61 protein-coding genes and 1 tRNA gene (1 of these 62 running past the window's edge) are annotated in these 57,671 nt (G+C 33.9%); 29 read left to right on the top strand and 33 right to left on the bottom strand.

Annotated elements, in window-relative coordinates; genetic code table 11:
* Window positions 1-116 precede the first annotated feature (116 nt).
* Together AB1410_09065 and xerA are read right to left on the bottom strand one after the other, a co-directional pair.
* Window positions 117-1,757 (bottom strand): VWA domain-containing protein, encoded by a 1,641-nt coding sequence (locus tag AB1410_09065; protein ID MEW6456843.1) that lies wholly within the window; start codon window positions 1,755-1,757, stop codon window positions 117-119.
* A 237-nt stretch (window positions 1,758-1,994) separates the two neighbouring features.
* On the bottom strand, window positions 1,995-3,110 hold the full coding sequence (xerA, locus tag AB1410_09070) for a site-specific tyrosine recombinase/integron integrase (GenBank protein MEW6456844.1): 1,116 nt from the start codon (window positions 3,108-3,110) through the stop codon (window positions 1,995-1,997).
* 545 nt (window positions 3,111-3,655) lie between these two features.
* Here xerA and AB1410_09075 point away from each other — a divergent pair.
* From AB1410_09075 to AB1410_09105, 7 genes are all read left to right on the top strand, one after another.
* Window positions 3,656-4,708 (top strand): hydroxymethylglutaryl-CoA synthase, encoded by a 1,053-nt coding sequence (locus tag AB1410_09075; protein ID MEW6456845.1) that lies wholly within the window; start codon window positions 3,656-3,658, stop codon window positions 4,706-4,708.
* Between the two features lie 10 nt (window positions 4,709-4,718).
* Window positions 4,719-5,867 (top strand): thiolase domain-containing protein, encoded by a 1,149-nt coding sequence (locus AB1410_09080; GenBank protein MEW6456846.1) that lies wholly within the window; start codon window positions 4,719-4,721, stop codon window positions 5,865-5,867.
* A gap of 11 nt (window positions 5,868-5,878) precedes the next feature.
* Complete coding sequence (locus AB1410_09085) at window positions 5,879-6,268, top strand: Zn-ribbon domain-containing OB-fold protein (protein MEW6456847.1); 390 nt, start codon at window positions 5,879-5,881, stop codon at window positions 6,266-6,268.
* Complete coding sequence (locus tag AB1410_09090; protein ID MEW6456848.1) at window positions 6,269-7,876, top strand: carboxyl transferase domain-containing protein; 1,608 nt, start codon at window positions 6,269-6,271, stop codon at window positions 7,874-7,876.
* 88 nt (window positions 7,877-7,964) lie between these two features.
* Window positions 7,965-8,768: an enoyl-CoA hydratase/isomerase family protein gene (locus AB1410_09095; protein MEW6456849.1), complete on the top strand. Its 804-nt coding sequence runs from the start codon at window positions 7,965-7,967 to the stop codon at window positions 8,766-8,768.
* Between the two features lie 32 nt (window positions 8,769-8,800).
* Window positions 8,801-10,315 carry an acetyl-CoA carboxylase biotin carboxylase subunit gene (gene accC / locus AB1410_09100; protein ID MEW6456850.1) on the top strand — a complete coding sequence of 505 codons (1,515 nt, stop codon included), beginning with the start codon at window positions 8,801-8,803 and terminating at the stop codon, window positions 10,313-10,315.
* A complete protein-coding gene (locus AB1410_09105) occupies window positions 10,316-10,816 on the top strand; it encodes a biotin/lipoyl-containing protein (GenBank protein ID MEW6456851.1) in 501 nt (166 codons plus the stop codon).
* A 15-nt stretch (window positions 10,817-10,831) separates the two neighbouring features.
* Here the strand turns inward: AB1410_09105 and AB1410_09110 are convergent, their stop codons facing one another.
* From AB1410_09110 to murJ, 5 genes are all read right to left on the bottom strand, one after another.
* On the bottom strand, window positions 10,832-11,602 hold the full coding sequence (locus AB1410_09110) for a GGDEF domain-containing protein (GenBank protein ID MEW6456852.1): 771 nt from the start codon (window positions 11,600-11,602) through the stop codon (window positions 10,832-10,834).
* Between the two features lie 59 nt (window positions 11,603-11,661).
* Entirely contained in the window at window positions 11,662-12,729 is a 1,068-nt protein-coding gene (mnmA, locus tag AB1410_09115; GenBank protein MEW6456853.1) for a tRNA 2-thiouridine(34) synthase MnmA, read from the bottom strand.
* Between the two features lie 422 nt (window positions 12,730-13,151).
* The gene (locus tag AB1410_09120) at window positions 13,152-13,814 is read right to left on the bottom strand and encodes a nitroreductase (protein ID MEW6456854.1); all 663 of its coding nucleotides are present in this window, start codon (window positions 13,812-13,814) and stop codon (window positions 13,152-13,154) included.
* Window positions 13,815-14,261: a D-aminoacyl-tRNA deacylase gene (dtd, locus tag AB1410_09125; GenBank protein ID MEW6456855.1), complete on the bottom strand. Its 447-nt coding sequence runs from the start codon at window positions 14,259-14,261 to the stop codon at window positions 13,815-13,817.
* The gene (murJ, locus tag AB1410_09130; GenBank protein ID MEW6456856.1) at window positions 14,258-15,838 is read right to left on the bottom strand and encodes a murein biosynthesis integral membrane protein MurJ; all 1,581 of its coding nucleotides are present in this window, start codon (window positions 15,836-15,838) and stop codon (window positions 14,258-14,260) included. Before murJ ends, dtd begins: the two co-directional genes overlap by 4 nt.
* 39 nt (window positions 15,839-15,877) lie before the next feature.
* Here murJ and rpsT point away from each other — a divergent pair, with 39 nt between their 5' ends.
* Complete coding sequence (gene rpsT / locus AB1410_09135; GenBank protein ID MEW6456857.1) at window positions 15,878-16,150, top strand: 30S ribosomal protein S20; 273 nt, start codon at window positions 15,878-15,880, stop codon at window positions 16,148-16,150.
* Window positions 16,151-16,246: 96 nt separating this feature from the next.
* Here the strand turns inward: rpsT and holA are convergent, their stop codons facing one another.
* Genes holA through leuS form a run of 3 tightly spaced genes read right to left on the bottom strand, consistent with a single transcriptional unit; the run spans window position 16,247 to window position 20,274 of the window.
* Window positions 16,247-17,257 (bottom strand): DNA polymerase III subunit delta, encoded by a 1,011-nt coding sequence (gene holA, locus AB1410_09140; GenBank protein ID MEW6456858.1) that lies wholly within the window; start codon window positions 17,255-17,257, stop codon window positions 16,247-16,249.
* An 18-nt stretch (window positions 17,258-17,275) separates the two neighbouring features.
* Window positions 17,276-17,794 carry an LPS assembly lipoprotein LptE gene (gene lptE / locus AB1410_09145; protein ID MEW6456859.1) on the bottom strand — a complete coding sequence of 173 codons (519 nt, stop codon included), beginning with the start codon at window positions 17,792-17,794 and terminating at the stop codon, window positions 17,276-17,278.
* 5 nt (window positions 17,795-17,799) lie between these two features.
* On the bottom strand, window positions 17,800-20,274 hold the full coding sequence (gene leuS, locus AB1410_09150) for a leucine--tRNA ligase (protein ID MEW6456860.1): 2,475 nt from the start codon (window positions 20,272-20,274) through the stop codon (window positions 17,800-17,802).
* A 106-nt stretch (window positions 20,275-20,380) separates the two neighbouring features.
* Here leuS and AB1410_09155 point away from each other — a divergent pair, with 106 nt between their 5' ends.
* Together AB1410_09155 and efp are read left to right on the top strand one after the other, a co-directional pair.
* The gene (locus AB1410_09155; protein ID MEW6456861.1) at window positions 20,381-21,640 is read left to right on the top strand and encodes a hypothetical protein; all 1,260 of its coding nucleotides are present in this window, start codon (window positions 20,381-20,383) and stop codon (window positions 21,638-21,640) included.
* Window positions 21,641-21,648: 8 nt separating this feature from the next.
* Window positions 21,649-22,215, top strand: a complete 567-nt coding sequence (gene efp, locus AB1410_09160) for an elongation factor P (protein ID MEW6456862.1) — start codon at window positions 21,649-21,651, stop codon at window positions 22,213-22,215.
* A gap of 11 nt (window positions 22,216-22,226) precedes the next feature.
* Here efp and AB1410_09165 read toward each other — a convergent pair whose 3' ends face one another.
* Both AB1410_09165 and AB1410_09170 read right to left on the bottom strand, forming a co-directional pair.
* Window positions 22,227-24,407 carry a WD40 repeat domain-containing protein gene (locus tag AB1410_09165; protein ID MEW6456863.1) on the bottom strand — a complete coding sequence of 727 codons (2,181 nt, stop codon included), beginning with the start codon at window positions 24,405-24,407 and terminating at the stop codon, window positions 22,227-22,229.
* A 10-nt stretch (window positions 24,408-24,417) separates the two neighbouring features.
* A complete protein-coding gene (locus AB1410_09170; GenBank protein MEW6456864.1) occupies window positions 24,418-26,190 on the bottom strand; it encodes a SpoIVB peptidase S55 domain-containing protein in 1,773 nt (590 codons plus the stop codon).
* Window positions 26,191-26,391: 201 nt separating this feature from the next.
* Between AB1410_09170 and AB1410_09175 the strand changes: the two genes are divergently transcribed.
* From AB1410_09175 to AB1410_09200, 6 genes are all read left to right on the top strand, one after another.
* Window positions 26,392-27,012, top strand: a complete 621-nt coding sequence (locus tag AB1410_09175; GenBank protein MEW6456865.1) for a GyrI-like domain-containing protein — start codon at window positions 26,392-26,394, stop codon at window positions 27,010-27,012.
* Window positions 27,013-27,230: 218 nt separating this feature from the next.
* Complete coding sequence (locus AB1410_09180) at window positions 27,231-27,473, top strand: hypothetical protein (GenBank protein ID MEW6456866.1); 243 nt, start codon at window positions 27,231-27,233, stop codon at window positions 27,471-27,473.
* A 5-nt stretch (window positions 27,474-27,478) separates the two neighbouring features.
* Window positions 27,479-27,946: a hypothetical protein gene (locus AB1410_09185; protein MEW6456867.1), complete on the top strand. Its 468-nt coding sequence runs from the start codon at window positions 27,479-27,481 to the stop codon at window positions 27,944-27,946.
* A gap of 110 nt (window positions 27,947-28,056) precedes the next feature.
* Window positions 28,057-28,239, top strand: coding sequence for a hypothetical protein (locus AB1410_09190; GenBank protein MEW6456868.1), 183 nt, complete (start codon window positions 28,057-28,059; stop codon window positions 28,237-28,239).
* A 58-nt stretch (window positions 28,240-28,297) separates the two neighbouring features.
* Entirely contained in the window at window positions 28,298-28,534 is a 237-nt protein-coding gene (locus tag AB1410_09195; GenBank protein ID MEW6456869.1) for a hypothetical protein, read from the top strand.
* Window positions 28,535-28,673: 139 nt separating this feature from the next.
* Window positions 28,674-29,213 (top strand): Mov34/MPN/PAD-1 family protein, encoded by a 540-nt coding sequence (locus AB1410_09200; protein MEW6456870.1) that lies wholly within the window; start codon window positions 28,674-28,676, stop codon window positions 29,211-29,213.
* A gap of 4 nt (window positions 29,214-29,217) precedes the next feature.
* Here the strand turns inward: AB1410_09200 and ndk are convergent, their stop codons facing one another.
* The 9 genes from ndk to dnaJ all read right to left on the bottom strand — a co-directional run bounded on the left by ndk (window position 29,218) and on the right by dnaJ (window position 36,185).
* The gene (ndk, locus tag AB1410_09205) at window positions 29,218-29,631 is read right to left on the bottom strand and encodes a nucleoside-diphosphate kinase (GenBank protein MEW6456871.1); all 414 of its coding nucleotides are present in this window, start codon (window positions 29,629-29,631) and stop codon (window positions 29,218-29,220) included.
* Window positions 29,632-29,783: 152 nt separating this feature from the next.
* Window positions 29,784-30,656: a site-specific tyrosine recombinase XerD gene (xerD, locus tag AB1410_09210; protein ID MEW6456872.1), complete on the bottom strand. Its 873-nt coding sequence runs from the start codon at window positions 30,654-30,656 to the stop codon at window positions 29,784-29,786.
* The gene (locus tag AB1410_09215; protein MEW6456873.1) at window positions 30,653-31,285 is read right to left on the bottom strand and encodes an MBL fold metallo-hydrolase; all 633 of its coding nucleotides are present in this window, start codon (window positions 31,283-31,285) and stop codon (window positions 30,653-30,655) included. The genes xerD and AB1410_09215 overlap by 4 nt, the downstream gene beginning before the upstream one ends.
* Window positions 31,282-31,698 carry a rhodanese-like domain-containing protein gene (locus tag AB1410_09220; GenBank protein MEW6456874.1) on the bottom strand — a complete coding sequence of 139 codons (417 nt, stop codon included), beginning with the start codon at window positions 31,696-31,698 and terminating at the stop codon, window positions 31,282-31,284. The genes AB1410_09215 and AB1410_09220 overlap by 4 nt, the downstream gene beginning before the upstream one ends.
* 130 nt (window positions 31,699-31,828) lie before the next feature.
* On the bottom strand, window positions 31,829-32,947 hold the full coding sequence (hemW, locus tag AB1410_09225; GenBank protein MEW6456875.1) for a radical SAM family heme chaperone HemW: 1,119 nt from the start codon (window positions 32,945-32,947) through the stop codon (window positions 31,829-31,831).
* A 76-nt stretch (window positions 32,948-33,023) separates the two neighbouring features.
* Window positions 33,024-33,803 carry an ATP-binding protein gene (locus AB1410_09230; protein ID MEW6456876.1) on the bottom strand — a complete coding sequence of 260 codons (780 nt, stop codon included), beginning with the start codon at window positions 33,801-33,803 and terminating at the stop codon, window positions 33,024-33,026.
* The gene (locus tag AB1410_09235; GenBank protein MEW6456877.1) at window positions 33,800-34,657 is read right to left on the bottom strand and encodes an RNA polymerase sigma factor RpoD/SigA; all 858 of its coding nucleotides are present in this window, start codon (window positions 34,655-34,657) and stop codon (window positions 33,800-33,802) included. Before AB1410_09235 ends, AB1410_09230 begins: the two co-directional genes overlap by 4 nt.
* Window positions 34,635-35,039, bottom strand: a complete 405-nt coding sequence (locus tag AB1410_09240; protein MEW6456878.1) for a helix-turn-helix transcriptional regulator — start codon at window positions 35,037-35,039, stop codon at window positions 34,635-34,637. The genes AB1410_09235 and AB1410_09240 overlap by 23 nt, the downstream gene beginning before the upstream one ends.
* A gap of 69 nt (window positions 35,040-35,108) precedes the next feature.
* Window positions 35,109-36,185 carry a molecular chaperone DnaJ gene (gene dnaJ / locus AB1410_09245; GenBank protein ID MEW6456879.1) on the bottom strand — a complete coding sequence of 359 codons (1,077 nt, stop codon included), beginning with the start codon at window positions 36,183-36,185 and terminating at the stop codon, window positions 35,109-35,111.
* 263 nt (window positions 36,186-36,448) lie between these two features.
* Here dnaJ and AB1410_09250 point away from each other — a divergent pair, with 263 nt between their 5' ends.
* Together AB1410_09250 and AB1410_09255 are read left to right on the top strand one after the other, a co-directional pair.
* Window positions 36,449-37,168, top strand: a complete 720-nt coding sequence (locus tag AB1410_09250) for a DUF72 domain-containing protein (GenBank protein ID MEW6456880.1) — start codon at window positions 36,449-36,451, stop codon at window positions 37,166-37,168.
* Window positions 37,158-37,856 carry a SagB/ThcOx family dehydrogenase gene (locus tag AB1410_09255; GenBank protein ID MEW6456881.1) on the top strand — a complete coding sequence of 233 codons (699 nt, stop codon included), beginning with the start codon at window positions 37,158-37,160 and terminating at the stop codon, window positions 37,854-37,856. The genes AB1410_09250 and AB1410_09255 overlap by 11 nt, the downstream gene beginning before the upstream one ends.
* A gap of 70 nt (window positions 37,857-37,926) precedes the next feature.
* Here AB1410_09255 and AB1410_09260 read toward each other — a convergent pair whose 3' ends face one another.
* The 8 genes from AB1410_09260 to ftsY form a co-directional block, all read right to left on the bottom strand.
* The gene (locus AB1410_09260) at window positions 37,927-38,715 is read right to left on the bottom strand and encodes a lipoate--protein ligase family protein (GenBank protein ID MEW6456882.1); all 789 of its coding nucleotides are present in this window, start codon (window positions 38,713-38,715) and stop codon (window positions 37,927-37,929) included.
* A 49-nt stretch (window positions 38,716-38,764) separates the two neighbouring features.
* Window positions 38,765-39,190: a polymer-forming cytoskeletal protein gene (locus AB1410_09265; GenBank protein ID MEW6456883.1), complete on the bottom strand. Its 426-nt coding sequence runs from the start codon at window positions 39,188-39,190 to the stop codon at window positions 38,765-38,767.
* 219 nt (window positions 39,191-39,409) lie between these two features.
* Window positions 39,410-39,481: transfer RNA gene (locus tag AB1410_09270), tRNA-Gly, on the bottom strand.
* Window positions 39,482-39,526: 45 nt separating this feature from the next.
* Window positions 39,527-40,276 (bottom strand): HEAT repeat domain-containing protein, encoded by a 750-nt coding sequence (locus AB1410_09275; protein ID MEW6456884.1) that lies wholly within the window; start codon window positions 40,274-40,276, stop codon window positions 39,527-39,529.
* 7 nt (window positions 40,277-40,283) lie between these two features.
* Window positions 40,284-41,492: a bifunctional 3,4-dihydroxy-2-butanone-4-phosphate synthase/GTP cyclohydrolase II gene (locus tag AB1410_09280; GenBank protein MEW6456885.1), complete on the bottom strand. Its 1,209-nt coding sequence runs from the start codon at window positions 41,490-41,492 to the stop codon at window positions 40,284-40,286.
* A 14-nt stretch (window positions 41,493-41,506) separates the two neighbouring features.
* Window positions 41,507-42,136 carry a riboflavin synthase gene (locus tag AB1410_09285; GenBank protein ID MEW6456886.1) on the bottom strand — a complete coding sequence of 210 codons (630 nt, stop codon included), beginning with the start codon at window positions 42,134-42,136 and terminating at the stop codon, window positions 41,507-41,509.
* 15 nt (window positions 42,137-42,151) lie between these two features.
* The gene (ribD, locus tag AB1410_09290) at window positions 42,152-43,246 is read right to left on the bottom strand and encodes a bifunctional diaminohydroxyphosphoribosylaminopyrimidine deaminase/5-amino-6-(5-phosphoribosylamino)uracil reductase RibD (GenBank protein MEW6456887.1); all 1,095 of its coding nucleotides are present in this window, start codon (window positions 43,244-43,246) and stop codon (window positions 42,152-42,154) included.
* Entirely contained in the window at window positions 43,239-44,150 is a 912-nt protein-coding gene (gene ftsY / locus AB1410_09295) for a signal recognition particle-docking protein FtsY (protein ID MEW6456888.1), read from the bottom strand. The genes ribD and ftsY overlap by 8 nt, the downstream gene beginning before the upstream one ends.
* Before the next feature lie 223 nt (window positions 44,151-44,373).
* Between ftsY and AB1410_09300 the strand changes: the two genes are divergently transcribed.
* The 5 genes from AB1410_09300 (at window position 44,374) to lsrF (ending at window position 49,399) form a co-directional block, all read left to right on the top strand.
* The gene (locus tag AB1410_09300; protein MEW6456889.1) at window positions 44,374-45,771 is read left to right on the top strand and encodes a PQQ-binding-like beta-propeller repeat protein; all 1,398 of its coding nucleotides are present in this window, start codon (window positions 44,374-44,376) and stop codon (window positions 45,769-45,771) included.
* 17 nt (window positions 45,772-45,788) lie between these two features.
* Window positions 45,789-46,718: an SDR family oxidoreductase gene (locus AB1410_09305; protein ID MEW6456890.1), complete on the top strand. Its 930-nt coding sequence runs from the start codon at window positions 45,789-45,791 to the stop codon at window positions 46,716-46,718.
* 69 nt (window positions 46,719-46,787) lie between these two features.
* Entirely contained in the window at window positions 46,788-47,333 is a 546-nt protein-coding gene (locus tag AB1410_09310; GenBank protein ID MEW6456891.1) for an HD domain-containing protein, read from the top strand.
* A gap of 18 nt (window positions 47,334-47,351) precedes the next feature.
* Window positions 47,352-48,374 carry a zinc-dependent dehydrogenase gene (locus AB1410_09315; protein MEW6456892.1) on the top strand — a complete coding sequence of 341 codons (1,023 nt, stop codon included), beginning with the start codon at window positions 47,352-47,354 and terminating at the stop codon, window positions 48,372-48,374.
* A gap of 230 nt (window positions 48,375-48,604) precedes the next feature.
* A complete protein-coding gene (gene lsrF, locus AB1410_09320) occupies window positions 48,605-49,399 on the top strand; it encodes a 3-hydroxy-5-phosphonooxypentane-2,4-dione thiolase (GenBank protein ID MEW6456893.1) in 795 nt (264 codons plus the stop codon).
* Between the two features lie 72 nt (window positions 49,400-49,471).
* Here the strand turns inward: lsrF and AB1410_09325 are convergent, their stop codons facing one another.
* On the bottom strand, window positions 49,472-49,711 hold the full coding sequence (locus tag AB1410_09325; GenBank protein MEW6456894.1) for a hypothetical protein: 240 nt from the start codon (window positions 49,709-49,711) through the stop codon (window positions 49,472-49,474).
* 116 nt (window positions 49,712-49,827) lie between these two features.
* Here AB1410_09325 and amrB point away from each other — a divergent pair, with 116 nt between their 5' ends.
* The gene (gene amrB, locus AB1410_09330) at window positions 49,828-50,637 is read left to right on the top strand and encodes an AmmeMemoRadiSam system protein B (GenBank protein MEW6456895.1); all 810 of its coding nucleotides are present in this window, start codon (window positions 49,828-49,830) and stop codon (window positions 50,635-50,637) included.
* Between the two features lie 2 nt (window positions 50,638-50,639).
* Here the strand turns inward: amrB and AB1410_09335 are convergent, their stop codons facing one another.
* Window positions 50,640-51,671 carry a GntG family PLP-dependent aldolase gene (locus tag AB1410_09335; protein MEW6456896.1) on the bottom strand — a complete coding sequence of 344 codons (1,032 nt, stop codon included), beginning with the start codon at window positions 51,669-51,671 and terminating at the stop codon, window positions 50,640-50,642.
* Between the two features lie 66 nt (window positions 51,672-51,737).
* On the opposite strand from AB1410_09335, the gene cysS reads away from it, so the two are divergent.
* From cysS to galT, 4 genes are read left to right on the top strand one after another with little or no spacing between them, the layout of a single operon-like run.
* Entirely contained in the window at window positions 51,738-53,186 is a 1,449-nt protein-coding gene (cysS, locus tag AB1410_09340; GenBank protein ID MEW6456897.1) for a cysteine--tRNA ligase, read from the top strand.
* Window positions 53,183-54,511 (top strand): acetyl ornithine aminotransferase family protein, encoded by a 1,329-nt coding sequence (locus AB1410_09345; protein MEW6456898.1) that lies wholly within the window; start codon window positions 53,183-53,185, stop codon window positions 54,509-54,511. Before cysS ends, AB1410_09345 begins: the two co-directional genes overlap by 4 nt.
* On the top strand, window positions 54,495-54,863 hold the full coding sequence (locus AB1410_09350) for a YraN family protein (GenBank protein MEW6456899.1): 369 nt from the start codon (window positions 54,495-54,497) through the stop codon (window positions 54,861-54,863). The genes AB1410_09345 and AB1410_09350 overlap by 17 nt, the downstream gene beginning before the upstream one ends.
* 12 nt (window positions 54,864-54,875) lie before the next feature.
* Complete coding sequence (gene galT, locus AB1410_09355) at window positions 54,876-55,874, top strand: galactose-1-phosphate uridylyltransferase (GenBank protein MEW6456900.1); 999 nt, start codon at window positions 54,876-54,878, stop codon at window positions 55,872-55,874.
* A gap of 99 nt (window positions 55,875-55,973) precedes the next feature.
* Here galT and folK read toward each other — a convergent pair whose 3' ends face one another.
* Both folK and AB1410_09365 read right to left on the bottom strand, forming a co-directional pair.
* Window positions 55,974-56,471 (bottom strand): 2-amino-4-hydroxy-6-hydroxymethyldihydropteridine diphosphokinase, encoded by a 498-nt coding sequence (gene folK / locus AB1410_09360; GenBank protein ID MEW6456901.1) that lies wholly within the window; start codon window positions 56,469-56,471, stop codon window positions 55,974-55,976.
* An 8-nt stretch (window positions 56,472-56,479) separates the two neighbouring features.
* On the bottom strand, window positions 56,480-57,304 hold the full coding sequence (locus tag AB1410_09365; GenBank protein MEW6456902.1) for a hypothetical protein: 825 nt from the start codon (window positions 57,302-57,304) through the stop codon (window positions 56,480-56,482).
* 323 nt (window positions 57,305-57,627) lie between these two features.
* Here AB1410_09365 and AB1410_09370 point away from each other — a divergent pair, with 323 nt between their 5' ends.
* Window positions 57,628-57,671, top strand: partial view of a hypothetical protein gene (locus AB1410_09370; protein ID MEW6456903.1) — the beginning only. The gene runs 625 nt beyond the window's last position; 44 of the gene's 669 nt are visible here — the first part of the coding sequence; it begins with the start codon at window positions 57,628-57,630; its stop codon lies off the right edge, out of view.

Here is a 57,671-nt window from a genome sequence, read left to right on the forward strand (position 1 = left end):
ATAAAGATATTAATTTCAGTGTATACATTTAAATTGATTGGTTTCCGTCTTTAACATATTGATATTGCTGGAAAAAAATTGTGTAGCCACACATTTGCAAGGTTTTCTTAATAAAGTCACGCTAGGTTATTTTTGATATACACGTTGCCCTTGCCATCAGAGATTAAAATAACAGTAGGGATTGCATCGTTCTCTTTTTTAGCAATCTCAAATGACTTATAAAGTGCAGGTGTGAGCGGTGTTCTACCCCCTGTGGGAAGATTTTCCAAGGAGTGTTCTACCTTAATAAAATCTGATGTGGGTGGTACCAAAACCTGAGCATCATTGCCCCGAAATGTCAAAAGGGCAACCCTGTTTTTCTTTTCATAAGATTGCTTGAGCAAGAGCCACGCAAGTGTCTTAGCGAACCTTATCTTTCTTTCTATTCTCATGGAAGACGATGAGTCAAGTAGAATAATGTAGAGCGCCTCACCCTTGCTTACCCTTACTTTCTCCATGAGATGCTCCGGTAAGACTTCTAACTTCCCAGTTTCTCTAATAGTCTTTCTCAAAGTGGCATCGATTGCTATGCTTTTTGGATTTTCGCTTTCCCTTGCTCTGACGCATAATCCTTTTTTCCCCTCTATTTTTGGAAAATCCCTTCCCTGCCCAGAACTAGTTGCGTCAAATTTTAATATGTCTCTCTTTTTCTCAGCGTCTTTTTCAAAATCAGATACTTCCTCTTTTGTCCTTCCCTGTAAAATGGTCTCTATCGTTTCTCTTGTTGGCGTTGCTCCTTTTTCAAATGGTTTCTGTCGCATCCTATGAGAAAGCGCTAATAGAGCAGCTTCTTTGATATCATCTTCTGTTACATAATTTCTTCCGCTTAATCCCACAAGTGCTTTTGCGGTCTTTTCCATTACAATATCTGCACGATGTGTTTTAATTCCGAGAGATGTCGTTATTTCAACAATCTTCTCGACCATGTTCTGGGAAATATTGATTTGTGGGATTAGCTGGGCATTAACTATGTGCTTCCTTAATGTTTCCTTCTCATCATTGAATTTTTCCTCAAATTTCCATGGATCAGAATCAAACATCCTGCGGTATTCCATCACCTTGAGCCTATCCTCTTTTGAAGATAATGCATTTACTTCCACACATAGCCCGAAGCGATCCAATATCTGTGGTCTCAGTTCGCCCTCCTCTGGATTCATTGTACCAATGAGGATAAAACGTGCTGGGTGATAAAGAGATATACCTTCCCTTTCTACAATATTGACTCCCATGGCGGCAGCGTCCAAAAGAATATTAACAAGATGATCATCAAGTAAATTTACTTCATCAATGTAGAGTATATTTCTGTTGGCTCTCGCTAAAATGCCCGGCTCTAATGCCTTTATGCCTTCTTTGAGTGCTCGTTTGATGTCAATTGCTCCAACCACCATATCTTCTGTTGCAGATAAAGGCATATCAACAATTTCCATCTTCCTTTCAACCCATGGTAGATTTCCATCCCTTTCGTATCGCTCCTGACAAGATTTGCACATCAGTTTTAAATCCTCAGGATGACAGTTGAAAGGACAATCTTTAACAACCCTTATTTGTGGTAACAGATCCGCTAATGCACGCACAGCAGTAGATTTTCCAGTACCTTTGTCTCCTTTAATTAAAACACCACCGATACTCGGGTCTATAGCATTAATTAGCAATGCTTTTTTCATCAGGTCTTGGCCAACTATTGCAGTAAATGGGAACATTACGAATTTGTGGTGCATATTTAATCTCCTTTAATCTCCGTATTACTTTTTTATTTTTCGTGTTACCCTTAAAGAACATCAACCTAAAAAACTTTCTCATAAACCGCCGAGCCCAATGTCATATAACTTGTTCATAGACGAACTGGTTCGTTTATACTCCCAAAATAGGAGGATAGACGAATTATTTCGTTTATACCAACTCTAGCGGAATAACCAGAAAATCCTTTATTCCTGACGATTTTTGTCACTTATCACCTACTTTTTCAGATTTAAGTTGTCTAATGGGCTCCTTATTCTTCTTATGCTTTTTGTACTGACATGAGTGTAAATTTCTGTCGTCTTGCTGTTTTTGTGTCCAAGTATTTCCTGAATATATCTTAAATCAGTCCCGCTCTCTAGTAAATGGGTGGCAAAGCTATGTCTTAAGGTATGCACTGAAATATCTTTCTTTATTCCAGCCTTTTCACAAGCATGCTCTAATATCTTCTGAACCGCTCTTATTGAAATATGCCTATCCACCTTCGCACCCTCAAATAACCACTTTTGAGGTCTGTATTCTTTCCAGTATTCTCTTAAAGTCTGTAACGCCGTTTCCGAAAGCATTGCATATCTGTCTTTTCGTCCCTTTGAACCTTTAATATGTATTAGCATTCTTTCACTATCAATGTCTTCCATTTTTAATTTTACCACTTCTCCTACTCTTAATCCAGCAGAATAGACGAGCATCAGGATTACTTTGTGCTTGATGTTATCTACTGATAATAGGATTTCTGCAACCTCTTCTTTGTTTAAAACTATTGGCAGTTTTTTATCTTTACGTGGTCTCTTAATTTCGTATGGAAATTTTTTCTTGAGCATTGTGCCATAATAAAATTTCAGAGCATTAATTGCTTGGTTCAGTGTAGAGGTTGCTGCTTCTTTTTCTTCTACAAGATAAACAAGATAGTCTTTTATTTCTTTATCAGTGATGTCAGAGAGTTTCTTGCCAGTAAAGGCAAGAAAATCTCTATTGTAATAGATGTAAGCTTTTACTGTCTTATAACTGTATTTCCTTGATACAAGTTCTCTTCTTAATTCTTCAAAGTTGTATAATGAGTTTGGAATAGTGGCTAGCTTGCTTACTGGAGAGAGTTTAACTTGTAATTCAGGGTCTAAATAAATTTTTTCACACTCGAAAACTTTTAAAATCTTTTCTAAAGTTCCATCTGAATTTGGAAAGCTCCAATGCTTTTCCTCTGGATGCCATCTATATCCTTGAATGGTTTTGACTTTCTCTATCAAAAAGGGATTATAAGGAAGGACTAAAGCGATTCTTTTTTGAAGCGGAAAAATTCTGAGAACTGATTCCTTCTTTTCTTCGCCTTTCCTCATGTTTTTTTTAATCCTTTAATTTAAACTAATACCTTTTTCTCTCACTGTCAAGTACAGGTCGAATGTTAGCCGAATGTTGTGCCATCAGTCTTATTTATCCCGCTTGAGCCTGAGCAAAACCAGAAACAGCGCAGAACCGATTACAAGCATGTTCCCAAAAAGCGCCACAGGATCTTGAGGAATCCGAAACTGCAAGTTAAGGATTGCGTCTCCTAAGGATCTGGCTCGAACCGCAACAAGGCTGATCCCAAAAAAGATCCCCCCGAAACCAGCCCACATCAACCAACTTTGCTTCATCTTCATGCTTGATTTCCTCCATACAGAAAATAGCTATTTTTCAGGTATTACTTTTTTATAATAAGTCCTTAGTAATTTCTAATTTTTCCATTGTTTTCAAATTATACAAAATTTTTCATGGAAAGCAAATGAAAGATTGGAGGTCTAAATGGAAGAAAATTCAACTATCTTGACTTAAAAAGGCTGTTAAGATATTGTTAATTCTAAAATAATTTTAATACTTCAAAATAACATAAAGGAGATCCAAAATGATTGGAATCATAGGATATGGGTCATATTTGCCAAGATTAAGAATTAAAACAGAAACAATTGCAAAACAATGGGGAGCTGACCCTGAATCAATTCAAAGAGGCCTCCTTCTTTATGAAAAAACAGTACCAAATCATGATGAAGATACAATTACAATCTCAGTAGAAGCTTCAAAAAATGCCTTAAAAAGGGCTGAAATCGACCCTAAAGAAATAGGAGCAGTTTACATTGGTTCTGAATCCCATCCCTATGTTGTAAAACCTTCAGGGACAGTTGTTGCTGAAGCTTTAGGAATTACTCCTGATGTTCACATTGCTGATTATGAATTTGCATGCAAAGCTGGAACTGAGGCCATGTTTGTCTGTTATAGTCTTGTTAAAGCAGGAGTCATAAAGTATGGACTGGCAATCGGATCAGATACTTCCCAGGGAGCTCCAGGAGATGCTCTTGAATATTCTGCCTCTGCAGGGGGGTCTGCATTCATCTTTGGAGCTAATGACAATAAAGTAATAGCTGAGGTTGTAGAAACATTCTCTTACTCAACCGATACGCCTGATTTCTGGAGAAGAGAGTATGAATTCTATCCCCGTCATGGAGGAAGGTTCACAGGCGAGCCTGCTTATTTTAAGCATATCATAAACGCTGGAAAAGAGATAATGAAGAAAGCTGGATTGTCTGCAAAAGATATTAATTATGCAGTCTTTCACATGCCAAATGGAAAATTTCCCCAGCAAGCAGGAAAAGCCCTTGGATTCACAATGGAGCAGATTCAACCGGGATGGATAGTACCTTACATGGGAAACACTTATTCCGGATCCTCTCCAACAGGTCTTTCAGCAATTCTTGATATAGCTAAACCAGGGGAACTAATTTTAATCGTTTCTTTCGGCTCAGGCGCAGGCTCAGATGCATTTATATTCAGAGTAAGAGAAAGAATTAATGAAGTAAGAAATAATTGTGTGACTGTAAAAGAAATGCTCGATCAAAATAAAATTTATGTGGATTACGGCACTTACGCTAAACTCAGAAACAAAATAATCATGAATGGATAGGAGAATCAACATGAGAGAAGTCGCAATAATAGGTGCTGGATTAACTAAATTTGGAGAATTGTGGGATAAATCCATAAGAGATATTTTTGTTGAAGCAGCTCTTTCAGCAATAAAAGATGCTGGAGTAGATCATGTGGATTCAATTATAGTAGGAAACATGTCAGGCGGGCTGTTTGTTGAACAGGAACACATTGGAGCATTAATGGCTGATTATTTAGGACAAAATCCTGTTCCAGCTTATAGGGTTGAATCTGCTTGTGCTTCAGGAGGGGTTGCTTTGATGCAAGGCTTAAGAGAAATAGCATCCGGACTCTCAGACATCGTTCTTGTTGGTGGAGTCGAGAAAATGACAGATGCTGAAGATATCACATTTGCATTAGCTACAGCTGCAGATCAGGAATACGAAGTTTACCATGGAATCACCTTTCCAGGATTCTATGCTATGATTGCAAACGCCCATATGAAAAGATATGGAACCACAAGAAAACAGATGGCAATGGTTGCAGTAAAAAATCATAAAAATGGGTCATTGAACCCATATGCCCAATTTCAATCGGAAATAACTTTAGACACAGTTTTAAATTCAACTCTTGTAGCAGACCCGTTAAGGCTTATGGATTGTTCTCCTGTTACTGATGGAGCTGCTGCATTGGTACTCTGCTCTGGCGATATAGCAAGAAAACATAAAAATTCCTCCGTAAAGATAATTGGTTCTTCAATGACAACAGATACTTTAGCTCTCCATTTAAGAGAAGATGTCACATCTTTAAAATCAGTCAACTTATCAGCAAAGAAAGCATACAAAATGGCTGAAATTACTCCAGAAGAAGTTTCCGTTGCAGAGGTTCATGATTGCTTTACGATAGCTGAAATTGTGATAATGGAAGAACTTGGCTTTGTGGAGAAAGGGAAAGGAGGAAAGTTCATTGAAGATGGATACACAGCTCTCGAAGGAAAAATTCCTGTAAATACTTCTGGAGGATTAAAAGCAAAAGGCCATCCTGTTGGAGCAACTGGAGTTGCTCAGGCAGTTGAAATTTTCTTTCAGCTTACAGGAAGAGCGGGAAAAAGGCAGATAAAGAATGCAAAAATAGGACTAACGCAGAACATGGGCGGTTCAGGTGCAAGTTCAGTTGTTCACATATTTAAACCTTATTAAGGAGGATAAAGATGAGCATACCAAAATACTGGAGAGAAATCCCTCAGAGGTATCGGCTGGAAGCTTTAAAATGTAAAAAATGTGGAAAAATCTTTTTTCCTCCCAGGCTCATATGCTCCAACTGCAAGACTCAGGAGTTTGAAAATATAAGATTAAAAGAGGAAGGAAAAATTGTGACCTATACAATAATAAGAGTTCCTCCAAAACAGTTCAATGGTCAAGCTCCTTATCCAGTGGCAATTGTTGAGCTTGATGATGGAGTAAGGATTATGGGTCAGATAACCGATGCCAATCCAGAAGAAATTGAGATCGGAAAAAAAGTCAGGGTAGTTTTCAGAAAAATTCAGGAACAGGGTCATGCTGGAATCATAAATTATGGTTATAAGTTTATTTTAAAATAAATGTATAAAATAGAAACTAAAATAAACACAAAAAGTCCAGAGTTTAAAGAAAATTTTGAACACATGAAATCTTTTGTTGAAGAATACAAAAGGAGACTTGAAGAGGTAAAGAAAGGCGGTCCGCCTGAAGCAATAGAAAAACATAAATCCCGGGGAAAATTAACGGCAAGAGAAAGATTGGATTTACTTTTTGATCCAAACACGCCTTTTCTTGAATTTTCCACTTTAGCCGCCTACGGAATGTACGACAATGAAGCTCCATCTGCAGGGATCATAACAGGGGTTGGAGTTGTCCATGGAAGAGAAGTCTTAGTAGTAGCAAATGATGCCACTGTCAAAGGAGGAACATACTATCCTGAAACGATAAAAAAACATGTAAGGGCTCAAGAAATTGCAATGGAGAATAGACTTCCCTGTATTTACCTGGTTGATTCAGGCGGAATCAACCTTCCCTATCAATCTGGAACTTTTGCTGATAAAGAATATTTCGGGAGGATATTCTACAATCAGGCCCGAATGTCTGCCATGGGAATCCCTCAAATCTCCATAGTCCTTGGTTTCTGTACTGCAGGTGGCGCCTATGTTCCTGCCATGAGTGATGAAACAGTTATCGTGAAAGAGCAAGGTACTATATACATTGGTGGACCACCTCTTGTTAAAGCTGCAACCGGAGAAGAAGTAACAGAAGAAGAACTTGGAGGAGCAGATGTCCACTGTCGAATTTCAGGTGTATCGGATCATTATGCTCTAAACGATGAGCACGCAATTGAAATAACAAGAAACATAGTTAAGAACCTTGGTGCTAATAAAAAAACAGAGCTTGAAATAGATGAACCAGAAGAGCCTGCATATGACCCGGAAGAAATCTACGGAATCATCCCAAAAGATCTCAAGAAGCCGTTTGATATGCACGAAATAATAGCAAGAATTGTTGATGGAAGCAAGTTTCATGAATTCAAAGAGCTATACGGCCCAACCCTTGTATGCGGATTTGCAAGAATAATGGGACATCCTGTAGGAATAGTTGCTAACAATGGAGTTTTATTCTCTGAAAGCTCCCAAAAAGGAGCTCATTTTGTATCGATGTGTTCAGTCAGGAAAATACCTTTAATATTCCTCCAGAACATAACTGGCTTTATCGTGGGAAAACAATACGAACATGGAGGAATCGCCAAAGATGGAGCAAAGATGGTCCATGCAGTGGCTAATGCTAATGTTCCAAAATTTACTTTAATAATAGGAGGCTCTTATGGAGCTGGAAATTATGCAATGGCAGGAAGAGCATATGCTCCAAGGCTTTTATGGATGTGGCCCAATGCAAAGATATGTGTGATGGGAGGAGAACAGGCTGCTAACACTCTACTCAGTGTAAGGATGGCTGCCCTTGCAAAGAAAGGAATTGGGATGAGTAAGGAAGAACAGGAAAAGTTTAAAGAGCCTATCTTAAAAAAGTATGAAAATGAAAGCAGTGCCTATTTTTCAACCGCCAGAATCTGGGATGATGGAATACTTGACCCACTCGATACTCGAAATGCCCTTGCTTTAGGAATCTCAATGAGTTTGAATGCACCGATTCCAGACCATAAATTCGGCGTGTTCAGGATGTAAATAATGGGGATGAAACCATGCCCGCTCAGCATTCCTGACGTTTTTTTCAGCTACCTTCCCTGCTCAGTTTTTTTATAGAAGAAATAAGGTGGAAAAGAAAAATCTGGAAACAGTAAAGTTCATTCAAGAAAATAGCCTTGCTAAAGTAATTTTAAATAGGCCCGAAGTTCATAATGCTTTCAATGAAGTAATGATCCAGGAGCTTCTTGATGTCTTTGATTACATAAAAAAAATGGAGGAGATAAGGGTGGTAATTCTTACTGGACAAGGTAAATCTTTTTGCTCTGGAGCAGATTTGAACTGGATGAAGAAAATGAAGGAATTTAGCTACAAAGAGAATTTTAACGATGCACTGAAACTTGCAGAACTTCTTTATAACATCTATTCTCATCCAAAGCCTACGATAGTAAAAGTAAATGGAGCTGCAATTGGAGGAGGCACCGGACTTGTTTCTGTCTGTGATATTGCAGTTGCTTCAGAAAAATCTATATTTGGCTTAAGTGAAGTTAAAATTGGGCTTATTCCAGCAGTTATATCTCCTTATTTAATCAGAAGATGCGGAGAAGGTAAAATAAAAGAATTCTTCCTTACAGGAGAAAGAATAGATGCATTTAAGGCAAAAGAAATAAATCTTATAAATTATGTGGTCAAAGAAGAGCAACTGGAAGAATTCTGCAATCAGAAAATTAATCAATTACTCTCAAGTGGACCAAGAGCCATTGAGCATACAAAAAAAGCATTTGTTGACATACCTCAATTGAAATGGGACGAAATTAAAAATTATACTGCTGAGGTGATAGCAAAGTTGAGAATAAGTGAAGAAGGTCAGGAAGGTCTCAGCTCATACATAGAAAAAAGGAAACCTTATTGGAACAAGTCAAATAAAAGTTAAGCTGCTCATTATTATGGTATAATAATGTTTAAATGGGAATAATAAAAAAAATATTAATAGCTAACCGGGGGGAAATAGCAGTAAGAGTAATAAGAGCGTGCGGGGAACTTTCAATTAAAAGTGTTGCGATATTTTCTGAAGTTGATAAATCCTCCCTCCATGTTCAGATGGCAGATGAAGCAATATTGATCGGCCCACCCTCACCTTTAGAAAGCTATCTGAACATAGAAAAAATAATCGAAACTGCAAAAAAAGCTGGTTGCAATGCGATTCATCCTGGATACGGTTTTTTAGCAGAAAATTATAATTTCGTAAAAAGATGTGAGGAAGAAAGAATTATTTTTATCGGACCAAATTCTAAGGCTATGAAACTTGTTGGAAGCAAGCTGGAGTCAAGAAATACAATGAAAAAAGCTGGAATCCCTATTATCCCCGGGATGAACCAAACTGGTAAAAGTATGGAGAATTTTAAAAAATTTGCTCAAAAAATAGGGTACCCAGTGCTGATAAAAGCCTCAGGTGGAGGTGGTGGAAAGGGGATGAAAATTGTAAAAAGGGAACAAGAGCTCATACCAAACATAGAATCAGCTATCAGAGAATCTAAATCTGCCTTCGGCGATGAATCTGTTTATTTAGAAAAATACATTGAAGAGCCGAGACATGTAGAATTCCAGGTTTTAGCTGATAATTTCGGAAATGCAATTCATCTGTATGAAAGAGAATGTTCAATACAGAGAAGATATCAGAAACTAATAGAGGAAACTCCTTCTACCGCCCTTGACGATGAACTGAGAACGAAGATGGGTGAAATCGCAATAAAAGTAATAAAAGTATCAGGTTACACAAATGCTGGAACAGTTGAATTTCTTTTAGATAAAAATAAAAATTTTTATTTCTTGGAGGTAAACGCTCGAATCCAGGTTGAACATCCAGTGACTGAATTGGTCACAGGAATTGACCTGGTAAAACAGCAAATAATGATAGCTAATAATGAAAAAATTTCCATAAAACAGGAAGATATATCGCAGAAAGGGCATTCAATCGAGTGTAGAATTTATGCCGAAGACCCTGAAAATAATTTCACTCCATCTCCAGGAAAAATATTGTATCTTAAAGAACCAGCAGGTCCAGGGATAAGAGTTGATTCAGGAATCTATTCAGGCTATGAAGTTTCTCCTTACTATGATCCGATACTGTCTAAACTTATTGTCTTGGGTGAAAATAGAAATAGCACAATTGAAAGGATGAAAAATGCATTATCTGAATATATTGTATTTGGAATAAAAACCACAATTCCTTTTCTTTATGATGTAATCCAGCATAAAGATTTTATTCATGGGGAAACTTACACTAATTTTATCGATAAAAATATGAAAGAGTGGGGTCTTTTAACGAAAAAAAAAGAATACACCGATCAAGCACTTATTGCAGCGGCAATCATTTCAATGAATAAATTTCCTAAAAAGAAAACCATTTCTAAAGAATCTGGATTTTTATCACCTTGGCAGATGATTGGACATTGGCGCATAGGAGAAGGATATAAATAAATGGAGTATGAATTTCTCTTTGAAGAAAAAGATTGCAAAATAAAACATTTAAAAAGAGGAAATGAAAGTGTATTTCAGATTAATGATAAATCTTATAGTGTTCAATATGATTTAATTTCAGAAAATTTTTTACTCCTTAAAATTGAAAATAAAATTTACAAAGTATATTTTGCTGAAAATGAAGATATTAGATATATTAACGTCAATGGAGAATTTTTTATACTCAGACAGAAAGAAAAAGGGCTTAAAAAATTACCAAAAGAAGAAAAATTAGCAGAAGATCAAACAATATGCGCCCCAATGCCAGGAAATATAGTCAAGATTAATGTAAAAGAAGGTGAAACTGTTGAAAAAAATCAATCTTTAATTATCCTGGAAGCAATGAAAATGGAGAATATACTTGTATCTCCTATAAAAGGTAAAGTAGAAAGAATTTATGTATCTTCCAGTCAGCTTGTGAATGCAAACCAGCCCCTCCTTGAAATTAAATCTTTTTCCTGAGTCTGTTTCAAAATATTATAAAAATGTGACCTGATTCCCGTCTCTTTTTTTCGAAATGTCTAATGCCTCATTAGCTCTCAGAAGAAATTGGTCGGTATTTAAAATTAACTCAGACAGAGATGTTAGACCAAAGCTCAAGGTAATTTTAATCTCATTTCTATTTATAGTAAAAATAGTATCCTGGGCTTTTTTTCTTATTCTTTCCACCATTTGAACTGCATTCTCACCATCTGTTTGAGGCAATATTAAAAGAAAAGTTTGTCCACCAAATCTTCCAATGATGTCAGTTTCTCTGCAGAAATACTGAATTATCTCGTTTACACCTTTAAGTATTCCATCCCCAACTTTTTGACCGTAAGTATCATTTATAAATTTAAAATTATCTATGTAGGCAAGAATTATTGAAAGCGGTATTCTATATCTTTTCGATCTTTTCATCTCTTCTTCCAGTTTTTGAAGAATAAATTTCCTGTTATAGATAGGTAGTAATGAATCACTTATTGAATGAAATTCAGACAATTTTCTTATCTCTTCTAACTGAAATTCAGCTTCTCTCAATTTTTTATAAAGATCAGAAACCTTTGAATCTTTCTCTTCTTTTACAGTGTTCTTTACATTTTCTATCAAATATAAATATCCTGTAAACATTGCAAGGAGATTTAGAATTATCATTAAAATAACAATTTTGAAATCGAATACTTTTATAAGGGAATAGAATAATAAAATTAAAATGAAAGAAATAAATATAAACATTAACAAAAATGCTACTCCAATCCTTCTTTTCATTATTACTGGTAATTCTAATTTAAAAAAATATATTTTGTAAAGTAAAATTTATACTTTAGTCAATCCTTCGATATCCATCCACCACCGATTAACTTGTTCCCTTCGTAAATAACGGCTGCCTGACCTGGTGTTGGTGCTCTTACTTTCTTGATAAAAGTTATTTTCATCTTATTTTCGGAATCCATCTCAACATACGCCATTTCGCCTTGATGCTTATATCTTATCTTCACTTCGAATAATCTTTCTCTCTTAAAATACTCAGGTTCTACAAAAATGTTTATGTTTTCCACATAAATATTGTCCTTCAATAAATCTTCTCCTTCTCCTACTATCACTGTATTTTTATGTTCATCAAGAGAAACAACGTAAAGAGGCTTTCCATATGAAATCCCAAGACCCTTTCTCTGTCCGATTGTAAAATTAAAAATTCCATTGTGTTCTCCGAGAATCTTCCCATTTACATGAACAATCAATCCCTTTTTTTCTTCTGCTCTCGAATAGTTTTTTACAAAATCCTTGTAATTGCGGTCTACAAAACAAATTTCCTGGCTTTCATTCTTTTTATAAACACTCAACCCATTTTCTCTTGCAATCTCTCTAACTTCATTCTTTTTCAGGGTTCCCAATGGAAAAATAATTTTATTCAATGTCTTCTTTTTTATGGGGAAAAGAACATATGATTGATCCTTTTCAGTATCAGCTCCTTTATAAATAAACAGATGGTCTCTTTCTTTTTTTAATTGAGCATAATGCCCGGTTGCTAAAAAATCCGCATCGAATACAGAAAGCTTATCTAACAAAAATTCAAATTTTATGTATTGATTGCAGAGAATGCATGGATTCGGAGTGTAACCATTTAGATAATCAGAGACAAACTTTTCGATTATATATTCTTTGAATTCAGTCTCGAAATCGAGGACATAGTGAGATATTTTTAACTTATTTGCTACTAAATTCGCATCTGAGACATCAAGAGCATTACAACATCTCCTTTTACTTTCATCTCTGTTATAAAAATTCCCTATCCTGTAGGAAACACCAATTACATCATATCCTTCCTTTTTCAATATGGCAGCGGCGGTTGAACTATCTACGCCACCGCTCATTGCAACCAGAACCCTTTTCATCTCTTCTAATTATAATTCTTTTCTTCTAATAATCAAAATTGCTTATTATTGTGCTGTCCCATAAATATCTTCAATTACAAACAACTTCCATGAAGCACAATGAAGGGTTATAGGGAAGGAACTTCCCCATGTCTGGGGGTGCTCAGCGAAGCGTCCAGGGAGAGGCTTTCTCCCATAGGGAAAGTTCATGTCACAATAATATAACGAAAGGCATTTAAGTGACATGACATTAAGTGTGCTTTGCCATATGACTTTTCAAAGAAAAATTATTTATATCAAAGCACACTGAAGGGGTATGGGGAAGGTATCTTCCCCATGTCTGGGGGGTGCTCAGCGAAGCGTCTAAGGGGGGCTTGCCCCCATAGGGAAAGTGTCATGTCACAATAATATAACAAAAGGCATTTAAGTGACATGACACTATGCTAATCAACCCACCTAACAATCTCAGAGAGATCAACCCTGAAACTTCTATATTGATTTATTATGGCATCCCAGTCCGGATAACCAAGAGATATGCCAATTACTATTCTTTTATTTTCAGGAATATCGAGAAATTTTCTTATCTCATCAGGGTAGTAAACTACAGAAGCCTGAGGACATGAATAAATTCCAAAATTTAGAGAGGCTAACATTAAAGTCTGGCTGAATAATCCCATATCAAATATTGACCAGAGTGGCAAAGACTTATCTTGAACCAGAAAGATAATTACTGGCGCTTCAAAAAATAAATAATTTCTTAATCTCAATTCCCTTTTTTTCTGAACTTCTTCTGCTCCGATTCCCAATAATCTATATCTTCTCAAATTATGCTCATCAACTCTTTTTGAAATATCTTCAGGAAAACTAACTGGGAGAGGGAGATCTGGATTTTTAGGAGCTTCTCTTTCCGCCATTTTATACAAAATTTGGGATAACCCATCCTTCTTTTTTCCTGAAACTACAATAACTTCCCATGGCTGAGAATTTTGAAACGAAGGACTTTTTAAAGCCAGCTCAAGAATTTTTTCAATTATTTTTTTATCTATTGGGTCATTTCTAAAGGCTCTTATGCTTCTTCGTTCCTTGATAGCTTCTATAATATCCATTTAATTTCTCCTCCTTTCTAAAATAAAGGTAACAGGTCCATCGTTTATTAAATACACATCCATCATTTCTCCGAATATTCCTTTCTCGACTTTAACTCCTTTTTCTTCGAGTTTTCTCTCAAACGTTTCAATCAGTTCCTTTGCCTTAACAGGAGCCTCAGCTCTTTCAAATCCAGGCCTTCTTCCTTTGCCGATAATAGAAGTGATAGTGAACTGGGAGACTACAAGGGCTTCTCCTGAGATATCAAGAAGGGATAAATTCATTCTTTTCACATCATCGGGAAATATTCTGAGATTTGCAACTTTATCTGCTAAATACTCCACCTCCTCCAAGGAATCACCTTTTTCAACACCTACAAACACTAAAATTCCTTTTCCAATTTTTCCTGCAACATTTCCTTTTATCTCTACTTTTGCTTCTTTAACACGCTGAAGAACTATTTTCATAATTTATCTTTTTTTCTGAAGAATTTCATAGCTGATTTTAGTTCATTTCGATTAAAGATGTAAGAAAAAATTGAATAAATTATAATTCCAGATATAATCAAAATAATAAGCTCAAAAACTTTATTGAGAATTGGCTCATCTGGGCTAAATACTCTTCTTTTTACACTCAATAAAAAAACTCCCATAATGATTGAGCTCAAAAAACTCTTCATGCTGACTGAAATTAAATTATTTTTTTCTATTTTTCCTATTTTCTTCTCAAGATATACCCAGAGGAGAAGAAAATTTATAAGACTTGCAATTGAAACAGCAAGAGCAATCCCTCCCTGTTTGAGAGGATCCATTAAAACAAGAGCCAAAACAATGTTAGCCCCAATCGAGATAAAAGATATCTTTACGGGAGTTGCTGTATCTTTCAGTGAATAAAACCCAGGTGCAAGAATTTTCACTCCTGAAATAAAGGGAAGTCCCAAAGAATGAAAAATTAACGCAAATGAAGTCATTTCAGTGGAATTGACGTTGAATATTCCCCTCTGAAAGAGCACACTTATAATCTCATTACTTAGAGCTATGAGTCCAATCGCAGCAGGAAGTGTGATAAAACTTGTCAATTTAATCGAGAACCTAAGGGAATTTTTCATAGAATTAATATCATTTTCTGAAGCCTGCCTTGAAAGAAGAGGCAGCAATGCTGTTGCTAAAGCTATGGAGAATGCTCCGAGAGTTAATTCCATCACTCTATCAGCATAATATAAAGAAGACACAGCTCCTTGAGGAAGCAATGAGGCTATCTGTGAATTTATAAATATATTAATCTGAACTGCACTTGCCCCAAAAATTCCGGGAACCATCAACTTTCCGGTTCTCCTTACATAAGAATCTCCAAAAGAAATTTTCGGACGGAATCTCATACCTATCTTTATTAAAAAAGGAAGTTGAAATAGAAGTTGAAATATTCCTCCCAGCACTACCCCGATTGCAAATGCTGTAGCAGGACTTTTAAATTTATCTAAAAATAATAAAACACTTCCTATTATTGCCAAGTTGAAAAGAACAGGGGTAGAAGCAGGGACAGAAAATATATTATATGAATTAAGAATTCCCATAGCAAGGGCAGATAGGGATATGAAAAGGATATATGGAAACATCAATCTGTTCAGGTAAATTGTTTCTCCCCATTTTCCTGGAATCTGCTTGAATCCATATGCCATTATTTTCACTATCAATGGTGAAAATATTATTCCGATAATCACTATTAATGCTACAATCAAAAGAAGATTCCAGAAAAAAGTATTAGCAAATACCCAGGATTCCTTCCCTTCTTTCTTTTTAGCCTCCGCAAAAACTGGAATGAAGGATGCAGTCATTGCTCCTTCACCTACGATTCTTCTCAGAAGATTTGGAATTCTGTAGGCAATGGTATATGCATCTCCATAAAATCCAGTTCCCAGAAAATAAGCTTGAAGCATGTCTCTAATATATCCAAAAACTCTGCTGATTAATGTAAAAAAGCTAATAGAAAACGTTGATTTAATTAGTGTTTTATGAAAGGATCCACCGTTACCTTGACTTTTCAAATAATTTCCTTTATAAATAAATATTTTCTGGAGGAATGAATGGTACAGCACAAATCAGCTCTAAAAGAATGGAAAAAGAGTTTAAAAAGAAGAATGGTCAACAAGACAAATAAAAGCAAACTAAAGACCCAGATTAAAAAATTTAGAAAAGCTATTGAAGAAAAAAACATTGAAGTTGCAAAAAAATTGTTAAAGCCAACTTTTTCTTTGATAGATAAAACTGTTAAAAAGGGAACCATCCATAAAAATACAGGATCAAGATATAAGTCAAGATTACAGAAATCATTTAATTCTTTAGTATCTACTGAATGACTAATGGGTTCTCCCATAACTATCTTCACAAACAAACAATCTCTCCCAAAGCACACTTCACAAAAGAATAACAAAAGATATTTAAGTGACATGACACTAACTCTTTAATCCAACTTCAATAATATCAATTATCAATTTTTCAATCATAATCTTTGAGGATACCGTTGTCTTCAATTTTATATCAGCTTCAATTAAAAGCTTTTGAATCGCCATTAAATTTTCCATCTCAATCTTTTCGAGCGAATTAAAAAATTTATACTTATTATAGGTAATTCTCAATTCCTTTATTATTTCATCCCGATTGTATCCATTCAATATCATTAACTTTGCTCTGTAATAGTTGTTAAATCCTTTTGATATGTAACTGAATATTTTTAGAAGATCATTTCCATCAAAGATTAATCTATTAAATACTTTTAATGATTTTTCAATATTCTCAGCTAATATCGAATTTGTGAGTTCCCACGCTTCAAAACTTCTTGTTCCTTCAACTAAAGATTCTACATCCTCAACATCAATTCGATCTTTTTTTTCTATAAAGATCAATATCTTTTCAACTTCACTCATCAATTTACAGATATCTTTACCTACTGAATCTATTAGATAATTTAAAGCTTCCATTGAGATATCTTTTTTCTCTTTTGAAATCCTTTCTTTTACCAAAGATTGAATGTCTCCTATCTCAAGGGGTCTCATTTCAAAAAATCTACACCTTTTTTCTAAAATGGAATGCAATTCAGTATCTTTTATCTGTCTGGCTGTAAGATGAGCTTTAAAAACCAGAATTGAAAAATCAGATGGATTGGTTAAATAATCTTTCAGGACAATTTCATCTTCCCTTGAAATTTTCATTTCAGCAGAAGATCCAATGTCAATAACAGCAATTTTTTTTTCAGATTGAAAAAAAGAATATGATGAAAGAAAATTAATAATATCGCTAAAATTATCGTCTTTCAGATTAAATTTTCTAAAATTATACTCGATAAATTCTTTTGATATGAACTTTTCTTTTAAATATTCAATACTTTTCTCAAGTAAAAAAGTTTCGTTTCCAAATAAAAAATAACAGCTCTTCGGCCCTGCCTTTTCTATTTCCTTAATTATCAACAGGTAATTCAAGGGATATCAAAAACCTTCTAAAATTGTACTAACAATACTTTTTGCAAAATCCTGAGAGATTTTATTTATAACCTCTGTTTCAAGGGTGAAAAAATCCATTCCTTCTTTAATATCATACTCATCTCTGAATTGATAATTTGAACTTGCAAAAATTTCTTTTCCTGTCTTGAGATCTTTTAATATTACTTTTGCAGTTATGATAACGCCAAATTTTCTTGCACGAGAATCAGAGCCAAACGCAGTAGGATAAACATTGAATTCAATAATTTCTCCATATAGGGTAGCATCAGACGCTTCTTCAGAGCCGACAACCTGAAAGTTTCCCCTTTTTGCCATTTCATCTGTAACAGAGGATGTCAATATCTGATCTATTTCAAACCTCTGGGTGTTATTTTTAAAGATGGGTATGCAAATTTTTTTTATGTATGGTGGAAGAAAAGCTCCAGTTCCTGACAATCTATATCCACAGTGATACCATAGCACTGTAAACAAGATTATACAAAATAATAAAATCTTTTTTTTCATTCTAATTATTCAGTCACATAATTTATGATTCTATCAGGAATCCACACAATCTTTTTAATCTTTTTGCCATCTAAAAAATTCATTATTCTGGCATTTTTCTCTACCTCATTTCTTATGTCTTTCTCTGAAAGTCCCTGATTTACTTCCATCCTTCCCCTAACTTTTCCATTCACCTGGACAACAACTGTGATTAATTTTTCCACTGTAAATCTTTCCTCATAAGAAGGCCATGATGTAAAGCAGAGGCACTTCTTTTCTCCACTTGCTTCCCACATTTCTTCTGATACATGGGGAGCAAAAGGAGAAAGAAGCAGTATGAGATTTCTTATTGCAAACCTCAAAGAATGTCTTCCTGAAGCTGAATCTCTCAAATTCTCCTCTTCATCCATTAGGCTGTTTAGAAATTCCATCAATTTACTTACCGCTGTGTTAAAATGGAGTCTTTTTTCTAAATTTTCGGTTATGTATTTTATAGTTTTATGAGTTTCCCTTATTATTTTTTTACCTGATTCTTCCATTTCTTCGTAAGAAAACTCCTCTTTTTCTGAAAAAATTTCGATATTTTCAATCACCAATCTCCAAGCTTTGTTCAAAAATCTGTAACATCCCTCGAGAGCCTTACCACTCCATTCCATGTCTTTATCAGGAGGAGAAGAGAACAGAATGTAACTCCTGAGAGTATCAGCTCCATATCTATCAATTATTTCATCGGGAGCAACAACATTTCCTCTTGATTTGGACATGGCAAAACCTCCCAATGTTACCATTCCCTGAGATAAAAGCTTCGGAAATGGTTCATGTATCTTTAACAGGTTTAAATCTCTCAATACTTTTGTGAAGAACCTTGAATATATCAGGTGGAGAATTGCATGTTCAATTCCTCCGATATACATATCCACTGGCATCCAGTAATCCACTTCGCTTATATTAAATAAATATTCCTTCTCTTCAGGAGATATATATCTTAAATAATACCATGAGGAGTCGAAAAAAGTATCCATCGTGTCGGTTTCCCTTCTTGCCTTCCCTCCACATTTATAACATTCTGTGTTTATAAACTTTTCTGACTTTTCTAATGGAGAGCCTCCTTTCTGAGAAAAACTTATATCTTCAGGAAGTAAAACTGGAAGATCCTCATATTTAACTGGAACTATTCCGCATCTCTCACAATAAATTATCGGAATTGGAGTACCCCAGTATCTCTGTCTCGAGATGCCCCAATCCCTTATTTTGTGTGTGATCTGTTCTTTACCCAATTTTTTTTCTTTTAAATATTCGTTCATCGTGTTAATGGCAGAATTTGAATCCATTCCTGAGAATTCTTCTGAATTTATAAGAATTCCCATTCTCTCATCAGCTTCTTCTATGGCATCTTCATCAGAACCATCAGCTTTAATTACTTTTTTTATTTTCAAAGAATATTTTTTTGCAAATTCAAAATCTCTCCTGTCATGAGCTGGAACTGCCATTATAGCACCTGTTCCATATTCCATAAGAACATAATTTGCAATCCAGACTGGAATCTCCTCTCTTGAAAAAGGGTTGATTGCCATCTTTCCTGAAAAAACTCCTTCTTTCTCAATCTCTTCATACGGTTTTTTACTTTTTATTTCCCTTATAATTCTCTCGCACCATCCATAGATTTCATTTGATGCATTTTCTTTTATAATTTTATCCACAAAAGGATGCTCAGGAGAAAGAACGAGAAAAGTCGCTCCATATATAGTATCCAGCCGTGTGGTAAATACAGTAATTTTCTCATTGGAATCTTTAACTGGAAAATCCACAAGAGAACCTTTACTCCTTCCAATCCAGTTCTTCTGCATCGTCAGAACTTTCTCCAGCCAATCTTCCAATAATTCATGTCCAAGATAAAGCTCCTCAGCATAATCGGTGATTTTCAAAAACCATTGTGACAACTCCTTCATCTCAACATCGGACTCACATCTCCAGCACTTTCCATTTATAACCTGCTCATTTGCAAGAACAGTCTCGCATCTAGGGCACCAGTTCACCCATGATTTTTTCTTATATGACAGACCTTTTTCAAACATTTTTAAAAAAATCCACTGATTCCATCTGTAATATTCTGGAGAAGAAGTGTTTATCTCTCTTTCCCATGAATAACTTATTCCAAGTTTTTTTAACTGGTGTTTCATATAAATTATATTTTTCTCTGTCCATTCTTTAGGATGAATTCCATGTTTTATGGCTGCATTTTCTGCTGGAAGCCCAAAAGCATCCCACCCTATCGGATGAAGGACATTAAACCCCCTCATTCTCCTGAATCTCGAAATTACATCACCGATTACATAATTTCTTGCATGTCCCATATGTATTCCCCATCCTGAAGGATATGGAAACATCTCGAGACAATAATATTTGGGTTTTTTCGAATGTTTTTCAGGCTCAAATACTCTTTCTTCTACCCATATTTTCTGCCATTTGGATTCTATCGATTTAAAGTCATATGTCTTCATCTTTTATTAAACAATGATAAACTATCATTTTTGCCTTTATAGGTCAACCGCCTTCTGAAGAATATATACTGGTTTTAATAATTAAAAGAATATATAATTTTTATCGATGATCCATCTCATTTTAAAGAAAACAAAAATTTTATCAGGAGTTTTGTTTCCAACCATTTTTTTTCTTTTCTTCTATTCGGCATATTCTCAAGAATATTCCATCGAAGATATCCAGAAAAGAGTGGAAGATATTGGGAAATTAAGATTCATAAAAGATGTACCTTTCAGGATTTTAGATAAGAAAGAACTGGAAAGTTATTTAAATTTATATTTTTCAAATGAATATCCAGACAAGCTTGCTGATCTTGAACAAAAATTTCTTAAATATTTTGGATTTACCGATAGCTATATTAATCTTAAAGAATTGAGAAAAAGTATTTTGTTGAAAAATGTAGCCGGATTTTATGATGAAAGACCTGATTCAAAAACTCTTTTTGCAGTGAGTTCATCAGAAAAGATAAATTATCTTACTTCCCTTGTCCTCGTCCATGAATTAAGACATGCCATTCAGGATCAGTATTTTAATCTTAATAAATTAATTCCTCCTGTAAGTGATTTTGATGACAGAAAATTTGCAATACTGGCAGCATTAGAAGGAGATGCGACATTCCTTATGGTATCCTATGCAGGACTTGACCCCTCAATAATGAGTTCATTCTCTGAAAGCTCGAACTTTATTGAGGTTGCGTCAAACCTCTCTTCAATAGAATTAAAAAATGCACCTTTAGTATTGAAAAAGCAATTGTTAATGCCCTATCTTGAAGGGCTCAATTTTATCAATTATATATATAAAAAAGGAGGATGGGAAAAGATAAATAAGATATTCTCTAAACCTCCCACCTCATCAGAAGAAATTATTCATCCTGAAAAATATCTAAACAACGATGAAAAACCAAAAAACTTCAACCTAAATGATAAAAAAATTCCAGGATTAAAAAAAATATATTCAGGTGTAATTGGGGAGTTTTACATTCAAACCCTTCTTGAAAAAACTCTTGAAAGAAGCATATCCCGAAATGCTGCAGAAGGATGGAACGGTGACTTCTACTCCATTTTTGAAAATGATAAAAAATATTTAGTGGTATGGAAATCATCATGGGATTCTGAAAAAGATGCAGATGAATTCTTCCTATCAATAAAAGAATTCAGCATTAAAGATAATACGGGTTCAGTTATACTTAATGAAAATGGATCACTACTAATAAAATCTGATTCAGGAAAACCAGAAATCATTTATGTTTATTTGAAAAAAGATAATAATGATGTTGAATTTTTAAAATCCAATGATAAAATTATTATAGAGAGATATATGAAATAGGTGAGAAATTGATAAGTGCAACGCAATTAAGAAAAGGAATGACAATCAGAATAGAAAACGATTTTTTCAAAATTTTAGAGGTAACACATCTAACCCCTGGAAATAAACATGGAATGATAATAACAAAATTGAGAAATCTAAAGGATGGAACATCAATTGAATACAGATTCAGATCAAAAGATGTGGTAGAAAAACCTTACCTTCAAAAAGTAGAAATGGAATATCTCTATAAAATTGATAATATCTATGTTTTTATAAAAAATGATACCTGGGAAGAGATCCATTTATCTGAGGAAATTCTCGGCGAAGCAGTTAATTGTTTAGTCCCTAACGTTAAATTTTATGTTGAGTTGTGGGAAGGAAATCCTGTTGGAATTGAGCCTCCAAAAACAGTGGATTTAAAAGTTGTATCCACTGAGCCAAATCTAAAGGGAGCAACCAAAGCCTCCTCAACAAAACCAGCTACTCTGGAGACAGGGCTGGTAGTTCAAGTTCCTTTTTTTGTTGAAGAGGGCGATGTAGTTAGAATATCTACCGAAGATAATTCTTATCTTGAAAGGTCTGAGATAAAATAAATTTTCTATTTTTAAAGAGATTTTCGTATAACACCTACGTTGTCTAAGTAATCAGTTACTTTCACTGTAATAAACCCATTGCTGGCTGGGGCAACCACTGTAAATCTGTATTCTTCTATCGAAGAATCATTTATTCCATCAACAGGAAAAATTATGTTCCAATTCATAAAGTCAAGGGAATATTCAACCTTCTTTATTGCAGAAAATGTATCTTTTCCAACAAATGAAATTTCCTTTTTATTCCCTCCTTGGCCTTTTATCAAAAAATTTTCTACAGAGGGAGGATTATTATCAATAATAAAATAAGCGCTTACCTTCTCTGATTTCATTTCACTTCCAGCCGGGTTTGATGGAAGGTCTGAAACTACAATTTTTAGTTGATAATTACCCTCCTCGAAAGATAAAGTATCGAAAGCCATTGTGTTATCTTTTAGATTTTCCTTAAGAATTCTCCATTCCTTATCCATTTCCTCTTTGATCAGAATCCTATAAATTAACTCATCACCGTTTGAATCTGTTGCTTCCCATGATACAGTCTGGAATCCTTTTTTATAAAGCTTTTTTCCGTAAGGCTTTGTTACAATTGTAGGAATCAACCCTTCTCTTTTCTCTCTAAGTGAAACTTTTTCTCCCTCATATCCCCATATTTCTTCATCAAAAGATAGTGGCTTCGGGTATACTTCATTTGGTGGAAAAAGCGTTATTGTCTTTATGAGAGGACTTACATTGCTCTGAAGATAGAAAATTATCACTTTTCTCAACACAGGAGTTTTATTAGTAGAATCTGATTTGATAGTTGCTTTAAATTGAAAATATCTGTTTCGAGGACTCAATATATTTTCTCCTGCAGAGTTTTTATAAGGAGGTGACCAATCACTCCAGGTATTATCCGGATCTTCCGAATTACCTGTTCTGGAAAATATCTCTACGGATGTTCCGGCTGGAAATTCTCCATCCCATTTAATTTTTCCCCACGAAGAGATGATCGAAGAGCCAAGAACTTCAGATAAAAACTCGCCTTCAAGCCTCTGGGCGGAATCTATTTTGTACACATTAGCTGGATTATCTGTAATAAATAAAGACTGGCTAAATGGGCAGATTATCTCAAATATTTGTTCAGAATCTTTTTGGAGAACTAAAGAAACTTTACCATCTTTATCCACAGAATAAATCCTTCCTTTATTTCCGGTGCCGAATAAAATTTTATTCGTTTTCTTGTCAAAACATGTAGAAAAAATCATTTCTTCTCTGGAAGACCAAATCTCATCCACAATTCCTTCTGGTTTAATTTTATAAAGAGCACTTTTTTGTTCTTTATCAATCTTAACTGGTGGGATTAATTTTTCCTGAGAAGCACTTGTCGTAACTTCAATTGAGAATGAAGGAATTATTTCAGTCTCAGAAATTTTTTTCAGCTCAGGAGATATTTTTTCCAATTTTTTTTCTTTTCCACTCGCTCCTGCCCATAAATTTCCTCTATTATCAAATACAAGGGCTTTTACTTCAGGAAAATCTGTATCATAGATAACAGATGTTTTGCCTTCAGGGAATATCTTATATATAACTCCTTTTCCACCACTACCTGCAAAAATTTCATCCCTCTCATTAATTATCAATGAAAGAATATGGTCTTCATTGGGTTGAAATAATAATTTTCCGCTGCCTTTCTTATCAATTCTGTAAATTCCTCCTCTTTCACCCACAGCAGCATACAGATTTCCCTTTGAATCAAAATCTAACTTCCATATATATTTCTCTTCTGGATCAAAAAAAACTTCAGCCTTTCCCTCAGGAGATAATTTGTATATCTTTCCATTCGGAGAAGTGGCTGCATATACATAATCCTGTTTATCAACGGTAAGCGAAAATACATCCAGTTCTGATGCAGTGAAAAAAAGAGATGATTTTCCATCGCGTCCAATTTTATAAATCTTGCCTCCATGACCGGTCCCTAAATAAATATTTTCTTTCGAATCAAGGGCTATTGAGAAGAAGAAATCCTCTGAGAGAGTGGTGATCTTCTCCTCCTTGACCGATAAGACTATGTATCCTTCTTCTGATAAAGAAACTCCATTAAATTTACCTTTTATTAACTCATCTTTTCCTTCTTTGATCCATTGAGAAGTGATAACAGAAAAAGACAAAATTGAAAAGAAAAATAGATTTAAAATAAAAAAGCCTAATTTTTTCATTCCATTTTCCTCACTTTTTTACTCTCAAGGGAATTTTTGCGAAACCTTTAAACACAAAATCAATTGGAAGTTGATACTCTCTAACAGTCGAAAAATTCAAATCAACCGGGGATATCGATAGTCGGGTTGAAGAAATGACTTCATTTATAAGGCTCGGAACATTTGAAAACTCTTCACCCCTGAAAAATAAAGAATGTTTTTTTGTCCTTAGCTTGAAATATATTCTGTTGTTCTTTCTAATATTGTTTAAAGCTCTTATCAAAAGTTCAAGACTTCTGGGCATCTCTCCTCCCCGGTACTCCTTTATCTCATACTGAGTTAAAGTCTCAGCATCTCCCACTATAATCTCAAAAGGAGTGTCAGGTTCAAAGTTCGGGATAGAAATTTGAGCTTCCTCTTCTTTTATATCCCCTCTCCAGGTTCGAAAAAATACTCTTATTTTCAGTCTTTGATTTGGTTTAACTTCGTTCTCTTCAACCCATATTCTCTCCAGTTTCGCTATTTCAATCGACTCCTCAACCCCAATTTTAAGATTAACTTTTGAAATTTTAACATCCTTAAATTCATTGTTCATTAAATAATATAAAACTGCAGCAGGAAGTATCGAAATATTCTCGATTGACTCTTTTCCTTCTCCGCTAAAATAGTCTTCAATTTTTACGCTCTTCCCTTCTTCTAAGAAGACCTCTCCCCTCAAAGAATAAGAAATATCTCCTAAAGATTTCGATACAATTTCTACTGTATTCAAAATGGTAACAAATGTAAAAAATGGAGCTAATAATTTATTGTTAACAATTTCGAAATTGTAACTTTTCTCTTTTCCATTTTCTTTCACTAACTCAATTTTCAAGGGAATCAATGAAGGAACTTTACCAATAATCCCAAAAACACCATTAAATCTATCTTGATTGAAAACACCTATTGTCTTTCCTGAAGTGGAAAGTTTAAATGAAGTATCAAGTTTTGGAACTACTGCAAGTATTTCTCCTTCAGCCATTGGAAACTCAACTCCTCCTAAATTAAATAAAGGATGTCCGAATGCATATACCTTTTCCCCATCCACATGGGTAACAGTTCCAACCGCACTGATGTCCAAATCCCCTTTTACTATCTGGACTGCTATCGCCTGACCTTCTTCAAGGCTTGAGAGATTTCCGAAATCAACTGCATTCGCTGAGATTCCTGCATTTACAGGTATAAATCTCAGAGAGCTTGAGAATTCATTTAGTTTTTCCATTAATCTATTTGAAGCATTTGAAATGGATAATGGCACTGGCAATGAATAAAAAACATTTCCTTTATAGTTAAATGAAATTTCTGGATTTAGAATATTGAACATCGATTTAAAATCCTCAAAATTGAGGTATTTTTTTAATGGAATATTTAAAGCAGAAAAAGATTTTTTTATTTCAGGCTCTTTTGAGACCTCTATCATTTCTTCTATAGGGGTAATTCCTGCTATTGAATCTTTTGCCCATGGAAAAGAATAAGAAATCGAACCTATTAATTTATCTTCAATGTACACAGGGCTTCCGCTCATCCCTGAGACAACCCCTGCTTTCTGTGCCATATCTCCTTTGAGGTTTGCAATTATAAGACTCTGATTTGGGAAAACATTTTTAAGGATACCTACAATTTCTACATCAAATGTTTCAATTTTTCTCCCTTCAAAAACAGTCTTTCCTTTTCCTACCATTCCTGGCTTTACATCTTTTAGGGACATAATAGAAGAGCTCTGGAGAAGAAAGGGAATTAAAATTGTTGATAAAAATAATTTTTTCATATAATCCTTTCAGATTGAATTTATATAGAAAAAATTAATAGATGTCAATGAGATGTGAGCGTCCAATATATTATAAACTCTCACATCTCCTTATTGCCTCTCATAAGAATCTATATGAAATGATATTCATTGACGGAAGTAAAGGGATGTTGATAGAATTTTTTTTAATAAAGTGAAAGAGTCCTTTAAATAGGTGAAACTATGAAACAAGCAAAACTTGATTTAACAAAGGAGTATAAAGCATATTACACCGCAAAAACAACACCAGAAATTATTGATATCGAAGAAAGGCAATCCTTAATTGTTGAAGGGAAAGGTGCTCCTGGTGGAGATGAATTTCAAGCCAAGGTTGGTGCTCTATATTCTCTTACCTACGGAATCAAAATGCTGATGAAAAAAGAAGGCAAGGATTTTACAGTTGCAAAATTAGAAGGGCAGTGGTGGGTAGATTTTGATAAACCATATACAGAAGTTCCTCGTGAAGAATGGAAATGGAAACTTCTAATTCGTCAGCCTGAATTTTTAACATCTGAAATCGTTGAAAAAGCAAAGCAGGAAGTTATAAAGAAGAAAAAGATAGATTTGGTAAACGAGGTCAAGTTTGAAAAGATGAAAGAAGGCAGATGCGTTCAGATATTGCATATTGGTCCTTATTCTACAGAACAAGAATCTTTGACAAAGATGTACGAATTAATGGAAAAAGAAGATCTTGTTAAAAACGGACTACATCATGAAATCTATTTGGTTAGCACAGGCCGCTCAGGAAAAGTCCCAGAAGAAAAATGGAGGACAATTTTAAGACAACCTGTAAAGAAAAAGTAATATTATGGAAAAAATTGAAAATGCACATAAACCCCACCTTTTGTTACAAAAGGATACGACACTTCTAAAACAGGCGAAAGTTTCAAAATTGATTTTAAAACGAGAGGCAAAAATGTTTTATTTTCATAAATGTTGTAAAATATATAGAGAAAAAACCTAAAAGGAGTAATTATGAAAGATAAAGCCATGTATACCACAAAGGAGGCCGCCAACTATCTATGACATTCAGAGAAATAAAAAAGGAACTTGAGAAGATTTATAAAGAAAGGAGTAGTTGGGATGGAGGAAAAGGACCATTTACTGAATCGGCAATAAGGCAAAGAGAGTTAATTTTGATGAAGCAGCAAGTTCTCTACAAAATAGAAGATGCAAAGCTTCGGAAAAACAAAGTTGAAGAATCTTTTAACCTTGAGTTATATACAATAATAAACAAATATTTAAAGGAATTACAAGAGGAATAAATAAGATGGCTGAAATTGTTAGAACAAAGAATTACGATGAGGAACTCTATACCAAAGTAGAAATGCAAGAGCTCATTTTATTTGGTATTTATTTGGTATCAAAAAATGGTGAGATATGCACTTTTGAAAGACTTGTAGCAGAGTCTTTCACAAGATTCCCCAAGGTTTTTGCTTTTAAGCGTTTTTCTAAGTGGCCCGATTCTTTAAAGTTTGACCGTCCACTAAGAACATTAAGAGAAAAGGGCTTAATTGTAGGTGGAGCAAAGGATTACTTTTCGTTAACAAAATTTGGGGAAAAATTGGCAATACAAATAAAAGAAAGATTGGAAGGTGAAAGAGTTTTAAATCAAAGAAAAAAAGCATCTAAGGGGAGAAGTGTCGATGATAGGTTAGTTTCTTACTTAAAAGATAGTCTTCAATTCAAAACCTTCTTAAAAGACCATAAAAACTTTTCCATATCTGAAAAAGAGTAGTTTACTTTGAAGATATAGGAATTATCAGGATTTACATAAAATTTCCTTCCGTTGCTAAATTTATTAAGAGTAGCCTGGAAGGTGCAGATACTCCAGAGGGGAAAATATTATTGGCAGAATTGGTAGGAGATGCATTTTGTAAAGAACTGGCAAGACAAGGAATATATGTGGGCAAGTATATAACAGTTCCAGGAAGTGAAATTGATTCTTTTAATACTGCTGTGAACGAATTGCAGAAAAAATATTTGCATACAATACAGGAAATTATATTTGCCTGGAAATTTAAGGAATAGAAGGATTAATCAAGAATATACATAGAAATTAATTTATAAAACACAGGAGGTTATCAGAATGCTTGACCGTGAAGTCGTAAAAGAATTTTTAGAAGAAGAATTGGAGGGAATCGAAATCCCGGAGGATATATCGTTTGACAATTTAGTAGAAGCCTTCTGTAGATATACCGAAGATAACTATTATGAATGGCTGAAAGATAACCCCCAAAGTTTCTTTCACTCTTTACCCGAGGGTAAAACAGACTGGAATTGGATAAGGGGAAGGATTAGAGACCATTTAAGTGAAGAAAGATGACAAAAGAATGGTAAAATTCTGTGAGGAAATTTTTGACATCTACGATAAATATGGAATCAATAGCCATATAAAGAGATCCACTCATAAATAGTTATTATTTGAAACCTTAGCCTATTATAATATATATTATAAATTAATCATGAAAAAAAGGATTGAATCCACGGATTCGAAAAGAAAAATTGTTTACATAAAAGAAAGAGCATTTTTAGCTATGATACTTTCGGTAATTGAGGTTTACAAAAAAGAATCCATAGGTCTTCTTCTTGGATATTCCTCTCCAGATGAATTTATCGTTGAATATGCCATACCATATCAGACTGCAGAAACTACATTTTCAAAAGCAGAGCCGAAATTGAAAGCTTTTGAAAGAATGTCAAACCTTCTTCAGAATCTTCCTGTAAAGGTTATCGGAGACTACCATTCTCATACAGAATTTGGGAAAAGCAAAGCAAAGGCGATTCCCAGTGGAGAGGATATTGCAGATATGAGTCCAGATAAAATACATCTTATTCTAGCTGTTAATGCAGCTGAGAAAAATAGAAAATGGAATCATCATTCCAATGGAAGTATTTCAGGAACATTTGGAAATTATGAAATTACAATTGCTGCTGCAACCCTTTACAAACAGAATAGATACAATAAATTAAAAATAATATGTCCCTCAGCTACAGGAATATAATAAATTAAAATACTTCTAATTCATTAAAAAAGAAATCTATTTCTTCCTTTGCGGTCTCAAGGCTGTCAGAACCATGCACTGCATTTCTTTCGATTGAAGAACCGATCTCTTTTCTTATTGTTCCTATTTTTGCTGTTGCTGGGTCAGTATCACCCATAACTTCTCTCCAATGATTGATTGCATTTTCTCTCTCAAGCACAAGAACCACTATCTCGCCTGAAGAAATAAATTTAACCAGGCTCCTAAAAAAGGGTTTTTGATGATGAACCCAGTAAAATTTTTCAGCTTTATCTTCTGTAATTTTAACCATTTTCATACCTACGATCTTGAACTTTTCGCTTTCAATTCTGTTTATAATTTTTCCAATACTTTCTTTCTCAACTGCATCAGGCTTTATAATCGCAAGAGTTCTTTCCACTATCTCCTCCCTATATAATACAGTTACAACCATTTACTTTAAAAATCCTATTTTACTTTGTGAAGCAAATACAAAATTATACAGTTATAATTTTAAGTATATCAAGTTATAACAGCACTAAAACAAATTTGATTTTTCATTTAATCATATATTCAGGCTCGGGGGTGATACTTTTCCCATACTTTTTTAAGTCTTTCCTTGGAGACATGAGTATAAATTTGAGTCGAAGAAATTTTTGAATGGCCCAGCATAATCTGCACAGATCTTAAATCTGCTCCCCTCTCAACAAGATGAGTTGCAAAGGAGTGTCTTAAAGTATGGGGTGTTAGCTTCTTTGATATACCTGCTTTTTTCCCATGAGTTTTAATAATTTTCCAGAATCCCTGCCTTGTGAGTGGTCTTCCTGCATAATTTACAAAAACGTATGGATTTTCTCTGCCTTTTAAAATATTATTTCTCGAAGTTTCTATGTATTCTAAAATTTTTTTTCTTGCAGACTCACCTAAAGGAATTATTCTTTCTCTCCCACCTTTTCCCTTGCATATTATAATGCCGATTTCAAGATTCAAATCTTTTAACTGAAGATTAATTAGTTCAGATACTCTAATGCCAGTAGCATAAAGGGTTTCAAACATGGCTTTATCCCTTTTTCCCAATTCAGTAGTTTCATCTAGTATGGAAAGTAGATTATCAACTTCTTCCAGTGTAAGATAATTCGGAAGTGAAAACCATTTCTTAGGCATTTGAATTGAGATGGCCGGGTTTACTTTTGATAGTCCATCTACCATTAAATATTTATAAAAGGATCTTATCGAAGATATAAACCTTGAAACAGTGCGGGGAGACATTCCCTTTTTAGTCTCTTTTTTAATAAAATTTAATATATCTTCTTCTTCTACATTCAGCAAATTTCCTTTAATATAGCGAGAAAATTTGTTCAAATCTCTCTTGTAGTTTTCGATTGTATTTGGTGAATATCCCTTTTCTACAGTTAAAAAATTTAAAAAGCTTTTTAAATAACTCATTTTAAAAAGGGATTGTAATTTTTTTCCTCCCTTAAGGTTGAGACCAGGCCATGTCCTGGAAGGATTTCAAGGTCATCGTTTAGTGTTAATATTTTTTCTTTTATTGATTTTATCAATTCCTTCCAAGAACCTCCTGGAAGGTCTGTTCTTCCAACCGACCCACAGAAAAGAGTATCTCCTGTCAATAGAAATAAATGCGATTTTAAACAAATGCTTCCTGGGGTATGGCCTGGCGTATGAATAACTTCAAGATAGTTGTTATTTATATAAATTCTATCGTCATGGCTTAAATACTCATCAGGTTCAGGAGAAGGTTTTGTTCCAAGAATCAATGCCATGCTTTTATTTCCAGCAGAATTCATTGTTTTTATATCCTGATAGTGGATTAAAATAGAAGTCTTAAATTTTTCTTTTAGGTATCTATTTCCCCCAATATGGTCTATATGTCCATGAGTATTTACTATTTTTGTGGGGATCAGCCTATTTTCTTTAATTATTTTCGATATTCTCTCAGGCTCAGCACCCGGGTCAACAATTATTGTTTCTCTTGTATCCTTATGATACACAAGATAACAATTTGTTTCCAATGGACCTACAGTTATCTTAATGAACTTTAAATTATCAATCAATTTTTAGTTCTTTCAATTGGATATTTAGCCTGAACCCATGAATTCCAGCCTCCAAAGAAAACCTCCACACTGGTATAGTCTCTGTTAATTAAATAGTTTGCAAGAGTATAGCTCGAGGCACATGAAGAACCGCTGCAATAGACAATAATTTTTGTATCTTTTGGATGATTTTTCTCAAATTCTCCAATCATTTTAGAGAATTCACTCACAGGAAGATTCACCGCTCCCTTTATATGCCCTAATTTAAAAACTAATTCAGACCTTGCATCTACAAATAAATATCCTCCCTTATCATATTTCTCTTTTGCTTCTGAAAGGGAAATTTCTTCAGGTTTTTTTATCTGAGAAAACGAATAGAAAGATAAAGAAAAAATTAATGTCATTAAAAAAGAGAGCATTAGAAATTTTCTCACGCCTTCCCTCCTTTTGCTATCATAACTATTTGCTTTAAAAGCTCAATTTTTGAAAGCATATAAAAAATTATACAGCCTCAATCTCTGATATATCAAATTGTCTCAGCATCGATTTAAAATTTATCCATTATCAAATAAACTCTCTAAAAACCTCATTGGCCAGCAATAACTTTTTTCTTTTAATTTTTATTGTCTCTTTATCAATCTCAATCAAATCTAAATCTGACAACTCCTTCCACTTCGATTCGAATTTTTCTCTGATGTTTTCTCCTGTAACATCTTCATATTTTTTTATATTCAATCCCTCTATCTTTCTCAATCCCATCAGAATAGCATCCTTTAAAATCTCCTCATCTGTTAAAAAAGAAATTTGTTTTATTGGTTTTTTCCCGGCTTCTAATAATTTAATCCATAGAGAAAAGTCATCTATATTTTCCCACCGACTCTTCAGGTTATAAGAAGAAGCACTCGGACCAATCCCAATAAAAGGCTGATCATTCCAGTATTTAAGATTATGAAGCGATTCCATTCCCTTTTTTGCATAATTTGAAATCTCATAGTGATAATATCCAAGAGATATCAACCAATCTTCTATCCCGAAAAATAGTTCCTCAATTTCTTCCTCCTTTTGAAAATCTCCATGTATTTTTTTAAATTCTGTATCTTCTAAACTTTCAAGAATATAGATAGAGACATGCTCAGGGTGTAATAAAGAGATAAAATCAAAATTTTTTTTCCATTTTTTCAAATTTTGATTCGGAATTCCAATAAGAAAATCGAGGTTAATGTTTTCAAATCCTGCTTCTCTTGCTTTCCCATAAAAATCAATCACATCCTCAGGAGAATATTCTCTCTCTAAAATTTTTAATTCTTCTTTAAGAAAAGATTGCACTCCGATACTAATTCTGTCTATCCCGATCTTTCTCCATAATTTCAATGTCTCATGATATTCTTTAAACGGAATTGCTTCAATTGTTATCTCTTTAAATTTAAAAGGAAATTTATGATAAATTTTAGCGAAAAATTTTTCAATTAAATCATTTTCAAGAAGAGAAGGACTCCCTCCTCCCAGATAGACTGTATCGAATTCAAATTCTTCATCATAAAAATCCATCTCCTTAAATATTCCATTCATCCATTTTTTAATTTGATTACTATCTTTTTTAATTGAATAAAAATGACAGTAAGAACATTTTCTAATACAAAAAGGAAAGTGTATGTATAAACCAGCTTTAGTCTTAACTTCCATTAAATTCTGAAATTTAGGAAAGTGTCATGTCACAATAAAATAACAAAAAGTATTTTAGTGACATGACACTAAATTATTAAAATCTATAACTGCCCTGCTTAATTTTTTTCCTGAAATCTTCTCCATAAATTTCTACTGTCTTGCACATTTCAAACAATCTTGACCTGAGTCTGTATCCAATTCTATCTTCAAGTGCCTCTTCTTTTTCTTCATCATTTCTATCAGTAAAATCAGGGCCGAATGGCTGTTTCACTTTGCTTTCTTCTTTTTCATATCTTCTATCTAAAAAATTTGATGTAAAAACTGTAATTTTATTATCATTGTATCTCTTGTTGATGATATAAAAAATGAACTCCTCAGCCCACGCTGAAGTTTTCTTTGCTCCCAATTCGTCAAGAACAAACAACTCAGATTCAAATATTGGTCCCAATATATCGGATTCGGTAATTTCTGAACCTTCCGAGTATGAATTCTGAATGTCTCTGATAAGCTCTCTGAAGTCATAAAAGAAACAGTTTACACTTTTTGTTTTTATCAATTCTTTACATATTGAAACAGCTAAATGTGTTTTTCCAACACCTGTATTTCCCAAGAAAAGTAATCCAACATCCATCAAAGGAAAATCCTCTACAAATTTTTTGGATATCTTTAAGGCTTCTCTTTGAGACTGATTATTCGGTTTAAAATTGTCAAAACTACAATGTTCATATCTACTGGGAATGTTAGCATTCAAAATCAATTCCTCCTTCGCTTTCCTTTCAAAGCATTCACACCTTTTTGCAAACGATATCCCATCTTTTTCTTCTATTTTCCAACCTGTGCCATAACAAACAGAGCAATCTTCAAAATTTTTCAATTTAAATAACCTCTCAATTGCTGAATAGTTTGAGTTCCTTTCAGTTTGTTTTTTGTCTGCTCTATTATCTGTCTTACTCTTTCTCTTGAGATGTTAAGAGTTTCACCGATCTCTCTCAATGTTTTTGGATTTCCATCGTCCAATCCATATCTCATTTTTATTATTTTAGCCTCTCTCTTATCTAAACCTTCCAGGGCTTCTCTAATCTGCCTGACAAGTCTTTCTTTTATATGTTGATACTCAATCCTGGATTGAAGTTCATTTTCAAGAATATTTTGAAGAGCAATATTTTCACCATTTTCTCCATTTAAACTCGCCTGAAGATTTCCATCGCCAACTGCATACACTCTATCAACTTCTTCAGTGCTCAAATTTAATTCCTTCGCTATTTCTTCCCTTAAAGGATCTCTTTCATACTTTGCTTTTAATTGATCGGCTTTTTTGCCCATCTTAACATACATCGATGCAATTCTCTGAGGAATCGAAAAAATTCTTTTATCTCTTGCCAATGCAGAGATAATAGCCTGTCTTATCCACCAGACTGCATAAGAAATAAATCTTACATTTTTTGAAGGATCGTATCTTTGTATTGCCTCAAGAAGTCCTAAATTTCCTTCATTTATAAGGTCTGCAAATGATAAACCCAATCCGCGGAATTTCTTGGCATAGCTCACAACAAATCTTAAATTAGATATGATAATTTTTTTTAAAGCTTCTTCATCACCTTCCTTGACTAACTTCCATAATTTTTTTTCCTCTTCATAAGAAAGAGGAGAAATTTTAGAGATTTCTTTGAGATAAAAATTTAACCCTCTCGATATTTCATCCTTATTAATTCTCTGTTTTGTCTTCATCTTTTATCCTTATAATCTTTGTTGAAGAAGATTTAGCCAATGAACTTTTCTTTCTTTCAAATTCTTCTTCACGGCCTTCGAAAAACTCTCTTTTTATATATTCAAGGAACTCATTTATCTCTTTCTGCATTTCCTCCATTTTTTCTCTCATGTTTAATATGATGTCTACCCCGGCTAAATTTACTCCAAGTTCTCTTGTGAGATTAATGATTATTTCAAGTCTCTTCAAATCTTCTTCTGAATAAAGACGCGTATTACCTTCTGTTCTCGAGGGCCTCAATAGCCCCTCTCTCTCATACAACCTTAATGTTTGGGGATGGATATTGTACAATTTAGCTACACTGCTTATCATGAAATACTTTTTTCTTTCGTTATTTTTCATATTTCAATTATAATACATTCTCCTTTGGAAAATTAACCCAACTTTATATCCCTTCCATTATTACAATTTCTATCGCTGATATTCCCTTGTTCTTCGATCAAGCTCTCTCAATAATTCTCTTATCCTCTCATCATTACCAGGTGGGGTAATTATTTTTACTTCAACAAATTGATCACCCCTTCCCCCTGTCTGTAATGAAGGAGCTCCTTTACCTCTTAACCTAAATTTCTGACCTGATTGAGTTCCCGGAGGAATTTTCATAAATGCAGAACCATCTAATGTAGGAACTTCAATTTTTGCCCCTAATGCTGCTTCTGTAATAGTAATTTCTTTAACGATATAAATGTTATCCCCTTCTCTTCTGAATACTGGATGAGGTGTTACATGAATCGTTATGTATAAATCACCAGGAGTGCCTCCTCTCTTTCCAGCATTTCCTTTTCCTTTTATTTTAACCCTTGCTCCCTCATGCACTCCTGCAGGAATTCTAACCTTTATCAAATCCGAAATGCTTACTCTTCCCTCTCCATTACATCTTGAACATAAATCACCTGGATTCTTACCACTTCCTCCACAAACAGGACATGTAGCTGAAAATTTCATATACCCTCTCTGATAATTAACTCTACCGCTACCCCCGCAATTGGAACAATATTTTTCTCTGTCTCTTTTTATATACCCATAGCTGTTGCAAGCAGGACAGACATCATCTCGAAATAACTTCAACTTTGTTGTAAGTCCTTTAATAGATTCCTCAAAACTAATAGTAATGGAATAATGAAGGTCTTCTCCTTTTTCAGAGGAATCCATTGTTTTTTTCTTTGAGAAACCAAATATACTATCAACAAAATCTCTGAATGGCGAATCACCGAAAGAACTAAAATCAAATCCTTCAAATCCAGAATAATAATCAGAGGCAGATTTTGCAAAATCTTCATAAGTCCCAAATTTATCGTACTTTTCTCTTTTCTTCGGGTCAGATAAAACTTCATAAGCTTCTTGAATTTCTTTAAACTTAGATTCAGCTTCTTTATTCCCAGGATTCAAGTCAGGATGATACTTTCTTGCCAATTTTCTATAAGCCTTTTTTATCTCTTCAGTAGAAGCAGTTTTTTTCACACCCAATATGGAATAGTAATCTTTCATAATTTTTCCTTAAAATTCATCTACTATTTTTAATTTTAATATTTGAGTCTATTATTGTCAATTTATTTATTAGAGACCTCCTAAAAAATCCATCTGTGAGGTCTCTTATATAATTAATATAAAATTACTCTTTCACAGACCTTGATTAATAGTTTTTTTTAAATATTTAAGCCTAAATTACGCAAAGGTATAAGTGAAATTGCTTACAACTGTCCTAAAATCTATAGTTTGTAAATAATTTCTGCATAAATTAAAATTATCCTGTGGAAATTATAATTGGCTGCGCGGGGTTTCAAAAAGCCAGGAAAGTATATTACGAAAAATTTAATTTTGTGGAGATTCAAAAAATTTTTTATGAACCCCCATCTTTAGACTTAATGGGGAAATGGAGGGAAGAATCTCCTGAATCTTTTATCTTCAGCATAAAAGCATGGCAGGTAATAACTCATCCACCATCAAGTCCTACTTACAAAAAAATGAAAAGACTTCCCCCTGAAACTTGCGGTTTTTTCAGACCTTCAGAACAGGTGTATGAAGCCTATGAGGTGACGTTAAAAATTGCAAAAATCCTTAAATCTGACTTCATTCTTTTTCAATGTCCTAAAAGTTTTACACCGACCCAGGAAAACAAAGCAAACATGGAAAAATTCTTTAAGAAAATCAAACGAAGTGGAATTAATTTTGGCTGGGAGCCAAGAGGAGAAAGCTGGAAAGATGAGATTATTCTTGAAATATGTAGAAAATTGAATTTAATCCATGTTGTAGATCCTTTTCAAAGAGAATCATTGTATGGAAAATTTTCATACTATCGTCTTCATGGAATTAAATCACCCTTTTACAGGTATCAAGAAAAAGATTTTAAATTTCTCGTCAAAAAATTCATAAATGAAAGAAATTTTGTTGTGTTCAATAATGTAGCATCTTTCGATGACGCTTTGACGTTTAAAGAATATCTAAAGAAGGAGGGAATTTATGAGTCATGAGATAAAATTCTTCTCTGATACGAAGCTCTCTTCTCCATTCTGGGAAAAAATTAAGTTTGATAAGACAGAAAAAGAATTTAATGAAGAGATTGTTCTTCCTAAGAATGAAACAGCAGGGGGGATGCCTATCTGGGAGTGTCTGCAAAGAAGAAGGTCAATTAGAAATTATAAGAATAAGGCAGTAAGTATAAAAGATTTATCTCAAATTTTGTGGGCTTCTTCAGGAATAGTAACTAAAAAATATGGAATTGAACTGAGAACTTCTCCTTCCGCCGGAGCTTTATACCCAATTGAAATTTATGTTTTTATCTTTAATGTAAATGGAGTAAAAAAAGGTATTTATCATCTTAATGTTTATGAATGGAAGCTTAAAGGAATTAAGGAAGGGGATTTCTCATCTGAAATAGCAAAAGCTTCGATTTATCAAACTTTCATAGAAGATGCAGCTTTTACAATTTTTCTAACATCCGTTACTAAAAGAACAACAAGAAGATATAGAGAAAGAGGTGTACGATATATTTTGATGGATCTTGGCTGTATTATTCAGAATATTTATTTAGCTGTGACCTCATTAAATCTGGGTGGATGTGTAATAGGAGCCTTTTATGATGATCAAGTCAACAAGATTTTAGAGGTCAATGATAGAGAGGAAACCACCCTTGCTCTTTTCTCAATTGGAGCCATTTAGTGCCATGTCATTTAAACACTTTTCTTTATTCTTTTATGACACAACACTTTCCTTAATAATAAATTTTTTTTTAAAATAAATAATTCCATTCTTTGCTTTTGTATTTAATATTCAGCTTCTCTACCAATTCAAAGAAATAAGATGGCTCTTTATAATCTATGACCTTTACTTCGAAATATTTCTCAAAACCTCTCTTAAATGCCTCAATCAATTCAATTTTATCCACATCTCTATTTAATATTTCTCCAATGGTTGTCATTTTCTCTTCAAGTATTTCTTTGTCTGAATACGTTAAATTTGCGATCTCTTCCCTCTTTACAGAAATGGGAATCGACCCATGTTGAATTAAACAATTTTCTTTTCTTTTTTGGGCACTTCCCACAATTTTTTTTCCGTTTACTAAAATTTCATCTTTTGATGAGAAAGAAAAACATGGCAGATCTGATTTTGATAGAAACTTAGGAGATCTTCCTGAGAGCTCAGCTTTAATACTCAATTTCTTCAAGCCTTCTATAAGGGCTCCGGAAATCATCGTGTATGCTTCAGAAAGGGATTTTTTTTCAAAAAAAATTTTCTCTGAAGAGCTAATGCTGTATGTAATTTCATCGTTATGAAAGACAACTTTTCCTCCGGTTATTCTTCTCACAAATGGAACTCTATTTTTCTCTAAATACTCCATATTCAGGATTCTATTTACTCTCTGGGAGAATCCGATCGAAAGAGTAGGTATTTCCCACTCATAAAACCTTAAAATTGTTTTTTCTTCTTTTTGAACTTCATTGAATAAAAATTCATCCACAGCCATATTCCAACTGCCTGAATATGGCTTTTCTTCAATTTTAATAAACCAGTTGTTCATCAATTTTAACCTTTAATACTCTTAATTATTAAGGAATATTACCTGATTCTTATGACTCTTCTTTCTCTTTATAAATATCTTCTTCAACACTAACGTTCATATCAACATTTCCTGATAATTTTGCTCCTTCAGCGATTACTATTTTCTGAGAAAACACATCTCCAACCAAGACCCCTGATGGGATAATTTCAACTCTGGATACAGCATGAATTTTCTCTTCTACTTTACCTCCAATCATTATTTCATTCGCTTTGATCTCGCCGCCAATCTTGCTATTTTTTCCGATTACCATAGATTTTTTTACTTCTATCTTTCCTTCCAATTCTCCATCAAAAAAAACATCCTCATCAGAATAGAATTCACCCTTAATTTTTACTCCTTTACCTATCGTGTTTTTAACCTCTGAAAATTTAGGAGCCAATGTTTCTTCACTTAAGTTCAACAAATCCTCTTTCTTTTTCTTTAAAAATGACATCTCTTTTCCCTAATATCTTAGGTAAGCGGGCAACGGGATTTGAACCCGCTCCGTCGTCCTTTCAGGACTCCCATAGGGGCTCTGCCCCTAATGCGTTCCGATTTCATCGGAACTGTTACCCCGAAAACATAAGGGGATTCTCCCCTTATAATCCCCTGTCGCGGGTGGGATGTTTTTTTAATAATTCAAAATTCGTTCTATCCATTGATATCTTAGGTAAGCGGGCAACGGGATTTGAACCCGCGACTTCAAGCTTGGGAAGCTTGCACTCTACCACTGAGTTATGCCCGCTTAAATTTAAATTTAGAAGAAAAAAAATTCTCTGTCAAGAATACTTCAGGAAGAATCTTTTTCAGATTTCAACTCAGAAAGAGATTTTCTTACCTGGCTTTTAACCCATGGGTTTGGATCATTCAACATCTTTGTCAGTACATCTAATGAATTCTCTCCTCCAATTCTTCCCAGCGTCTCAGCAAGCACTCTCCTTACTTCTACATTTGTATCATTTAGAAGTTTTAACATTATTTCCTTTTGAAATGAAATCTTTTTCAGCCCCAATATCTTTAAAACCGAACTTCTTACGTACCACAACGGATGATTCAGCTTTTCCATATAAACATGAACAGGAAAGTTTTTCTTTTTTACTATTAAATCTATAATAAAGTTTCTTATTCTTAAACTCGGGTCTGCTAAATATTCAACATAAACATCGTTTACCCAGTTTTCTTCTATATTTTCTATTTCCTTTAGAATATCGTATCTTTCACTTGCAGTACAGGATGATAATCTTTCATTTATTTGATTTTTTTTATCTTTGAGTTTTTTTTCATAATCTTCTATGTTCTTAATTGCTCTTGAAGCTGACTTTTTCACTACGGGATTCGGGTCTGATAACGCATCCCTGAACAAATTTTCTTCTCTGTAATTAAATTTACTTAGAAGTTTAATAGCTAAAGCTCTTACTGAAGCAGATTCATCTTTTGCTAACTTGATTAATATTTCTTTTCTATTCTCATACGAGGGGAAATTTTCATTCTTCAATAATTTTATCTTTTCTTCAAGGCTAAGTTTTTCAGGGAAATCCATTTGATTCTTATTTAACCATTTCTAAAATATGACCTAATTTTTCCTTTTTAGTCTTCAAATATCTTTCATTTTTTTCATTCGGAGGAATTTCTATGGGGATTCTCTCTACTATTTTTAAACCATAAGCTTCTAAGCCAACAAATTTCCTCGGATTGTTAGTCAGAAGTTTCATCTTTTTTACGTCCAGTACCATTAAAATCTGAGCTCCAATTCCATAATCTCTCTGATCTGGTTTAAATCCCAGTTTAACATTCGCTTCAACCGTATCGTCACCCCGATCCTGTAATGAATATGCTTTGATTTTATTTACAATACCTATGCCTCTTCCCTCGTGGTTTAACATATAAAGAATCACGCCTGAGCCTTCTTTAGATATCATTTCCATAGATTTGTGCAATTGCTCTCCACAGTCACATCTTAAAGATCCAAATGCATCTCCAGTTACGCATTGAGAATGAGCTCTCACAAGCACAGCTTCTTCTCCCTCAATATTTCCAGCCACAAGGGCTAAATGTGTTTCCTTATGAATAGTATCTTCAAATACATGAATTTTAAAATCCCCATATTTGGTAGGAAGAGGGGATTCTGCTATTTTTTTAACAAATATCTCATTTCTCAATCTATACTTTATCAAATCCTCAATGGTTAATATTTTTATTCCAAACTTCTCAGAAAATTTTTCTAAATCTGGCATTCTTGCCATCGTTCCATCCTCTTTCATCACTTCGCATATTACACCTGCGGGATACAGGCCAGCTATCTTTGTAAGGTCAATGGCTGCTTCTGTCTGGCCTGCTCTTTCCAGTACCCCCCCTTTTTTTGCTTTAAGAGGAAATATATGTCCTGGTTTTACAAGATCATCAGGTTTTGTCTCCAGCGAAATAGCTGCCAATACAGTCTTTGCCCGATCATGAGCAGAAATTCCAGTAGTAACTCCATATTTTGCATCAAATGAAACTCCAAATGCCGTACCAAATGGAGCTGTGTTTTCATGGACCATAAGGGGTATCCGTAACTCTTCAAACCTTTTATCAGTCATTGCAAGGCAGATAAGTCCCCTTCCATGCTTCGCCATAAAATTTATTGCTTCCGGGGTAACCTTTTCTGAAGCAATCATTAAATCTCCTTCATTTTCTCTATCCTCATCATCCACGATTATTATCATCTTTCCTTTTTTTATTTCCTCTATGGCTTCTTCTACTGAAATTATTCCCATAAGATTTCCCTCCTCTATATTAAATAATATAATTTATTCTTTTTAGTATCTGAATTTTTCTTATAAGACATAAAATTCCATATATATTTTCCCAGTACATCCATTTCAAGATTTACTAAATCTCCTGCTTTTAAAAAGCCCAGGTTTGTTTTCTTAATAGTAACAGGGATTATCTCTACCTCAAAAAAATTTGAACTTAAATCAGCAATCGTAAGACTCACCCCATTAACAGCAATAGAACCTTTTGTAACTGCCCACTTTCTTAATTCCTTTGATAGAGTAATTCTAATTCTTTTCCCGTTTTCTGTGGATCTACTGAACAAAACTCTTTCAAACCCATCACAATGGCCTAAGATTATATGTCCTCCAAGAGGAGAGCTTAAAGTTATACTTCTTTCAAGGTTTATCGGGTTTCCCTCTCTCAAAAATGAGAAATTCGTTCTCTTTAATGTCTCCTCGGAAAGGTCAAAAATAATTCTATCATTTTTTTTGTCTTTAAGGGTTAAACACACTCCATTAACTGAAACGCTATCTCCTATCTCAACTTTACCTACTATTTCAGAAGTCCTGATGGAAATGTATTTCCCTTTTGATCTTACAATTTCTTCAACTTTCCCTACCTCTTCGATTATTCCTGTAAACATGTCATTTAGTTCATTTTAATTAAAATATCCAATAAATACTGTATCACAATTCAGGCTAAAACTGGTAACTTTTTTTAAACTCAAAGCTTCTTTTAAATCTTTATATCCAACATTTCCAAAAAGAGAGGGAGCATTTATTCCTCCTATCAGTCTTGGTGATACAAAAAGAATAAGTCTATCAGCAATTCTTTCCTTCATTACAGAAGAGATTAATGATGAACCTCCTTCTATCAATACAGATGTAATGTCTTTTTCTGCTATTTTTCTGAATATTTCGTTAAGGTCTAATTTGCCATTTTTTTCGTTAACTCCAATAATTTCAACATTATTCTGTTTAAAAATCTCTATTCTTTTTTCTTCATTAAATTTTTTTGTGAATATGATTAATTTCCCTCTGCCTAAGGTTGAAAAAATCTTAAAATCAGGGTTTATCCTCAAATTTGAATCAAGTATAATCCTAACAATTTTCTTATCCTCCCAAGTTTTATGTCTTATAGTTAGAAGAGGATTGTCCTTAAGGATAGTCCCAATCCCTACCATTATGGCATCATACTCCCCCCTCAAAAGATGAGCATAATTTCTCGATAGCTCATTTCCAATCCATTTCGATTCACCTGAAGAAGTAGCCATTTTTCCATCAACACTTATTGCAGCCTTCACTGTAATAAAAGGAATTTTTTTTGTTATAAACTTAAAAAATACTTCATTTAGTTCAATCGATTCTCTTTTAAAAAGGCCAACAAAAACATCAATTCCTTCATTTTTAAGTCTTTCTATTCCCTCTCCTTTTACAAGGGGATTCTGATCAGGGGTTGAAATAAAGACTTTTTTTATCTTGGCATTAACAATTTTATCAACACATGGAGGAGTCTTACCCCAATGAACACATGGTTCAAGATTTATAAATAATGTTGAATCTTTTGCATCATTCCCGGCTTTCTCTATTGCTTTTGCTTCCGCATGGGACTCCCCTGCTCTTTCATGATATGAAGCAGATATTACTTTTCCTTTTTTATAAATCACAGCTCCCACCATCGGATTTGGTGACACATATCCTCTTCCTTTCTCGGCAAGTGATAAGGCAAGTTTCATCAAGGATGCTTCATTCATTTCCTAAAATAGAATTAACATAACTTTCAGGGGAGAATTCAAGAAGGTCGTATTCTGTTTCTCCAACTCCCAGAAATATTATCGGAATCTTAAATTCCTCTGAAACAAGTACAACTCCTCCTCCTTTAGCTGTTCCATCCATCTTTGTCAGGACTATTCCTGTAATCTGAACATAATTAAAGAATTCTTTTGCCTGACTTAATAAATTCTGCCCTACATTTGCATCCAGTACAAGAAATGATTCATTAAAAAATCCATTTCCCTCTTTCACTAATATCTTTCTTATTTTTTGCAACTCTCTCATTAAATTTTCCTTTACATGAATCCTTCCAGCTGTATCAAGAATGAGAATCTCATAATTTTTTGACTTGAAAAGTTGAACTGCATCATAAGTAACGGCTCCAGGATCACTTCCAGCTTTTCCTTTCAGGACTGGAATCGCCAATCTCTCCCCCCATAAAACAAGCTGATCTGCTCCAGCTGCTCTGAAGGTATCTATAGCAGCCATTAAAACTTCTTTCCCTTTTTGCTTAAAATATTTTGCAAGCTTTGCACATGTTGTAGTTTTTCCACCACCATTAACACCCACCACAAGAATTGCCATTTTCCTGTTGAGCTCGAATTTCATTTCGGCATCTTTAAATATTTTTAAAATCTCATCTCTTAACAAATTCCTTATATCTTCATCAGTAATCTCTCTAAATTTTATTCTTTCTCTTATTTTGTTTATTAATTTCCTTGAAAATGAAGGCCCGAAATCCGATAATAATAAAAGTTCCTCAAATTCTTCTAATTTTTTCTCGATATCTTTTTCCGGCTCGAATAAATTTTCAATCCCTCTTTTTATTTTCTCTTTTGCTTTTAATAGAGCCAGCTTCAAGCTATCAGGGGAATTAAGGATCATATTAATTTATTATAGATATAACAGTGCAAAAAATCAAATTACCCTTTCTTTCCTTATGGAGATAAATAGGAAAGTGTGGTCAACTATTTCCTGAGCGATATATCTACGAGCATTTTAAAATCTGCGAAGTCACTGAGAATAATTCCTATATCTTAGACTCTTATTCTCTCTTTTTATATTTATATCCTTGAAATAAAGGTTCCTAAATGTTAATATCCAGAAAATGAGACTTAAAATAGTATTTTTTCCCATTTTTCTAACCCCCATCTCCTGTTCCCTTTTAAATATTAACAATGTAAACGAGAATAAAATCTTCTCCCCATTTCCTCTTGATGTTTCCAGTGAAATTGAATTGAATGCTTCAATAAAAGACAATTTGATAAAAATGAATTCAAAAATAATTTTTTTCAGCGGAGATGAAGATGTTTATTGTCTGAATCCTTTAAATGGAAAAATAGATTGGAAATTTCACCTTCCTTTTAAATTTTTATCAAAGCTTTCATTCGATAAAAATTTTATCTATCTCATCGATCATCGAAACATCGTATATAAACTGGATAAAGATTCAGGAAAAATCGTTCAGATTAAAAATATCGAGATAAATAAAATTGTAAGATTTGATGTGGATCAAAATTTGATGTTTGCATTGACTGAAAAAAATGAGATTTTATGCTTTGATCTTAGTAAAAATAAAAGAATATGGTCCACTAAAATTCTCTCTCGAGGGGTTTCCGGCCCATTTCTAAACAGTAATAATATTTATCTTTCTGGGGAAGACAATTCTTTTTATTCTATTTCCAAGAATACTGGAAAAAATAGCTGGAAAATTAAATTTTCTGAAAGAATCGAAGGCGAGCCTGCTTTTGACAGAAACAATATTTATTTTGGGTCTAATGATGATTATTTTTATTCGATAAGAAAGAAAAATGGTTCTATAAAATGGAGGGTAAGAACAGGGGGAGATATAAAATTAAAGCCTTTAATCGATAAAAAATATGTGTACTTTGTTTCCATGGATAAATTTCTCTACTGTGTAAAAAAGTCCGGAGGTAATCTCATATGGTGGAAAAAACTTCCTGCAAGAACATATTCCTTTTTAGATGATTTAGAAAATTTTATTATTATATCCACTCAGAAAGGAAATGTTTTATGTTTTAATAAATTCACTGGAAACTTATCAGGGGAATTCTCTACAGGTATTGAAAATGTCTCAAACCCGCTCTGGATAGACCCATTCATTATAGTTGCAAAGAATGAGGGAGGGACTGGAAAGATATTATTGCTTCAGAAACTCCGTTCAGTTTCCCTAAAACCTGATAAAGCTCCTCCTCAGGACATAGGAGAATTAATTTCCATTTCTGCTGAAACAGTGGGCTTTATTAAACCTGTTTACAAATTTACTATTTTCAAAAATGGGAAAAAATTCCTGGAAACCGATGAAATTACTGAATCAAAGATTAACTGGATACCAAAAGAAGAAGGGGAATATATAATAAAAATTAAGGTAAAGGAAGAACAAAAAATAAAGGAAACAGAAATTTCTTATTCTATAATTAACAGTAAAAAAGAAGAATTAAGAAGGAATCTTCTCTGGGATAAAAATTGTTATAAACATAGATGATATAAATGAGAAGAGAAATGGAAAAAATTCTTGTAACTGGTGGAGCAGGTTTCATAGGTTCAAATTTAGCTGAATATCTTCTTAAAAAAAACTATGATATAAGAATACTTGATAATTTAAGCACAGGAAAGATTGAAAACATTAAAGATTTTCTGAACTCAGCCGAATTTCAAAAAGGAGATTTAACAAACCCAAAAGACCTTAAAAAGTCCCTGAAAAATATAGAATGTGTGGTCCATTTAGCTGCAATTCCCTCAGTAGAAAGGTCAGTAAAGGACCCTTTACTAACTAACAAGGCAAATGTAGAAGGGACATTGAACTTATTGGTGGCAGCAAGAGAAACCAAAGTTTCAAAAATTATTTTTGCTTCCTCTTCATCTATTTACGGAGACACACCCGAACTTCCCAAAAAAGAATCTTTTATGCCAAACCCCCTTTCTCCTTATGCCATATCAAAGGTAACAGGTGAATATTATTGTAAAGTCTTTAAAAAAATTTATAATTTAGATGTGATAATTTTAAGATTTTTTAATATATTCGGCCCAAAACAGGATCCCCTCTCTCCATATTCAGGAGTCATCTCAATATTTATAAATAAAATTAGAAAAAATGAAAAACCTGAAATTTTTGGAGATGGATCTCAAACAAGGGATTTCACTTACATTGAAAATGTAAACGAAGCCATAGAAAAATCTATAAATGTCAGTAATCCTGAAGAAATAATCTTCAACATTGGCTGTGGAAATAGATATTCTGTGAATGATTTATTTCAAAATTTAAAAGAGATAACAGGCTTTAAGGAAAATCCAATCTACAGGGAACCTCGAAAAGGTGATGTGAAAGATTCTCAGGCTAATATCGAACTGGCAAAGAAATTTTTAGGCTGGAAACCAAAAGTTGATTTCAAGGAGGGATTAAAGAAAACAGTCGAATACTATTTTAAATAAAATCAATTGATAAAAATTATTTTTATTTTTAATATATTTATTTAAATTCTTAAAAAAGGAGATTTTTAGTTGGAAAGAAAAGAAGCTTATGAATTTTTAAAAAGACATTTACAAAACAAAAATCTTATAAAACATTCTCTTGCTCTTGAAGCATGCATGAGGGCTCTTGCGAAGAGGCTCAATGAGAATGAGGGAACATGGGGAATTTTAGGGCTCTTGCATGACATTGATTATGAGCTGGTAAAAGACAAAGAAGATCAGCATACCCATCTTGGATCAGCCATCCTGAAAGAGAAAGGTTTTGATGAGGATTTCCTTTACTCTATTCGATGCCATGCTGAAAAAGAGAAGCCTAAATCTTTAAGGGATTGGGCAATTTATTCTGCTGATCCCCTCACAGGGCTGATAGTTGCAGCCACACTGATGCATCCTTCAAAAAAAATTTCTGAGCTTACAACAGAATTCATTCTCAATCGCTTTAAGGAAAAAAGATTTGCTGCAGGAGCCAATCGAGAGATAATCAAGCAATGTGAAAACCTGGGTCTCTCTCTGAATGAATTCATCCAGATCTGCTTAAATGCCATGCAGGGAATATCGGAAGAATTAGAACTCTAATTCCTGAGGAGAGATTCTATGCGTGTGGCGATGTACTATAACAACAATGATGTAAGAATTGAAGAAATGCCAATACCTGAGATCGGTCCCGGAGAATTGCTGGTTCGGGTAAAAGCCAGTGGAATATGTGGAAGTGATGTGATGGAATGGTATCGCATAAAAAAAGCTCCATTAGTGCTCGGTCATGAGATTTCAGGAGAAATTGCCGCAGTGGGAGAGGGAGTAAAAAATTTTAAGGAAAATGACCGCATTTCAGCTTCCCATCATGTTCCTTGCTACACATGCTATTATTGCTTAAATGGCCATCATACAGTATGCGATACTCTGAGACAAACAAACTTTTACCCTGGAGGTTTTGCCGATTATGTTCGAATACCATCGATTAATGTAAATCATGGAGTGTATCTAATTCCAGGTGAAGTATCCTTTGAAGAAGCAACCTTTGCCGAGCCACTCGCATGTGTGTTGAGGGGATTGAAAATTGCAAATTTTCAACCTGGAAAAAGTATTCTTGTGTTTGGTTCTGGGATATCAGGCCTTCTTTTCGTGAAACTTACCCATGCATTCGGTGCAGCCCGAATAATTGCAACAGATATTATTCCTTACAGGCTTGATGCAGCTAAAAATTTTGGAGCGGATTTTGTAATAAATGCCAACGAGTATTCACCTGCTTATTTGAGAAACATTAACGGCGGAAGATTAGCTGATTTAGTCATTGTTTCAACCGGTGCAACCAATGCTTTTACACAAGCATTAAATTCTGTTGAAAGGGGAGGAACCATACTCTTTTTCGCACCCACTGATCCTGGAGTAACCATACCTCTTTCAATAAATGATGTATTCTGGAGAAATGACATTACTCTTACCACCTCTTATGCAGGAAGTCCTGCAGATCATATAACTGCATTGGAGTTAATTCACAGTCGCAGAATCAAAGTTAATGACATGATTACACATAGATTGAGTCTGGAGGAAACAGCCCTTGGATTTAAACTTGTCTCTGAAGCAAAAAATTCAATCAAAGTGATAATTGAACCATAATATTAAATAAATGGAAAATCAGAAAAAAGAAGAAATTAAGATCCGAGCAGTAAAGGTGACTCCGAAAACACGCTGTATTTTCCCCAGCGAGGAAAATCCAGCTCGGCACTCATGCTTCGCTCTTCTCCTGAGTAAACTCAGGAGAAACCATGCCCGCCCCGCATTCGTGACGGTTTTCTCCGCCACCATTCCTGCTCGGAATTTAATCAAAATATTAAAGGAGAGATAAAATGGATTGGGGAATGAAAAATCGATTATCAAGAATAATAAAACCTGATACCGGCCGCACAGTTATGCTGGCAGTGGATCATGGATACTTTTTAGGACCAATAACTAAACTGGAAGAACCAAGAAAAACCATCGAGCCCCTTCTTCCTTATGCAGACTCAATAATGCTCACAAGGGGTGTGCTTCGCAATTCTATTGATCCTGAAACTTCTACACCCATTGTCCTCAGAGTTTCAGGAGGAACAAGTATCATAGGTAACTCACTGGCTAATGAAGGAATTACTACAACAATTAAAGAAGCAATCAAGCTTAATGTGGCTGCTGTGGCTGCCTCTATCTTTGTAGGCACTGAGTTTGAGCATCAAACACTCCTGAATCTTTCAAATCTAATTAATGAGGGTGAAGAATATGGGATGCCAGTTCTTGCAGTTACAGCAGTTGGAAAAGAATTAGAAAAAAGGGATGTAAGATTTCTCTCTTTATGCTGTCGAATTGCTGCTGAACTGGGTGCCCATATGGTAAAAACTTACTATTGCAATGAATTCGAAAAGGTTGTGCATGGGTGCCCTGTACCGATAGTCATTGCAGGCGGACCTAAATTAGAAACAGAACTCGATGCACTCCAGCTAACCTATGATGCAATTAAGAGAGGAGCTGTTGGCGTGGATATGGGAAGAAACATATGGCAATCTGATTATCCTGTTGCAATGATTCAAGCTATCCGTCATATAGTTCACAACAATAGTTCTGTGAATGAAGCATATGATTTATTTAATAGTATTAAGAACAAAAAATAATAGTTTCTAAAATAATTAAAAATACAAAATACTCATCATGAGGGCCAGGGAAAAAATTCAGTCTGAAAACTCTTACCCCCCTCCCATAACAGGAATTAAAACTATTTCATCACCATCTTGAGGAATGTATGAAAAATCGACTGTCTTATTGTGATTCTGGGAAGTAATTGCATGAATGTAATCTTTTGGTATTTTTAAATTCGTTACAATATCAAGAACCGAGTGATTTGATTCTATCTCCAGTTCAAAGACATTTCTTTCACTCGGAATATATTTTCTCAAAATTCCAAAAGCCTTTATCCTTACTCTCATATTCAATATTTTCTTCTATTGATTGCTTTATGTCAATACACCAACAGACCTCTTTAAAATTAATAAAGGTTGAAATTTTTTTGAAATAGTATTAATAAAAGACAAGAGGAAAAAATATGAAAAGAAATGCAGCAGTCGCAGGTCAGTTTTATCCTGGCCAGAAAAAGAGTTTAATCAGCATGATTTCAAACATGGTAACATCGGATAAAGAAAAGAAAAAATCTATTTGCATTATTTCCCCCCACGCTGGATACATTTATTCAGGAAAAGTTGCAGCAGAAGTTTTCTCCACATCCTATCTTCCAGATTGTTTTGTTATCCTGGGACCCAATCATACTGGTTTTGGAAGTTTTTTTTCAGTTATGACTGATGGGATATGGGAAACCCCTTTGGGACAGATACAGATAAATAGAGAGCTTTCTGAACTAATTATGAAGAATTGTGAGTTCGCAGAAGATGATATTGTTGCTCACAAATGGGAACATTCAATTGAGGTTCAACTCCCATTTATTCAATATTTCAAAACCGATTTTTCAATCGTTCCTATCTGCATCCAGATGAACTCATATGAAAAACTTAATGAATTTGGTAAAAATTTAGCAAAAGCAATAAAACTATTCAACAGGGAATCATTGATAATTGCCTCAACTGATATGAGCCATTATGTAACCCAGAAGATAGCTGAAAAAAAAGATCATATGGCAGTAGAAAAAATTATCAATCTTGACCCTAAGGGACTGTATGAAACTGTAAAAAAAGAAAATATTTCCATGTGTGGAATTGCTCCTGTCACTGTTGCACTATCAACTTCAATTGAGCTTGGAGCGAATTTTGCTGAATTAGTTAAATATGCTACATCTGGCGAAGTCTCAGGAGACTTTGATCAGGTAGTTGGATATGCTGGCATCAGGATTAGCAAAGGGTAAACTTAAGCTAAAATATCATAAATTGCACTTATAGCTTTATTGACATCTTCGATGGTTACATCTTTATGAGTAACAAATCTAACTTCTTCTTTTGAAATATTCAGAGCAAGCACTCCTCTTTCTTTCAATAATTCAACAAATCGAGGAGCATTTATAGTTTTATTTTTAATCTTAAAAATTATTATATTTGTTTTGACCTCCTCAGGATCAATCTCAATCGATTTTATATGGGATAATTCTTCTGCCAATTTTTTCGCCAAAAAATGATCCTCTTCAAGACGATCAACCATTTCCTCAACTGCTATTACTCCAGCTGCTGCAATTACTCCAACCTGCCTCATTCCTCCTCCAAGAATTTTTCTTACTCTCCGGGCTTCATTTATGAATTCCCGGGGTCCTGCTAATATTGAACCAATTGGAGCTGACAGACCTTTGGAGAGACAAAACATGACGGAGTCAGCATATCTTGTCCACTCTAATACAGATATCTTTCTCGATACAGATGCATTAAAGATTCTCGCTCCATCAAGATGAACCTTTATACTATACTTATCAGCAAGCTTTCTCATTTGCTTTAAATTTTCCACGGATAAAACAGAACCTCCCCAGTAATTATGGGTATTTTCCAGACAAATCAAAGACGTGCCGGAATTTCTTAAAGTTCGAGACCTTATGTTTTTCTCTACTAAAGAATAATCCATTTCTCCTTTTTTTGATATAAGAGGCCTTGGAAGAACCCTGGAAATAAAAGATAAATGTGCCAATTCCATATTGTAAATGTGACTTCTCTCTTCCAGAATTATTTCATCTCCCTCATTTGTCCACACTTTTATAGCAATGCTATTTCCCATAGTTCCTGAGGGAACGAATAAAGCTGCCTCTTTTCCAACCTTTGCTGCGGCAATTTCTTCTAATTTTTTAACAGTGGGATCATCCCCAAGGACATCATCTCCTACCTCAGCTTCAGCCATCGCTCTCCTCATTTTTTCCGTGGGCTTTGTAACTGTATCAGACCTGAAATCAGAGTAATTCATAATTCCTCCTCTAAAAGAAGAATATATTCTATTTTGCTAACCTATTTGTCAAGATTGAGGTAGTGATTGAAAAATAAAGGCATATCTTATAAAATTTCATTTATGTTAAAGCTTTATAATACTCTCTCTCGAAAAAAGGAAACATTCTACCCAATCGAAAAATGGGTTGTTAGATTATACACATGTGGCCCCACTGTTTATGATTTTGCTCACATAGGGAATTTTAGAAGTTATATATTTGGCGACCTTTTAAAAAGATACCTCAAATATCTGGGTTATAAGGTTATCCATGTTATGAACATAACTGATGTGGATGATAAAACAATTGCTGGAGCAAGAGATAATAACTTGCCTTTACACCAATTTACAGATAAATATATTGAAGCATTTCTCAAAGATATAAAGATTTTAAATATTCAGGAGCCTGATTTTATGCCCAGGGCTACTGAACACCTCGATGAAATGATAAAAATCATCAAAGTTCTTCTCGATAAAGGTTTTGCCTATAAAAAAGATGGTTCAGTTTATTTCAGAATTTCCTCATTTCCAAAATACGGCGAACTCTCTCAAATTCCCATAGCTGATTCTAAAACATCGCGGTTAGCTGATTCTGATGAATATGGAAAAGAAAATGTGGCTGATTTTGCACTATGGAAATTAAAAAAAGAGAATGAGCCTTACTGGGACACAGAGATAGGTGCTGGAAGACCTGGATGGCACATTGAGTGCTCAGCAATGAGTATGAAGTATTTAGGAGAGACATTTGATGTTCATGCAGGAGGAAATGATTTGATTTTTCCCCATCATGAAAACGAAATAGCCCAATCAGAATCTTTTTCTGGAAAGAAATTTGTCAATTTCTGGCTTCACTGCTCTCACCTGATAGTCAATGGTGAAAAGATGTCAAAATCCAAGGGAAATTTCTACACATTGCGTGACCTACTTTCAATGGGATTTGACCCAATGGATATCAGATTTCTTCTTATCTCAACTCACTACAGAAATGTATTAAACTTTACATTTGAAAGCTTAAATCAGGCAAACGCTTCTCTAAAGAGAATAAAAGACTTTTTATATGAAATAGACACAAAAAAATTTCCAGAAGGGGAAAATCCTGAGATAAAGGAAATTATAAATAAAGCCAAGAATAAATTTGAAAAAGGATTAAACGATGACCTAAACATCTCGATTGCATTAACTGCAATTTTTGAATCCATAACAGAGATTTATAAGTTTATAAATTTCAATCACCTTTTCGAAGAAGACAAAAAAAACATTAAAAATTTCTTATCCAGTATTAATAATGTCTTAGGAATATTACCAGAGAAGTCCATCCACGAGCTCCCAGAACATATCATTTCAAAAATAAAAGAAAGAGAGGAAGCTCGAAAGAAAAAAGACTTTGAAAAAGCAGATGCAATAAGAGATGAGCTTTTTTCAATGGGGATAATTCTTGAGGATGCAAAGGATGGAGTTCGCTGGAAAATAATAAAAAAGGAGGATTTATATTTATGAAATATCCAAATATTTTAACTGAGTTACCCGGTCCAAAAAGCCGAAAATTAATAGACTTAGATAATAAGTATGTTTCATCCTCTTATACGAGATATTACCCCCTCACAATAAAAAGAGCAAATGGAGTGCTCGTTGAAGACCTGGATGGAAACATATTTCTTGATTTCTCTGCAGGGATTGCAGTAAATTCAAGCGGCCACACCCATCCAGAAATTGTAAAAGTTATTAAAGAACAAGCAGAAAAATTCATCCATATGTCTGGAACAGATTTTTACTACGAGCCACAAGTTTATTTAGCAAAAAAACTTTCAGAAATCGTCCCAATTCCAGGAGAGAAAAAAGTCTTCTTTGGAAACTCTGGAACAGAAGCTGTAGAGGCTGCGATAAAACTTTCGAGGCATCATACAAAAAAACATGGATTTATCGCTTTTTATGGATCATTTCACGGAAGAACCATGGGCTCTCTATCTTTAACTGCATCAAAATCCATTCAGAGAAAAGGAATGGGTCCCTTTCTTTCTGAAGTTTACCATACTCCCTATGCTTATTGCTATAGATGTGTTTTTGGAAAGGAAGAAAATACATGCGAGACTGAATGTGTAAATTTTATAAAAGAATACATTTTCGAAAAGCTTGCGTCTCCTGATGATATAGCAGCAATAATTGTTGAACCAATTCAAGGAGAAGGAGGATACATAATTCCTCCAAAAAAATTTTTCACTGAATTGAAGAAACTATGCGTGGAATATAAAATTCTTCTTATCATAGATGAGATCCAGAGTGGAATGGGAAGAACAGGTAAAATGTTTGCTTTTGAACATTTCGACATAACACCTGATATACTGTGTCTTGCTAAAGGGATAGCTTCCGGTATGCCTCTCGGGGTCATCATATCGAGAGCAGAGTTGATGAATTGGCCTTCTGGAGCTCATGCTTCAACTTTTGGAGGCAATCCAATAAGTTCTTCAGCAGCACTGGCAACGATCAAATTATTGCAGGAAGAGCTGATAGAAAATGCAAAAAAGATGGGCGAATTGCTCTTATCCAAGATGAAAAAATACTGCCAGGACTATGAAATAGTGGGAGATATAAGAGGCCTTGGACTTATGATAGGAATTGAACTTGTGGAAGATAAAAAATCAAAAAGAAAGGCTAAGCAAAAAAAGGATATGTTAGTTCAGCAATGTTTTAAAAGGGGACTTTTAATACTTGGAGCAGGAGAAAATGTGATAAGGTTCTGCCCATCTCTAAATATAACAGAAGAAAACATAGATGTAGCCATAGAGATATTCTATAAGTCGCTAAAAGATGTGGAAAAATCATAACAATAGAAATAAAAAACTTGGAGAAAAAGGTGAAAAAATAGCAGAAAAATTTTTAGAAAAAAAGAATTATAAAATTTTATCCAGAAGATTCAAAGCTATGAGAGGTGAGATAGATTTAATAGCTATGGATAAAAATATCCTTGTATTTATAGAAGTTAAGACAAGAATCGATGAAAACTTTGGGCTTCCAGAGGAATCCGTGACAATCCACAAACAAAATCAGATAAGAAAGATTGCTGAGTGTTATTTAAAAAAATATCACATGGAAAATTCTGAATGTAGATTTGATGTTATAGGAATCATTCAAAAAAATCGAAAGCATTACATAAATCATATAAAAAATGCCTTTTAAGGAGAAACATAAATGCCAGAACTCAGAAAAGATCCCATAATTGGAAGATGGGTGATAATTTCAACTGAAAGAAATATGAGACCAAACGAATTCAAAAAGAATGATAATTTTCTTTTAAACGAGAAAATTGAATGCCCTTTCTGTGAGGGCAATGAACATATGACGCCTCCTGAGATACTCTCCTACAGACCAGGTGGAGGTGAACCCAACAAGAAAGGATGGATTTTAAGAGTGATTCCGAATAAATTCCCGGCACTTATAATTGAAGGAGAGTTAAACAGAAGAGGAGAGGGAATGTTTGATAAAATGAATGGAATTGGAGCCCATGAGGTAATAATTGAGACAACCAGCCATACTGATACATGGAGTACGATGGAGCTAAAAACTCTGGAAAACATTATATGGGCATGTCGGGATCGAATACTGGATTTAAAAAAAGATAAGAGATTTAAATATATAATGATCTTCAAAAATCACGGTTTCTCTGCTGGAGCTTCTCTTTCTCATACTCATACTCAACTGATTGCCCTCCCTATAATTCCAAAGATAGTAACAGAAGAAATGGAGGGTTCAAAGATATATTTTTCTTATAAAGAAAGATGCATATACTGCGATATAATTAAACAGGAAATTGAAGAAAATAAGAGAGTTATAACCCAGAATGATGATTTCATAGCAATCTCTCCATATGCACCCCGTTTTCCTTTCGAAACCTGGATAATTCCAAAAAATCATAACAACTGTTTTGAAAACAGCCAGAAACATGAGATTGAAAACTTATCTATGATATTAAAAAAATTTATGGTAAAAATAGATAAACTTCTCAAACACCCATCGTACAACTTAGTAATCCATAATTCTCCATTCAATGAGGATCTCGGTGAAATGTATCACTGGCATATTGAATACATGCCATCATTGACAAAAGTAGCGGGTTTTGAATGGGGAACTGGATTTTATATCAATTCTGTTTCTCCTGAAGGAGCAGCAAAACGCCTGAAAAATATTTGAGAAACCTCTTACATTACATTATATATATAAAGTAGCAAATCCTTAAAAGTGTTATTTTATTAATAAGAAATCTCTTTTTTCGAGAAATATTGAAAAAGTTTATTTGCTTATTTTTCTTATTTTTGACATGTCTTTTGAATTTAAGAATAAATCTTTAATCGTCATATTTAAAACAGGGTGTTTCAAGTCAGAAGAAATCTCTGATAGGGGAATTAAAACAAAATTTCTTTCATTCAATTTAGGATGAGGAATCTGCAAGTTCTCTTCATTTAATATTAGACTTTCATTATCATTTTTCATAGCGATCAAAATATCAATGTCAATCTCCCTTGGACCTTTCTGAATGAATCTATTCCTTCTGAAACTATCTTCAATTTTCTTAATTATTCTTAACATCTCTAAAGGTTTGAGTTCAGATCTAACTTTCAATACAACATTTATAAACCAATTTTGATCTTTAAAATCGACAGGTTCAGTTAAATAGAAACTGGAAGATTTTACCAATTCAATGTTTTTTTCTTGAATTAAACGGATAGCCTTCTTTAAATTGGATAGTCGATTCCCCCTATTACTCCCCAAGGACAGATAATAAAACATATTGAAAGCTAAAATTTATATTTAACAAAAATATTCAAGGATATGCCTGACAATTCAAAAATAAATACTTTATTCTCTCCATATTTATTCTCGTACATTAAAGATTTCCCTATTTGTTCGGGATTCTCTGTATTCTTTTTAACCTCAAAATCTTTTAGATTTCCAAGAATATATTTCAAATCGAGGCATAAAGAAAAACTCTTCAGATATGGAATTGGGAATTCAACGCCTGCATCCAGATGGGGAACAAGCTTCCTCTTAACAGCCTTCATCTCAGACCTGCTAAAATAAACATTCTTTCCCTCAACGTTTTCCTCCCACAAAATTGAATTTGAAAATTTTACTACATAATACCCTGCTCCAGCTCCTGCGTAGCAGTTAAAAAATCTAAAAGGAAAAATGTATTTGACTGTTAAATTCAGGGGTAAAATTGATATTAGAAAATCTCCTGAAAATTTAAATTCATCAGCTTTATTATTAGTCTCAAAAACTCCTTTAAGTTCATAGGCAGGCTCGTATTTCCACTTTCCTATGCCAAATGATAAAATATATCTATCATAAAATTCGAGGTCGATTTCTCCACCATAGAATAAGTTTCCCTCTATCTCTTTAAGTTCTTTTAAATTAGTTTTGGCTCCTGCTGAGTCAAAAACATCTCTCCAGAAATCAAGTCTATCATTGTAATAAGTAACAATTTCAGAGTTAAATGTCCTTGCAGAAGGAAAATAATAACCTCCATTTAAAGCAAATGAAAATTTTATCTCTGATTTCAATAAACATGGCAATAAAAGAAGAATTCCATAGAGAACTATTAATTTTCTCAATTTCTTCACCTTTCCCTCCTGATTTAGAATATGCTCTTTTGAAATAATTTTAATTCTTTAAATTATCCTTATTGCATTTCTATGTCAAGAAATGATAAACAAAAAAATGAAACTTTTTTGTACAGTTGAATCAATTTTAGAACACTTTAATGTCACGTTACTTAAATATCATTTTTTATACTCATGTGACATTTCACTTTCCCTATGGAGACAAACCTCGTATGAACTTCGGTTTCTTACGGCAAGCTTCCTTAGAGGCTTTATTGAGATTCTATGATAAAAAGGCTATAAATTGGCATTAAAATTGCTTAAATTTTTTCGGAGGGAAAGATATGAGAAAAATTTTATTAGGAACTTTTTTATTTTTTCTGCCATT

This window comes from Acidobacteriota bacterium (assembly GCA_040756905.1).
Taxonomy (GTDB): domain Bacteria; phylum Acidobacteriota; class Aminicenantia; order JBFLYD01; family JBFLYD01; genus JBFLYD01.

Coding starts and splice junctions, on each gene's coding strand:
- AB1410_09260 (MEW6456882.1), bottom strand. CDS start 38,715: ATGAACAACTGGTTTATTAAAATTGAAGAAAAGCCATATTCAGGCAGT.
- ftsY (MEW6456888.1), bottom strand. CDS start 44,150: ATGATCCTTAATTCCCCTGATAGCTTGAAGCTGGCTCTATTAAAAGCA.
- galT (MEW6456900.1), top strand. CDS start 54,876: ATGCCAGAACTCAGAAAAGATCCCATAATTGGAAGATGGGTGATAATT.
- AB1410_09280 (MEW6456885.1), bottom strand. CDS start 41,492: ATGGGAATAATTTCAGTAGAAGAAGCCATAGAGGAAATAAAAAAAGGA.
- AB1410_09080 (MEW6456846.1), top strand. CDS start 4,719: ATGAGAGAAGTCGCAATAATAGGTGCTGGATTAACTAAATTTGGAGAA.
- AB1410_09075 (MEW6456845.1), top strand. CDS start 3,656: ATGATTGGAATCATAGGATATGGGTCATATTTGCCAAGATTAAGAATT.
- AB1410_09085 (MEW6456847.1), top strand. CDS start 5,879: ATGAGCATACCAAAATACTGGAGAGAAATCCCTCAGAGGTATCGGCTG.
- AB1410_09265 (MEW6456883.1), bottom strand. CDS start 39,190: ATGTCATTTTTAAAGAAAAAGAAAGAGGATTTGTTGAACTTAAGTGAA.
- AB1410_09335 (MEW6456896.1), bottom strand. CDS start 51,671: ATGAATTACTCTGATTTCAGGTCTGATACAGTTACAAAGCCCACGGAA.
- AB1410_09120 (MEW6456854.1), bottom strand. CDS start 13,814: ATGGATATTATAGAAGCTATCAAGGAACGAAGAAGCATAAGAGCCTTT.
- rpsT (MEW6456857.1), top strand. CDS start 15,878: ATGGTACAGCACAAATCAGCTCTAAAAGAATGGAAAAAGAGTTTAAAA.
- AB1410_09285 (MEW6456886.1), bottom strand. CDS start 42,136: ATGTTTACAGGAATAATCGAAGAGGTAGGGAAAGTTGAAGAAATTGTA.
- AB1410_09105 (MEW6456851.1), top strand. CDS start 10,316: ATGGAGTATGAATTTCTCTTTGAAGAAAAAGATTGCAAAATAAAACAT.
- AB1410_09165 (MEW6456863.1), bottom strand. CDS start 24,407: ATGAAAAAATTAGGCTTTTTTATTTTAAATCTATTTTTCTTTTCAATT.
- folK (MEW6456901.1), bottom strand. CDS start 56,471: ATGTTTTATTATCTGTCCTTGGGGAGTAATAGGGGGAATCGACTATCC.
- AB1410_09175 (MEW6456865.1), top strand. CDS start 26,392: ATGAAACAAGCAAAACTTGATTTAACAAAGGAGTATAAAGCATATTAC.
- lsrF (MEW6456893.1), top strand. CDS start 48,605: ATGGATTGGGGAATGAAAAATCGATTATCAAGAATAATAAAACCTGAT.
- leuS (MEW6456860.1), bottom strand. CDS start 20,274: ATGAAGACATATGACTTTAAATCGATAGAATCCAAATGGCAGAAAATA.
- xerA (MEW6456844.1), bottom strand. CDS start 3,110: ATGAGGAAAGGCGAAGAAAAGAAGGAATCAGTTCTCAGAATTTTTCCG.
- hemW (MEW6456875.1), bottom strand. CDS start 32,947: ATGGAAGTTAAGACTAAAGCTGGTTTATACATACACTTTCCTTTTTGT.
- accC (MEW6456850.1), top strand. CDS start 8,801: ATGGGAATAATAAAAAAAATATTAATAGCTAACCGGGGGGAAATAGCA.
- AB1410_09275 (MEW6456884.1), bottom strand. CDS start 40,276: ATGGATTTCCCTGAAAAACTTAGCCTTGAAGAAAAGATAAAATTATTG.
- AB1410_09155 (MEW6456861.1), top strand. CDS start 20,381: ATGATCCATCTCATTTTAAAGAAAACAAAAATTTTATCAGGAGTTTTG.
- lptE (MEW6456859.1), bottom strand. CDS start 17,794: ATGAAAAAAAAGATTTTATTATTTTGTATAATCTTGTTTACAGTGCTA.
- amrB (MEW6456895.1), top strand. CDS start 49,828: ATGAAAAGAAATGCAGCAGTCGCAGGTCAGTTTTATCCTGGCCAGAAA.
- AB1410_09195 (MEW6456869.1), top strand. CDS start 28,298: ATGCTTGACCGTGAAGTCGTAAAAGAATTTTTAGAAGAAGAATTGGAG.
- AB1410_09235 (MEW6456877.1), bottom strand. CDS start 34,657: ATGAAGACAAAACAGAGAATTAATAAGGATGAAATATCGAGAGGGTTA.
- AB1410_09200 (MEW6456870.1), top strand. CDS start 28,674: ATGAAAAAAAGGATTGAATCCACGGATTCGAAAAGAAAAATTGTTTAC.
- AB1410_09110 (MEW6456852.1), bottom strand. CDS start 11,602: ATGAAAAGAAGGATTGGAGTAGCATTTTTGTTAATGTTTATATTTATT.
- AB1410_09325 (MEW6456894.1), bottom strand. CDS start 49,711: ATGAGAGTAAGGATAAAGGCTTTTGGAATTTTGAGAAAATATATTCCG.
- AB1410_09300 (MEW6456889.1), top strand. CDS start 44,374: ATGAGACTTAAAATAGTATTTTTTCCCATTTTTCTAACCCCCATCTCC.
- AB1410_09350 (MEW6456899.1), top strand. CDS start 54,495: ATGTGGAAAAATCATAACAATAGAAATAAAAAACTTGGAGAAAAAGGT.
- AB1410_09345 (MEW6456898.1), top strand. CDS start 53,183: ATGAAATATCCAAATATTTTAACTGAGTTACCCGGTCCAAAAAGCCGA.
- dnaJ (MEW6456879.1), bottom strand. CDS start 36,185: ATGAAAGATTACTATTCCATATTGGGTGTGAAAAAAACTGCTTCTACT.
- dtd (MEW6456855.1), bottom strand. CDS start 14,261: ATGAAAATAGTTCTTCAGCGTGTTAAAGAAGCAAAAGTAGAGATAAAA.
- AB1410_09185 (MEW6456867.1), top strand. CDS start 27,479: ATGGCTGAAATTGTTAGAACAAAGAATTACGATGAGGAACTCTATACC.
- AB1410_09180 (MEW6456866.1), top strand. CDS start 27,231: ATGACATTCAGAGAAATAAAAAAGGAACTTGAGAAGATTTATAAAGAA.
- xerD (MEW6456872.1), bottom strand. CDS start 30,656: ATGAGTTATTTAAAAAGCTTTTTAAATTTTTTAACTGTAGAAAAGGGA.
- AB1410_09315 (MEW6456892.1), top strand. CDS start 47,352: ATGCGTGTGGCGATGTACTATAACAACAATGATGTAAGAATTGAAGAA.
- AB1410_09240 (MEW6456878.1), bottom strand. CDS start 35,039: ATGAAAAATAACGAAAGAAAAAAGTATTTCATGATAAGCAGTGTAGCT.
- ribD (MEW6456887.1), bottom strand. CDS start 43,246: ATGAATGAAGCATCCTTGATGAAACTTGCCTTATCACTTGCCGAGAAA.
- AB1410_09305 (MEW6456890.1), top strand. CDS start 45,789: ATGGAAAAAATTCTTGTAACTGGTGGAGCAGGTTTCATAGGTTCAAAT.
- AB1410_09170 (MEW6456864.1), bottom strand. CDS start 26,190: ATGAAAAAATTATTTTTATCAACAATTTTAATTCCCTTTCTTCTCCAG.
- AB1410_09090 (MEW6456848.1), top strand. CDS start 6,269: ATGTATAAAATAGAAACTAAAATAAACACAAAAAGTCCAGAGTTTAAA.
- AB1410_09065 (MEW6456843.1), bottom strand. CDS start 1,757: ATGCACCACAAATTCGTAATGTTCCCATTTACTGCAATAGTTGGCCAA.
- mnmA (MEW6456853.1), bottom strand. CDS start 12,729: ATGAAAAGGGTTCTGGTTGCAATGAGCGGTGGCGTAGATAGTTCAACC.
- AB1410_09255 (MEW6456881.1), top strand. CDS start 37,158: ATGAGTCATGAGATAAAATTCTTCTCTGATACGAAGCTCTCTTCTCCA.